Origin of the sequence: Butyricicoccus porcorum, from assembly GCF_002157465.1 — a bacterium.
In the GTDB taxonomy this organism is placed as follows: domain Bacteria; phylum Bacillota; class Clostridia; order Oscillospirales; family Butyricicoccaceae; genus Butyricicoccus_A; species Butyricicoccus_A porcorum.
On the sequence record NZ_NHOC01000005.1, the window covers coordinates 400,528 to 457,947 of the forward strand.

Annotated in this window: 55 protein-coding genes (1 of these 55 only partly in view); 16 read left to right on the top strand and 39 right to left on the bottom strand. The window is 53.4% G+C overall.

Features of this window, described 5'->3' with window-relative positions; all coding sequences use genetic code 11:
- The 4 genes in view from CBW42_RS07715 to CBW42_RS07730 are tightly spaced (at most 15 nt apart) and all read right to left on the bottom strand, a layout consistent with a single transcriptional unit that may run on beyond the window.
- A protein-coding gene (locus CBW42_RS07715) for a GIY-YIG nuclease family protein (RefSeq protein WP_087019476.1) crosses the window boundary here: on the bottom strand, positions 1 to 407 show its 5' end (the start). It extends 445 nt beyond the left edge of the window; 407 of the gene's 852 nt are visible here — the first part of the coding sequence; it begins with the start codon at positions 405 to 407; the stop codon falls past the left edge of the window.
- A gap of 15 nt (positions 408 to 422) precedes the next feature.
- Complete coding sequence (locus tag CBW42_RS07720; RefSeq protein ID WP_087019478.1) at positions 423 to 2,633, bottom strand: DEAD/DEAH box helicase; 2,211 nt, start codon at positions 2,631 to 2,633, stop codon at positions 423 to 425.
- The gene (locus CBW42_RS07725) at positions 2,627 to 4,291 is read right to left on the bottom strand and encodes a site-specific DNA-methyltransferase (RefSeq protein ID WP_087019482.1); all 1,665 of its coding nucleotides are present in this window, start codon (positions 4,289 to 4,291) and stop codon (positions 2,627 to 2,629) included. Before CBW42_RS07725 ends, CBW42_RS07720 begins: the two co-directional genes overlap by 7 nt.
- 3 nt (positions 4,292 to 4,294) lie before the next feature.
- On the bottom strand, positions 4,295 to 4,513 hold the full coding sequence (locus CBW42_RS07730; RefSeq protein WP_087019486.1) for a helix-turn-helix domain-containing protein: 219 nt from the start codon (positions 4,511 to 4,513) through the stop codon (positions 4,295 to 4,297).
- A gap of 382 nt (positions 4,514 to 4,895) precedes the next feature.
- Between CBW42_RS07730 and CBW42_RS07735 the strand changes: the two genes are divergently transcribed.
- The 7 genes from CBW42_RS07735 to CBW42_RS07765 all read left to right on the top strand — a co-directional run bounded on the left by CBW42_RS07735 (position 4,896) and on the right by CBW42_RS07765 (position 11,960).
- A complete protein-coding gene (locus CBW42_RS07735) occupies positions 4,896 to 7,199 on the top strand; it encodes a phage/plasmid primase, P4 family (protein ID WP_087019489.1) in 2,304 nt (767 codons plus the stop codon).
- 149 nt (positions 7,200 to 7,348) lie between these two features.
- Complete coding sequence (locus CBW42_RS07740; RefSeq protein ID WP_087019492.1) at positions 7,349 to 7,633, top strand: hypothetical protein; 285 nt, start codon at positions 7,349 to 7,351, stop codon at positions 7,631 to 7,633.
- Between the two features lie 30 nt (positions 7,634 to 7,663).
- A complete protein-coding gene (locus tag CBW42_RS07745) occupies positions 7,664 to 7,864 on the top strand; it encodes a hypothetical protein (RefSeq protein WP_087019495.1) in 201 nt (66 codons plus the stop codon).
- Positions 7,865 to 8,019: 155 nt separating this feature from the next.
- Positions 8,020 to 8,952: a phage major capsid protein gene (locus tag CBW42_RS07750; RefSeq protein WP_087019498.1), complete on the top strand. Its 933-nt coding sequence runs from the start codon at positions 8,020 to 8,022 to the stop codon at positions 8,950 to 8,952.
- Between the two features lie 72 nt (positions 8,953 to 9,024).
- A complete protein-coding gene (locus tag CBW42_RS07755) occupies positions 9,025 to 9,225 on the top strand; it encodes a transposon-encoded TnpW family protein (protein WP_087019501.1) in 201 nt (66 codons plus the stop codon).
- 71 nt (positions 9,226 to 9,296) lie between these two features.
- On the top strand, positions 9,297 to 10,940 hold the full coding sequence (locus CBW42_RS07760; protein WP_087019504.1) for a recombinase family protein: 1,644 nt from the start codon (positions 9,297 to 9,299) through the stop codon (positions 10,938 to 10,940).
- Positions 10,941 to 11,153: 213 nt separating this feature from the next.
- Entirely contained in the window at positions 11,154 to 11,960 is an 807-nt protein-coding gene (locus tag CBW42_RS07765) for a Cof-type HAD-IIB family hydrolase (RefSeq protein ID WP_087019507.1), read from the top strand.
- 167 nt (positions 11,961 to 12,127) lie between these two features.
- Here the strand turns inward: CBW42_RS07765 and spoIID are convergent, their stop codons facing one another.
- Positions 12,128 to 13,183, bottom strand: a complete 1,056-nt coding sequence (spoIID, locus tag CBW42_RS07770) for a stage II sporulation protein D (protein ID WP_165761102.1) — start codon at positions 13,181 to 13,183, stop codon at positions 12,128 to 12,130.
- A 155-nt stretch (positions 13,184 to 13,338) separates the two neighbouring features.
- On the opposite strand from spoIID, the gene CBW42_RS07775 reads away from it, so the two are divergent.
- Positions 13,339 to 14,703 (top strand): citrate/2-methylcitrate synthase, encoded by a 1,365-nt coding sequence (locus CBW42_RS07775; protein WP_087019513.1) that lies wholly within the window; start codon positions 13,339 to 13,341, stop codon positions 14,701 to 14,703.
- 286 nt (positions 14,704 to 14,989) lie between these two features.
- A complete protein-coding gene (locus CBW42_RS07780) occupies positions 14,990 to 16,120 on the top strand; it encodes an S-layer homology domain-containing protein (protein ID WP_087019516.1) in 1,131 nt (376 codons plus the stop codon).
- Between the two features lie 80 nt (positions 16,121 to 16,200).
- Here the strand turns inward: CBW42_RS07780 and CBW42_RS07785 are convergent, their stop codons facing one another.
- The 12 genes from CBW42_RS07785 to CBW42_RS07840 all read right to left on the bottom strand — a co-directional run bounded on the left by CBW42_RS07785 (position 16,201) and on the right by CBW42_RS07840 (position 26,670).
- A complete protein-coding gene (locus CBW42_RS07785) occupies positions 16,201 to 17,592 on the bottom strand; it encodes an aminopeptidase (RefSeq protein WP_087019519.1) in 1,392 nt (463 codons plus the stop codon).
- A gap of 33 nt (positions 17,593 to 17,625) precedes the next feature.
- Positions 17,626 to 18,216 (bottom strand): dephospho-CoA kinase, encoded by a 591-nt coding sequence (gene coaE, locus CBW42_RS07790; RefSeq protein WP_087019522.1) that lies wholly within the window; start codon positions 18,214 to 18,216, stop codon positions 17,626 to 17,628.
- Positions 18,213 to 19,256 carry an L-threonylcarbamoyladenylate synthase gene (locus CBW42_RS07795; RefSeq protein WP_087019524.1) on the bottom strand — a complete coding sequence of 348 codons (1,044 nt, stop codon included), beginning with the start codon at positions 19,254 to 19,256 and terminating at the stop codon, positions 18,213 to 18,215. Before CBW42_RS07795 ends, coaE begins: the two co-directional genes overlap by 4 nt.
- A 177-nt stretch (positions 19,257 to 19,433) precedes the next feature.
- On the bottom strand, positions 19,434 to 20,546 hold the full coding sequence (gene prfA / locus CBW42_RS07800) for a peptide chain release factor 1 (protein WP_087019527.1): 1,113 nt from the start codon (positions 20,544 to 20,546) through the stop codon (positions 19,434 to 19,436).
- A 74-nt stretch (positions 20,547 to 20,620) separates the two neighbouring features.
- Positions 20,621 to 21,010, bottom strand: a complete 390-nt coding sequence (locus tag CBW42_RS07805; RefSeq protein WP_087019529.1) for a hypothetical protein — start codon at positions 21,008 to 21,010, stop codon at positions 20,621 to 20,623.
- A 31-nt stretch (positions 21,011 to 21,041) separates the two neighbouring features.
- A complete protein-coding gene (locus CBW42_RS07810; RefSeq protein WP_087019532.1) occupies positions 21,042 to 21,806 on the bottom strand; it encodes a YdcF family protein in 765 nt (254 codons plus the stop codon).
- Positions 21,806 to 23,692 (bottom strand): ABC-F family ATP-binding cassette domain-containing protein, encoded by a 1,887-nt coding sequence (locus tag CBW42_RS07815; RefSeq protein ID WP_087019810.1) that lies wholly within the window; start codon positions 23,690 to 23,692, stop codon positions 21,806 to 21,808. Before CBW42_RS07815 ends, CBW42_RS07810 begins: the two co-directional genes overlap by 1 nt.
- 246 nt (positions 23,693 to 23,938) lie before the next feature.
- Positions 23,939 to 24,457: a peptidylprolyl isomerase gene (locus CBW42_RS07820; protein ID WP_087019535.1), complete on the bottom strand. Its 519-nt coding sequence runs from the start codon at positions 24,455 to 24,457 to the stop codon at positions 23,939 to 23,941.
- A gap of 175 nt (positions 24,458 to 24,632) precedes the next feature.
- The gene (locus CBW42_RS07825; RefSeq protein ID WP_087019538.1) at positions 24,633 to 24,824 is read right to left on the bottom strand and encodes a PspC domain-containing protein; all 192 of its coding nucleotides are present in this window, start codon (positions 24,822 to 24,824) and stop codon (positions 24,633 to 24,635) included.
- 17 nt (positions 24,825 to 24,841) lie between these two features.
- Complete coding sequence (locus CBW42_RS07830; RefSeq protein WP_087019541.1) at positions 24,842 to 25,672, bottom strand: DUF4097 family beta strand repeat-containing protein; 831 nt, start codon at positions 25,670 to 25,672, stop codon at positions 24,842 to 24,844.
- A gap of 15 nt (positions 25,673 to 25,687) precedes the next feature.
- Entirely contained in the window at positions 25,688 to 26,356 is a 669-nt protein-coding gene (locus tag CBW42_RS07835) for a DUF1700 domain-containing protein (protein WP_087019544.1), read from the bottom strand.
- Positions 26,353 to 26,670, bottom strand: a complete 318-nt coding sequence (locus tag CBW42_RS07840; protein WP_087019546.1) for a PadR family transcriptional regulator — start codon at positions 26,668 to 26,670, stop codon at positions 26,353 to 26,355. The genes CBW42_RS07835 and CBW42_RS07840 overlap by 4 nt, the downstream gene beginning before the upstream one ends.
- Positions 26,671 to 27,260: 590 nt before the next feature.
- Here CBW42_RS07840 and CBW42_RS07845 point away from each other — a divergent pair.
- Positions 27,261 to 27,965 (top strand): ClpP family protease, encoded by a 705-nt coding sequence (locus CBW42_RS07845; protein ID WP_087019549.1) that lies wholly within the window; start codon positions 27,261 to 27,263, stop codon positions 27,963 to 27,965.
- 298 nt (positions 27,966 to 28,263) lie between these two features.
- On the opposite strand, the gene acrA (CBW42_RS07850) is transcribed toward CBW42_RS07845, so the two are convergent.
- From acrA (CBW42_RS07850) to CBW42_RS07890, 9 genes are all read right to left on the bottom strand, one after another.
- Positions 28,264 to 29,382: an acryloyl-CoA reductase electron transfer subunit beta gene (gene acrA, locus CBW42_RS07850; protein ID WP_087019552.1), complete on the bottom strand. Its 1,119-nt coding sequence runs from the start codon at positions 29,380 to 29,382 to the stop codon at positions 28,264 to 28,266.
- 19 nt (positions 29,383 to 29,401) lie between these two features.
- Positions 29,402 to 30,202 (bottom strand): acryloyl-CoA reductase electron transfer subunit gamma, encoded by an 801-nt coding sequence (gene acrB / locus CBW42_RS07855; protein ID WP_087019554.1) that lies wholly within the window; start codon positions 30,200 to 30,202, stop codon positions 29,402 to 29,404.
- A 22-nt stretch (positions 30,203 to 30,224) separates the two neighbouring features.
- Positions 30,225 to 31,364: an acyl-CoA dehydrogenase gene (locus CBW42_RS07860; RefSeq protein WP_087019556.1), complete on the bottom strand. Its 1,140-nt coding sequence runs from the start codon at positions 31,362 to 31,364 to the stop codon at positions 30,225 to 30,227.
- A 672-nt stretch (positions 31,365 to 32,036) separates the two neighbouring features.
- Positions 32,037 to 33,155, bottom strand: a complete 1,119-nt coding sequence (gene acrA, locus CBW42_RS07865) for an acryloyl-CoA reductase electron transfer subunit beta (RefSeq protein ID WP_087019552.1) — start codon at positions 33,153 to 33,155, stop codon at positions 32,037 to 32,039.
- A 19-nt stretch (positions 33,156 to 33,174) separates the two neighbouring features.
- On the bottom strand, positions 33,175 to 33,975 hold the full coding sequence (acrB, locus tag CBW42_RS07870; RefSeq protein WP_087019554.1) for an acryloyl-CoA reductase electron transfer subunit gamma: 801 nt from the start codon (positions 33,973 to 33,975) through the stop codon (positions 33,175 to 33,177).
- 22 nt (positions 33,976 to 33,997) lie between these two features.
- Entirely contained in the window at positions 33,998 to 35,143 is a 1,146-nt protein-coding gene (locus tag CBW42_RS07875; protein ID WP_087019559.1) for an acyl-CoA dehydrogenase, read from the bottom strand.
- A 363-nt stretch (positions 35,144 to 35,506) separates the two neighbouring features.
- On the bottom strand, positions 35,507 to 37,408 hold the full coding sequence (locus CBW42_RS07880) for an NAD(+) synthase (RefSeq protein WP_087019562.1): 1,902 nt from the start codon (positions 37,406 to 37,408) through the stop codon (positions 35,507 to 35,509).
- Between the two features lie 142 nt (positions 37,409 to 37,550).
- Positions 37,551 to 37,823 carry a hypothetical protein gene (locus CBW42_RS07885; protein WP_087019565.1) on the bottom strand — a complete coding sequence of 91 codons (273 nt, stop codon included), beginning with the start codon at positions 37,821 to 37,823 and terminating at the stop codon, positions 37,551 to 37,553.
- Positions 37,824 to 37,975: 152 nt separating this feature from the next.
- A complete protein-coding gene (locus CBW42_RS07890; RefSeq protein WP_087019570.1) occupies positions 37,976 to 39,484 on the bottom strand; it encodes a polysaccharide deacetylase family protein in 1,509 nt (502 codons plus the stop codon).
- A gap of 381 nt (positions 39,485 to 39,865) precedes the next feature.
- On the opposite strand from CBW42_RS07890, the gene CBW42_RS07895 reads away from it, so the two are divergent.
- Positions 39,866 to 40,333 (top strand): heme-binding protein, encoded by a 468-nt coding sequence (locus CBW42_RS07895; RefSeq protein ID WP_087019574.1) that lies wholly within the window; start codon positions 39,866 to 39,868, stop codon positions 40,331 to 40,333.
- 188 nt (positions 40,334 to 40,521) lie between these two features.
- Positions 40,522 to 41,193, top strand: coding sequence for a hypothetical protein (locus tag CBW42_RS07900; RefSeq protein WP_087019579.1), 672 nt, complete (start codon positions 40,522 to 40,524; stop codon positions 41,191 to 41,193).
- Between the two features lie 214 nt (positions 41,194 to 41,407).
- Here the strand turns inward: CBW42_RS07900 and CBW42_RS07905 are convergent, their stop codons facing one another.
- Positions 41,408 to 41,659, bottom strand: coding sequence for a helix-turn-helix domain-containing protein (locus CBW42_RS07905; RefSeq protein WP_242969824.1), 252 nt, complete (start codon positions 41,657 to 41,659; stop codon positions 41,408 to 41,410).
- A gap of 194 nt (positions 41,660 to 41,853) precedes the next feature.
- On the opposite strand from CBW42_RS07905, the gene CBW42_RS07910 reads away from it, so the two are divergent.
- The 4 genes from CBW42_RS07910 to CBW42_RS07925 all read left to right on the top strand — a co-directional run bounded on the left by CBW42_RS07910 (position 41,854) and on the right by CBW42_RS07925 (position 45,544).
- A complete protein-coding gene (locus tag CBW42_RS07910) occupies positions 41,854 to 42,921 on the top strand; it encodes a hypothetical protein (RefSeq protein WP_087019583.1) in 1,068 nt (355 codons plus the stop codon).
- A gap of 15 nt (positions 42,922 to 42,936) precedes the next feature.
- Positions 42,937 to 43,671: a hypothetical protein gene (locus CBW42_RS07915; protein ID WP_087019586.1), complete on the top strand. Its 735-nt coding sequence runs from the start codon at positions 42,937 to 42,939 to the stop codon at positions 43,669 to 43,671.
- A gap of 124 nt (positions 43,672 to 43,795) precedes the next feature.
- Complete coding sequence (locus CBW42_RS07920) at positions 43,796 to 44,194, top strand: hypothetical protein (protein WP_087019589.1); 399 nt, start codon at positions 43,796 to 43,798, stop codon at positions 44,192 to 44,194.
- A complete protein-coding gene (locus tag CBW42_RS07925; protein ID WP_087019592.1) occupies positions 44,195 to 45,544 on the top strand; it encodes a peptidoglycan-binding protein in 1,350 nt (449 codons plus the stop codon).
- A gap of 54 nt (positions 45,545 to 45,598) precedes the next feature.
- On the opposite strand, the gene serS is transcribed toward CBW42_RS07925, so the two are convergent.
- From serS to rpmH, 12 genes are all read right to left on the bottom strand, one after another.
- Complete coding sequence (gene serS / locus CBW42_RS07930) at positions 45,599 to 46,870, bottom strand: serine--tRNA ligase (RefSeq protein WP_087019596.1); 1,272 nt, start codon at positions 46,868 to 46,870, stop codon at positions 45,599 to 45,601.
- Positions 46,871 to 46,932: 62 nt separating this feature from the next.
- Positions 46,933 to 47,493: a coiled-coil domain-containing protein gene (locus CBW42_RS07935; protein WP_087019599.1), complete on the bottom strand. Its 561-nt coding sequence runs from the start codon at positions 47,491 to 47,493 to the stop codon at positions 46,933 to 46,935.
- 12 nt (positions 47,494 to 47,505) lie between these two features.
- Complete coding sequence (locus tag CBW42_RS07940) at positions 47,506 to 48,405, bottom strand: ParB/RepB/Spo0J family partition protein (protein WP_087019600.1); 900 nt, start codon at positions 48,403 to 48,405, stop codon at positions 47,506 to 47,508.
- Between the two features lie 14 nt (positions 48,406 to 48,419).
- A complete protein-coding gene (locus CBW42_RS07945) occupies positions 48,420 to 49,181 on the bottom strand; it encodes a ParA family protein (RefSeq protein ID WP_087019603.1) in 762 nt (253 codons plus the stop codon).
- A 339-nt stretch (positions 49,182 to 49,520) separates the two neighbouring features.
- Complete coding sequence (rsmG, locus tag CBW42_RS07950; RefSeq protein WP_087019606.1) at positions 49,521 to 50,222, bottom strand: 16S rRNA (guanine(527)-N(7))-methyltransferase RsmG; 702 nt, start codon at positions 50,220 to 50,222, stop codon at positions 49,521 to 49,523.
- A complete protein-coding gene (mnmG, locus tag CBW42_RS07955; RefSeq protein WP_087019609.1) occupies positions 50,215 to 52,104 on the bottom strand; it encodes a tRNA uridine-5-carboxymethylaminomethyl(34) synthesis enzyme MnmG in 1,890 nt (629 codons plus the stop codon). Before mnmG ends, rsmG begins: the two co-directional genes overlap by 8 nt.
- A gap of 543 nt (positions 52,105 to 52,647) precedes the next feature.
- On the bottom strand, positions 52,648 to 54,015 hold the full coding sequence (mnmE, locus tag CBW42_RS07960) for a tRNA uridine-5-carboxymethylaminomethyl(34) synthesis GTPase MnmE (RefSeq protein ID WP_087019815.1): 1,368 nt from the start codon (positions 54,013 to 54,015) through the stop codon (positions 52,648 to 52,650).
- A 65-nt stretch (positions 54,016 to 54,080) separates the two neighbouring features.
- Entirely contained in the window at positions 54,081 to 54,779 is a 699-nt protein-coding gene (gene jag / locus CBW42_RS07965; protein WP_087019612.1) for an RNA-binding cell elongation regulator Jag/EloR, read from the bottom strand.
- A gap of 26 nt (positions 54,780 to 54,805) precedes the next feature.
- Positions 54,806 to 55,921, bottom strand: a complete 1,116-nt coding sequence (yidC, locus tag CBW42_RS07970) for a membrane protein insertase YidC (protein WP_087019615.1) — start codon at positions 55,919 to 55,921, stop codon at positions 54,806 to 54,808.
- Between the two features lie 38 nt (positions 55,922 to 55,959).
- Complete coding sequence (yidD, locus tag CBW42_RS07975; RefSeq protein ID WP_087019618.1) at positions 55,960 to 56,172, bottom strand: membrane protein insertion efficiency factor YidD; 213 nt, start codon at positions 56,170 to 56,172, stop codon at positions 55,960 to 55,962.
- The gene (gene rnpA / locus CBW42_RS07980) at positions 56,172 to 56,522 is read right to left on the bottom strand and encodes a ribonuclease P protein component (RefSeq protein ID WP_087019621.1); all 351 of its coding nucleotides are present in this window, start codon (positions 56,520 to 56,522) and stop codon (positions 56,172 to 56,174) included. The genes yidD and rnpA overlap by 1 nt, the downstream gene beginning before the upstream one ends.
- Before the next feature lie 517 nt (positions 56,523 to 57,039).
- Positions 57,040 to 57,174 (bottom strand): 50S ribosomal protein L34, encoded by a 135-nt coding sequence (rpmH, locus tag CBW42_RS07985; protein WP_087019624.1) that lies wholly within the window; start codon positions 57,172 to 57,174, stop codon positions 57,040 to 57,042.
- Between the last annotated feature and the right edge of the window lie 246 nt (positions 57,175 to 57,420).

Sequence of the window (57,420 nt, forward strand, 5' to 3'; positions counted from 1 at the left end):
TTCACGATATAGCGTTTGGCATCCTTCGCCATCTTACAGAATTTGTTCTCCAGATAGCAGACCTCTGTGGGGCCAAGGGCATCATTGGTAGTAGTGAACATGACGGCATCTGTCCAGAAATCGATGCTATCGTGCGGCTCGTTGATTCTGTTGGAAAGGCCCTCACCATTCTTGCGAACGACCGCCTGTCCGATGTAAATAACATCATCACCGTTTCTATCGCTGCCAAAGAGCATATATACGCCGCTTTGCTTCATGTGCGGCATATCCTTGCACTGAGGGAAATAGGAACGAGGGATTTTGTATCCAACACCAGTCCAGTTGAGGAGACTGCATTTGAAGCGACCTGCCGGGTCTCCATCCATCAGGAAGAGGTTAATATTCTTTTTGGTTCCAGAAATGCTCATTTGTGCGCCTCCTCCTTAAAATACACTTGCAATCGGCTGCCAATGGTCATCGGCCATGTCAATCGCAAATTCTGTATTATTGATATAGAGCTGATTGTCCTTGTCCCGGACAAATCCCCAATGCAGTCCCTTTTCGGCAGCGTATGCCTTGAACGCATTGAATTTGTTCTGAATCTGACGGTCGATGTTTTTATCCTTGCCCTTGGCTTCGCCGCCCTTGGTTTCGATGACCCATACCGTGCCATCCTTCTTCATCACGATGTAGTCTGCGTAGAACAGCCACTGATGCTGAATCGCATCCACATAGACGATGGAGAAATACTGCTGTCCGGTATCGCCGTTTTTATACACCCATTCAATATCGGAGCGGCCCTCGCAATACTGCTCGAACAGCATTTCGGAGGTGCTGCGCACAAGGCTGGTGGCAAAGCCGGAGGTGTACTCCATATAGGCATTGCTCAAGTATTCAACCTCGTTTTTCACGCCGGGGTCATACTTGAAGAAGTCTTGCTCCGGGATATGGAATGTAGATTTCTTCGGGTGGAGCAGCAGGCTCATCTGTTCTGTCATATCGGATGTGACTTCCCGGAATTCCTGTTTCAGCCGATGCTCGTTGTTGATGACAAAGGCATAGAATTCTGCTGTTTCCAGCGAGAGCAGCTTTTTGTAGGCGCTGTTGCCCTTGCGGAACAGACGCTCTAAAATAGTTTTGACCTTGCCAGTCGGCATACCGATGGCGGTCTTGATGGAGTCCACACTATGGAGAAGCTGAATACCGTGTTTATGGGTATCCACACGCTTGTGGGTGGTGTAATAGCTGGTGCTTTCGGCAACAGCAGAGGTGCGGACGAACTGGCCATGCAGAGCCTGACCGAAGATTTGGTCACCAAAAACATATCCGGCATCTGCCATCAGCATCTGATTCTGCTTCTTATCGCTGCCCAGCTTGTATTTCTTGACCAGTGCGGCATACACCTTGTTCAGCACCTCACGCTCACCGAGGCCGTCAAAATCGAGGTCACGGATTTGCTTTTCCAGCGTGAATGTTTTGCACACAGGTTTCAGGAACAGGCGGCGGGTTTCATACGCCTTATCCATATTGGCAAGCAGCCCCGCTTTGTATTTTTCATCAAAGGTGTACACATAGCAGAAGTCCAGAAGGTCATCCTCGTAGTGAGTGGCCTCCGGCATTCTGCGGATACGACCGATGGTCTGGATTTCAAAATTCTCGCTCATACCTTCACGCAGCTTCACGAGAATCTTGGCACGGGGACAATCCCATCCTGTGCTGATGGCCTGTTTCATGAGCAGGAACACGGGCTGTGCATCATTCTCGGTCAGATTGTCCGGGAGGTCTTTTTTGTCCTCACTCATCCATTTGCTGACCATGCCGTTGTCGTAGGTGTAGCCCATAGATTCCAGCTTGCGCTCCACGGCCACAATGGTTTCCGGCTGACCGTTCGGGAACTGAATCAGCACCAGCGGACGGATATTTTTGCCAATGGCCTGATAATGTGCGCTGATGGATTTGCGCTTGGCATCAGCGAGGTCGAGCAGATAATCGTAGTCATCGGTAATTTCCACACCGTCCGTGATACCCTCATTCACATAGAGGGCCTTGGTAATCAGGCCAGCGTTGATAACATCCAGTTCATCAATCTCGAAATATTCGTAGCGTTTGTTCTCTTCGGCGGTGGCGCTGACACGCACGATGTTCTTTGCGGAGAAAGCATCAATGATGGTACGGGCCTTGGCGGTGTTATTAGAATGCTCCTCGTCAATGATGACAATGAAGGCGATACCCTTGCGGTGGGCATCGGCAATGCGGTCAAACAGATTCTTGCGTTCACTGTCCCGAATGGCCGTGTTGCCCTTTTTGGTGACAAGTTCCCAGTTGATGAAAGTGGTACTTTCCGGCTCAAAGCCATTCTGGAGGGCATCGAACAGATTCTGCGTATTCAGGTGCGGAGCGAATTTCCTCATTTTCTGGCGGCTCTGTTCTTCCAAATCGCCCTTGCCGGGGCAGAGCCAGATGAAGGCCGCATTGGAGTTGACCTTGTTCAAATATTCATCCACAAAATCAATTAGCATGATGGTTTTGCCGGAGCCTGTGGGAGCCTTCATGACGATGGTCTGCTTGCTGCGGCTATCCGTGCAGAGGTCGAGAAGCTGGATGACAGCCTGTTCCTGAAAATCGAATAATGTAGCTGCAATACCCGTTACCATGTTTCCCCCTCCTCTCGCAGTTCAAAATTGAAGTAGTAGTCCGGGATGATGAATTGAGCTGTGTCCTTGAACAGGGAAACTTGGCTGGAGGTGAACAGAACATTCTTTGAAATGTACATAGCTTGCACATCGGTGTAATTGCTCCAGTTCTGTTCCAGCGCATCGGCCTCTTCATCGCTCATGACCATGATGTAGCGCTGACCATCAATCCGCACACCATGCTCAAGCTGCACCATTTCGGCAATATGCTCCAGCAGTGCATCGGAGAGGTATTCTTCATCACGCGCCACAAAATCGGTGCGGTAGTATTTCAGATTTGCCGGGATGCCCTCAATATGCTTTCCCGACCTATTTGCATAACCGAAAATGACCTTTTTCAGTCGCTCGTATGTAATATTTTCGCAGATACCACTCTCATTGTTGGTACACAGGATAAAGTGATAATTTGTACCGTAATGCTGATTCAGCTTTTGCACAGCATGGGCAGTAGTGCCGCTGCCCGCAAAAAAGTCTAAAACAAGAGCGTCTTTTTTGTCACACAAGGATAGAATCTGTACAATCAATTCGCTCGGTTTAGGGAATGAAAATGCTTTTGCATCACCAAAAAAGTCAATCATTTCATTGGTGCCATGCTGAGTGTATATATTATCAATGATAGACTGAAATTTGCCTCTCCGAACAACTCCATTTTCATCTTTCAGATACTGTTTAGTCTGAATATTCCATGTACCATCCTTGCCTTGGCTGAAATGCAATTCGCCGCTTGCGATGGCTTTTTCTACACGCTCTTTTGACCATAACCACTGTCTTTTTGGATACACCAATGTGCCATCAGGTGCCGGAATTGGATATTGAAGATTAACTCGCTCATCCAGAGTTTTATTTGCCTCCAACGGGTGAGTTCGGAAGCCGCCACGAACATCATAATTATCGTCTTTCATTTTGTAGTATTTTGCTATCATCTCGTCTGAAAGCGGGACTGTAATTTCCGGTATTTTGGAAATATCTCTTGCATACACCAAAATGTACTCTTGAAGGGTAACAAGATATTTTTCCTTGGCACCGCCACCATATCGTTTCTTCCAAATGATATTATCGACAAAATTCTCCTCTCCGAAAATCTCATTGCACAGCATAGTGAGCGGAGCGAGTTCGTTGTCATCGATGCTAATAAAAATCAGACCATCTTCAGCAAGCAGATTCTTGGCAATATGAAGGCGGCTCGACATGAAACTAAGCCATTTAGAATGTCTAAATCCGTCATCAGCACCTACACGAGAATCGGCATAAATGAATTCCTTGTTTTTTGTGTTGTACGGCGGGTCGATATAAATCACATCAATGCGGCCACGGTGTGTCTTTTCCAACAGACGCAGGCTATGCAGATTATCGCCTTCAAGGAGAAAATTATAGACCCCACCTGCGGATGTGGTTATTTCCTTACCTGCATCTTCGGTAAATACCGGAATGTGTGTCCGCATCATGACATCCACGGCCTCTTCGTGCTGTTCCCAGACGAGGCCATATTTCTTTGCATTCAGTTCGCTCTCGATTTCGCCCAGCGCAATCAGAACATCGTCATCATCTTTATGTTCCTGACGGATGGTATCCAGAAAAGCCAGCATCCGCTGACGCTTTTCCTGTGACAAGTTTGCCATAGGTCAATCCTCCGTTTCTTCCTTATATATAAACTCCAGAATATCGTCCACGCCGCAGTTCATCACACGGCAGATATTTTCAAGGCTCTCCATAGACACATATTCATTGCGCTTCAGCCGGGTGATGATGTTGGCGGAGAATCCGGCCTGCTCCATCAGCTGCGCATTTGTCATGTCCTTTTCAATCAGTAAGTGGAATAGTCTCTTGTAGCTTACCGCCATCACGCACCTCCATAGTCTGACAGTTTTTTGTTCTTATCGTATCACGAAAATGTGAATAAATCAATATCATCGTATCCTGCTAGCAACGGCAGGATTATTTTTTTGCTTTTTTCTGGCTCAATTCTGGGCCTCGTCTCCATTGGGAAGTGTAAGGGCTAAGAAAAACGAAAAATCATGGCTCGAATCCACAGCAAATCTCCATTGGGTAGTGAGGGCAGAACTTTTACGGTTTCTTCGTCAAAACGGCCCCGTCATCTCCATTGGAAAGTGGAGGCCAGCAAAACAGCCCTCAGATTGGAGGTGAGTCCGATGGACAGGAAGTCCAAAAAGCACAAGCAGGCCAAGGAGCCTGACAAACTTAAGAGAAAGGAGAAAAAACGCCATGAGCACACCAACTTTTACAATGTTCCACGCCGACTGCGTGGGCAACGCTGTCAACTGTTTGTACTCGCATAAGGTCGAGATTGCCGATGCCGACACCTTCCGGCAGGCCGTCCGCTTCGACCATGTTTATGCTGCCTATCGTGATAACTATCGCAGCGTTGGTAATTTCATCAGCGCAAACGCCCTCCCGGTGGACTGTGACAACGACCACTCGGATGACCCGGCAGACTGGATTACCCCGAAGGATGTGGCAGCGGCATTTCCGAATGTGGCCTTTGTGGTGCATTACAGCCGACACCATCTTCTGATGAAGAGTTTCCGTTCGCCCCGGCCCCGTTTCCATGTGGTATTCGCTATTGAGCCGATGACCGATGCAAAGGCATACGCCGATGCCAAAACACAGGTACAGCAGTATTTCCCGTACTTCGATACCAATGCGCTGGATGCGGCCCGATTCTTCTTCGGTACGACCGAGCCTATCGTGGAGTTCCATGAGGGCAGCATCACCCTGACGCAGTTCCTTGCGGACTATGCAGCAGAGCAGCGTTTCGCCGCTGCCGATGCCGAGAGCGATACCATCCCGGAGGGCAGCAGAAACAGCACCATGTCCCATACCGCCGGATGCTTGCTCAAACGCTACGGCAACACAGAAGAAGCCTATACTCGGTATCTGGAACAGGCCGGGAAATGCAATCCGCCGCTGGAGGATAGTGAACTGGATACCATCTGGCGCAGCGCCCTGACTTTTTTCAATAAGGTACAGAGCCAGCCGGGATATGTGCCTCCGGAGCAGTATGGGGCCAAAGCCGCAGCATTGAAGCCGGACGACTATTCCGATGTGGGGCAGGCCTCTGTTCTGGCAAGGGAGTACAGCGAGGAACTTCGCTATTCGCCCTCCACGGACTACATTCGCTACAACGGTATCTGTTGGCAGGAATCCAAATCACGTGCGCAGGCCGCTGCACAGGAACTGACCGACCGCCAGCTTGCCGAAGCCCGAAAGCTGAAAAAGAGCACATGGGCCGCAATGGAGGCCAACGGCGCTGCCGGGATTCTGGCAGCGATGGGAGCCAAGAAAGCTGCCGACTGCCTGACCGATGAACAGGCTGCTGCCTATCAAGCCTATCAGGATGCCTGCGACTACTTCCGCTTTGTGGTCAATCGCCGCCTGTCCAAGAATATCGCATCCACTTTGAAGGAGGCCCGTCCGATGCTGGAAATCGACCGCTCCAAGCTGGATGCCGATGGGTTTCTGCTGAACACACCGGATTGCACCTACGACCTTCGCAAGGGACAGAACGGAAAGCAGGAGCATCGGGCCAGTGACTACATCACCAAAGTCACGACCGTTTCCCCAAGCGATAAGGGCATGGAGGAATGGCTGTCGGCGCTGGATACCATCTTCTGCGGTGATACCGAGCTGACGGAATATGTACAGCGAGTGGTCGGTCTTGCCGCAATCGGCAAGGTGTATGTGGAGGCACTCATCATCGCCCACGGCGAGGGCCGGAATGGTAAATCCACCTTCTGGAATGTCATCGCCCGTGTGCTTGGCAGCTACAGCGGCAATATCTCCGCTGATGCACTCACGGTCGGATGCCGCCGCAATGTGAAGCCGGAACTGGCCGAGGCCCACGGGAAGCGTCTGCTGATTGCTGCTGAACTGGAGGAAGGTACTCGCCTGAACACCTCCATCATCAAGCAGCTTTGTAGCACCGATGAGATTGAGGCCGAGAAGAAGTACAAAGACCCGTTCCATTTCATCCCCAGCCACACGCTGGTGCTGTACACCAACCATCTCCCGAAGGTGGGAGCCAACGACCCCGGCACATGGCGCAGACTGCTGGTCATCCCGTTCAATGCACTCATTCAGGGCAAGGGTGACATCAAGAACTACGCCGACTGGCTGTATGAAAATTGCGGCGAGGCTATTCTCGCATGGGTCATCCACGGCGCACAGAAAATCATCGCAGAGGACTTCCATCCGGTGGAGCCGGACTGCGTAACACAGGCCATCGCCAAATACCGTGAGGACAACGACTGGCTGGGCCACTTCATTGCCGAGCGATGCGATGTGGGCGATGAATACCGTGAGCGTTCCGGTGACCTGTATGCGGCCTATCGTGGGTATTGCTCCAATACCGGGGCCTTCACCCGCAGCACGGCAGATTTCTACTCGGCGCTGGAATTTGCCGGGTTCCGCAAGCACAAGGAGCGCACTGGCAGCTATGTAGACGGTCTCAAGCTGAAGGATGAGGATTCCCTGTCCGTCAGCATGGACTTTCTCGGCATCAGTGCATGAGTGTGTGACAGTCGTGATGGTCTCCTTATAAAACCTATTCTATGGCTATTTTGATTCCCCTCTATATAGGTTTTATGAAACGGCTGTCACGACCGTCACACCTGATGATAAATACGACTGCGGCCCACCCGCAGGGAAAGGAGAAAAGCATGGAAAAGCCAAAGTACAGAATGGATCTGGATTTCCTGAAGCAGTTCGACCATTGCACCAATCGCTACGAGCCGTTTGATGTAGTGGCCACCTCCAAGGGCAGACCCATGATTGTGATGTGTTCCAAGAAGCCCGACCCGGCTGCATGGTGCATTATCGGCAATCTGTTCAGCGTCCATTTCCTGTCCTACCGTGACATGGAGAACTACATGGCCCAGCGTGGCATGGAGCCTTGGACAGAAGCCCATGAGCGCACCAGCGGCATTCACATGATGTACCTGTAAACCAATTACCGATGTAAAGGAGCCATTTTTATGGATAAGAAATTCTTTGAGCAGCATTTTCGCCTGCACAACAAACTGACCATCTACAGCAAGGACGGCATCAAGCTGACCATCACCAAGGAGCCGCACTACCATCTGGAAGGCGGTCACTCCAAGCTGGATTTGATGGATTTGGATGACCTGACCGAGTTCGCCAATATGATGGCACTGCGCACGACACCTGACTGTTAACAACGATAACCGTGCGGTGGGGCCTCTGACCCGTAGGGGCGGTCAAAATCTCTGTAAGCTATGCGCCAAGGAACGGGCGTGGGGCCTCACGCACAAAGTCGCAAATTCAAACGGGGTATATAGCCCTAAATCTCAAATTATGGAGGATTTTTATTATGAGTAAGTACGAAAAACTGATTACGGCCCGTGAGCCGGAGTATGACAAGAGCTTCTGGAACTACGCTCGTGGCAATGTGAAGGAGGCAGAGCATCTGGAGGGCGGCAGAAACTTCGCCGGGGCCTTTGAACTGCCCACCTTCCACGCCAACCAGTGTGCCGAGGCCATCAAGGAGCTGAGCCTGTTCCGCAAAATTGCAAGCTGCGCCTACGCCGCTGGCTCCGAGAACTGGATTGCTGTCAAGGATTCCGAGGAATTCGCTGTGTGGGTACCCGAAGGCGGCGATATTCCCGTCTATGATGGGATGTACGATTTCACCAGCCTGAAAATGGACTATAACAAGCTGGTGGCGCTGGTGAAGCTGGATGTGAACCTCGTCCATGATGTGACCTTCAATCTCCAGAAGCACCTGACCATCCGTCTGGCCCGTAACCTCGCCAAGGGTGAGGATAAGGGCTTCATCAACGGTACGGGCGTGGATATGCCTGTCGGTATCCTCTGTAACAACGGCGGCGCTGATGTTGGTATCACTACGGAGGCCCTGACCTACGATGATGTCATCGGTCTGTATTTCTCCCTCAAGCCGGAATACCGTGAAAACGGTGTGTGGCTGATGAACGACAAGACCGCTCTGGCCCTCCGCACCATGAAGGACAAGGATGGCAACTACCTGTGGAATCAGGCCAATGACACCATTCTCGGCAAGAAAGTGTATATCTCCAATGAGATGCCCGACATAGCCGCTGGCAAGAAGCCTATCGCATTTGGCGCATTTTCTTTCTATTCCATCGTGGACAGAGCGCCTATCAGCGTGTCTGTGCTGACGGAGGCATTTTCTGCTACGGAACAGGTCGGCTATCTGGGCCACGAATATCTGGATGCCAAGCTGCTCCGCACCGAGGCCATCAAGGTCATTCAGGTGACCGAGTAATCACACCGGACAAGCCTGCGGTGGTGTGATGCTGCCGCAGGCTGCTGTCCTGCCGATAGAGAGGTGGACACCATGCAAACAGAATCCAAGACCCGTATCACCGAAAAATCTATCGGTGGGACGGTGTATGTTGTGGAGTCGCTGCAATCGCCGGATGCCAAGGAGACCGCCTACGCCAAGGTGAAACGGCTCATTCTGAGCAATTCCAGCGACCCGAAAAAGTTATCAGAAATGACACAATTACATTGCGAAATACACTCGACTTGTGCCTGAGAGTACGGTAATATGCTACTACCCCGGAGAGGGGTGACCACTATTTGAAGGCTGTCGGAAAGGAGTACAACATGAACAGACAGCCGAATATTGCAGCCCTTGATACCCGCTTCACCGCACTCTATTGCAGATTGTCCCGTGATGACGAGCTTCAGGGAGACAGCAACAGTATCAAGAATCAGAAACTCATTTTACAGAAATACGCAGATGACAATGGTTTCCGCAACACCCGCTTCTTTGTAGATGACGGGTACAGCGGCACAACCTTCGACCGACCGGACTTCCAGCGCATGATTGCTGAGATGGATGCAGGCCGCATCGGAACGGTCATCGTCAAGGACATGAGCCGCTTGGGTCGTGATTACCTGAAGGTCGGCTTCTACACCGAGGTAGCATTCCCGGAGGCGGATGTCCGCTTCATCGCCATCAACAACGGTGTGGACAGCGCCAATCAGCAGGAAAGCGATTTGACCCCGTTCATCAACATTTTCAACGAGTTTTATGCCAAGGACACCAGCAAGAAAATCCGTGCGGTGTTCAAGGCAAAAGGCCAGTCCGGTAAGCCGCTCTGCACCAATCCACCCTACGGCTACAAGAAAGCCCCGGATGATAAGACCCGCTGGATTGTTGATGACGAGGCCGCTGCGGTGGTCAAGGAAATCTTCCACCTTTGTATGTCCGGCTACGGCCCGACACAGATTGCCAAGGAACTGCGCAAGCGCCGCATCGAGACCCCGGCAGAATACGGCAAGCGTGTGGGCGTGAATGTTCCATCCGCAAAGCTGCGTGAGAACGATGACCCGTGCCGCTGGACAACATCCACGGTAGTCCACATTCTGGAACGCAGAGAGTACACCGGATGTATCGTCAACTTCAAGTGCCACAAGAAATCCTACAAATCCAAAAAGCGGGTTCAGAACGACCCGTCCGAATGGGCCATTTTTGAAGGAGCGCATGAGGCCATCATCGAGCCGGAAGTGTACGATACGGTACAGAAAATCCGTGATGGACGCAGGCGGCAGACCCCAATGGGTGAAATGCCAGCGCTCTCCGGCATGGTCTACTGTGCCGATTGCGGCCACAAGCTGTATCAAGTCCGGGGCCGCTGCCTGCCACAGAGTGAGTACATGGTATGCGCTACCTACCGTAAAAAAGGAAAAAGCGTATGCCCGTCACATCAAATCCGCAATTCGGTCATCGAGCAGCTTCTGCTTGAGGACTTGCAACGGGTGACGGCATACGCCAGAAACCATGAGGATGAATTTCTCCGTCTGGTGACCCGCAATTCCGAAAAGGCCCTTGACCGGAAACTTCGGGATTGTCGGAAGGAGTACGAACAGGCCAAGGCCCGCATCGCTAAGCTGGATACGCTCATCCAGCGCATTTACGAGGATAATGTGGAAGGCAAGATTTCCGATGACCGTTTCGCAAAGCTGTCCGCCAACTACGAGACGGAACAGGCCCAGCTTCAGAGCCGGGTGGAAGAATTGCAGCGGTTCCTTGATGATGCCAAGGAAAAGAGCCTGAATGCCGACCACTTCCTTGCACTGGTGCGGAAGTATACCGACATCCGGGAATTGGACGCAGAAATCATCCGAGAGTTCGTGGAGCGCATCAATGTGTTTCAGGCCGAGAAAGTGGACGGCCATCGTCAGCAGCGTATCCAGATTATTTATAACTGCATCGGCGCAGTTGACCTACCTGATGCCGAATGACATGAAAAAACGGCATAGCCGCATTTCACGACTATGCCGATATTTTCAGGGATTGTGCATCCCTTAGACGCACCCGCTTTGGAGAGAGGTAGATTTTTCTCCGGCAGCGCAGGACTGCCGGTTGAGCTGTTCCGCATTTCGTGCTACAATGGGGCTGTCATTGCAATCATATGCTGTGTTTTATAACAAAATCAGCCCGGAAAGGACGTTTTTATGTTAGATATCGATGTAATTGTTTCTGATTTTGACGGCACGCTGCTGGATGACCGCAAGCGCCTGCCGGAGCAGTTCCCCGCTCTGCTGGATGAACTGGACCGGCGCGGCATCCGGTTTGTCGCCGCCAGTGGACGGCAGTATTACAACATCCGCGAACAGCTGCCGGACGGCATGGCCGACCGCGTGGATTATATTGCGGAAAATGGTGCGCTGACCGTGCGCAACGGTGAACTCTTCTCGGTAGATGAACTCTCTCCGGAGGATGTGCGCGCTGTTGTCGAGGTCACGCGCCGCACGCCCGGCTGCTATCCCATTCTGTGCGGCGCGCAGTGTGCCTATCTCGAAGATATGGTCGATGCACTCCGTGTGCACAGCACCATGTACTATGCGCGGCTGGAGCGTGTGGACGATGTGCTGACCTGTCTGGAACGCGACCGCATCTGTAAAATCGCCGTGTTCCACGACCACGATGCGGAGCATGTATCCTATCCTGCATTGCTCCCGTTTGCCGATCACATGCAGGTCGCACTGTCGGGCGACTGCTGGGTGGATATCATGAATGCATCGGTCAACAAGGGCGCTGCGCTTCGCACTATGCTGGAACAGATGCATCTCTCTGCTGCGCGCTGCATGGCATTCGGCGATTATCTCAACGACATCGAGCTGTTGCAGGCCGCCGGACATCCCTATGCCATGGAAAATTCCCATCCCCAGCTGCGTGCGCTGTTCCCCCACACAGGCGGGCACAACAACGACGCTGGCGTTGTGCGCACCATCTGCCGCGAACTGGATATTGCGCTATGACTATTCGGGCGTATCTGAAAAGTCGAAAATTTTGACTATTTCTACAAATACGAGACCGCTTCTTCGTGAAAAACACTTGAAATCCGAACGGATTCCAGCGTGCTTTTGCTTTGAACCAGTCTCGCCTTTGCGAAACATTCGTTATTTTCTTGGTTTTTCGATAGCGCCTAGTCGATATCGGAAATTTCGGTACCGGTATAATAGTGCAGCAGGATCTCCTCATAGCTCTTCCCATCCTCCGCCATGCGTTTGGCGCCGTACTGGCTCATGCCGACGCCGTGCCCATAGCCCTCGGTGTGAAACGTAATGGAGGTATCTGTTGTACTGATGGTGAAATGAGTGGAGTTCAGTTCAAACAATTCGCGCACTTCTGTGCCCTTGAGCGCTTTTCCACCGATTTTGCACGACGTCACGCCGCCTGCTTCAGATGACTGAATTTCGGTAAACCAGGTCTTGGGCAGTCCGGTCAGGTTGATATCCGGATATTTGCCCAGCATAATCTGGCGGAATTCCTCTGCGCCCAGCGTCACAGAGGCATCATATTTCGGACAGGCATCGTCACCGGTGCTTTCCACGCTGGACAGATAGGGGATGTCCGAGCCCCACACACTGACCGCCGCTTCGGTGTGTTCTGCGGATGCCGCATGAAAGACGGCGGCAATGGCCTTGCCGTCATACGTCACAATCTTTCCGGCAGTATCTTCGGCGGCTTTTCGGACTTTTTCACTCCATTCCTCCGCATTTTTACCCCAGAGCGCCTCTGCACCGCTGTCCAGATCGACAAAGGCGGCACAGTGGGTATAATCATCGCACACGACGGCATCCGGATGGGTGTCATCTGTCCCGAGGGACTGTTTGTACACAGCATACGTACGGGCTGCCACCGCCTGCGCCCGGAGCGCTTCCTCAGGGAATGACGCGGGCATTTCTGCCGCCACGGCACCCGCTACATAGTCCTCCAGCTCCATTTCACGCACCGTTCCGCCAACCGATACGGTCAGCATCGTGCTCTGTGCCGATTTTTCCCCTCCGGAAGACTCTTCCTGCGCGGTATTTTCTGCATTTTGACCATCCGAAGCCTGCGGTTCCTGTGTAATTTCTACATTTTTAACGGTATGAATGGTTTCTTCGGCAGCCTGATTATTTTGGTAAAATTGAAACCCGAGAGGGGCGACATACACCAGAAATATGATAAGAATACCCAATAAAAAGAAGCGTTTCACGATTTATCTCCTTCCTGTCCGCCAAAGGACTATATTTGACATATTTGCAGGATTGATGTAATATATAATTCATATAAAAAACTCCCCCTCCGCCTTTGTACAGGATCATCCCTGCTTGTGCAACAGCGGATGCCCGAACAATGAGGTGATCCCTAATGGTTGACATGATGAAAAATATGGATTCTCAGGTCATAGACAGTCTATGCGGCGAATTTCAGGATAATAACCTGATCCAGCCCAAGATGTTCAGCAAGTACGGCGTCAAGCGCGGCCTGCGCAATGCAGACGGCACAGGCGTACTCGCCGGTATTACCTGTGTTTCCAATGTACATGGTTATATGGTAAACGAGGGCGAAGTAGAACCGATTGAAGGCCGCCTGACCTATCGCGGACATAATCTGTATGACCTGCTTGACGGCTTTGATTCCGAGGATCGCTTTGGCTTTGCTGAGACTTCGTATCTGCTGCTCTCCGGCAGCCTGCCGAATCAGGAGGAGCTGGATGCGTTTACCGACCTGCTGGCAGATGCCTGTGCCCTGCCGGACGGCTTTACTGAGGACGTCATCATGCGTGCCCCGAGCCGCGATATTATGAATAAACTGGCCGTTTCCACTCTGGCACTGTATTCGTATGATCCCAATCCGGACGACACCAGCCTGGAGAACATTGTGCGGCAGTCGGTCAATCTGATTGCAAAGTTCCCCGTTATTATTTCACATGCCTATCAGGCCAAGCGGCGCTATTTTGACAATGCGTCAATGTTCCTGCACATGCCGGATCGCAATTACACCACGGCGGAAAATATCCTGAGTCTGATCCGCCCGGACGGCATGTTTACCCGTGAGGAAGCCATGCTGCTCGACCGCTGTCTGATTATCCATGCAGAGCACGGCGGCGGCAACAACTCCGCGTTTACAACCCGTGTTGTCTCTTCCTCTGCAACGGATACCTATTCTGCCATCGCCGCTGCCATCGGCTCACTCAAGGGCCCGCGTCACGGCGGCGCAAACCTGCGCGTCTGCAAGCAGTTCGATGAGATGAAGGAGAATATCTCCAACTGGGAGGACGAAGACGAGGTTCTGGATTATCTGTGCAAAATTCTGCGCAAGGAAGCCGGTGACGGCTCCGGCCTGATTTATGGTATGGGTCATGCGGTTTACACGCTGTCCGACCCGCGTGCCGTTGCACTGAAGAATACGGCTCGTCCGCTCGCCGCACAGAAGGGCTTCGAGCGTGAGTTCAATCTGATTGAGCTGACCGAGCGCCTTGCACCGGAAGCATTTTACCGTGTCCGCGGTGAGCACAAGATTATGTGTGCCAACGTCGATATGTATTCCGGTCTGGTTTACCAGATGCTCGGTATTCCGTCTGAGATGTTTACCCCGCTGTTCGCCACCGCCCGCATTGTCGGCTGGCTGGCACATCGCATCGAGGAAACCGTCACCGGCGGCAAGATCATCCGCCCGGCTTACAAGCCGATCATCTCCCGCGCCAAGTACACCTCGATTTCTGACCGCTGACCCTACTTTTCTTTTTTGGGACCTACTTTTCTTTTTTGGGAAAAGAAAAGTAGGCAAAAGAAAACCCAGTGTTGCGCTCCCGCGCACCGCAGACATGCCGGACGGAAAGTCCGTCAGTCTGCCCCAACGGTCGTTTCATTGAGGATACTGCAAACCCGCCGGACAAACGCGTCCGGCGGGTTTTTGTATGCGTTCGGCTGGGCGCGCTCTTCTTGACAGCCAATGCTTTTTCTGGTATGTTACTATAATACAGAACTTATTCGAGTAAAAAAGAAAGGAAATTGCTATGAAACAACGAATCTTATCTGTTCTTCTGGCGTTCACTCTGCTCATCGGCATCGTCCCGTTCGTACAGACAGATGCACACGCCGTCTACGGTCAGTGCGGACCCAATATCACCTGGGGGATTACCTCAGATGGTGCACTCCAGCTCACAGGTACAGGTGAAATGTACGAATACGGATTCACGGAAGTTCCATGGTATTACCAGGGCGGCAATTCCGTCGGTAAAATCATTATCTCCGAAGGAATTACCGGCATCAGCAACTATGCGTTTATGGGCTGCGCAAAAGCGACCTCCGTCTCCATTCCGAGCACACTCGTATCTGTCGGCTCGAATGCCTTCGATGGCTGCATCAAGCTGAAAAGCCTGTCATTCCCGCAGGATCTGTATAAACTCGGAAATTACACCTTTAATGGCTGCTCCTCCCTCACCAGCATCCAATTCGGCGGCGATGTTACAAACTACGGCAGCAATATCTTTCAGGGCTGTCCTTCCTCTCTGACCATCACCCGCCCGTTCTGCGCAAAGGGCTTTGACCAAGCGCCGTGGACTTCCGTCAAACAGAAGACCTACAATCCTGCACCGTTTTCCGATGTCTCTTCCAAGGCATGGTACTACAATCCGGTTTCCCGTGCCTGCATGAAAGGCTTCTTCTCCGGCACAAGCCGCACCACTTTCTCCCCGAATATTGCACTCTCTCGCGCTATGATTGTACAGGTATTGTACAGCATGGAGGGCAAACCCGCCTGCACCGCAGAAAATCCGTTTACCGATGTTCCTGAGAACAAATGGTATCATGATGCCATTGTATGGGCAAGCAGCCAGCATATCGTTTCCGGTACCGGGGAAAACACTTTCTCCCCTGAGCGAAATCTGACCCGTGAGCAGGCCGCTGTGATTCTGACCGCGTTCGCAAATCGCTACCATGACCTGTCCATGATGGCAGCTGACCTTTCTCGTTTCTCTGATGCCGGTGATATTTCCCCGTGGGCTGTACAGGCGATGCGGCAGGCAGTCGGCGCCGGACTGATCTCCGGCACACCGGACGGAAAGCTCAATCCAAAAAAGGCCATTACCCGCGCAGAGGCAGCACAGATCATTGTCACATATGACAATAATTCCAGCCCGTTTTAATTATCTATAAGAACTGTCAATAACAGAATAAATCCCCCCAAAATTGTGCAAATAAGCGCAGTCTTGGGGGGATTTTTGTCTTACTTCATGGCATAAAATGCCTTGAAGCCGTTATATGCCGCGAACAGGTCGAGCTTTGCGATGACCTCAAACGGCGCATGCATGCACAGCACCGGCACGCCGCAGTCAACGGTATCAATATTGCGGTTCGCCATGAACATAGCCACCGTGCCGCCGCCGCCCTGATCGACCTTGCCGAGTTGGCCGGTCTGCCAGATGACGCCGTTTTTGTTGAAGCAATGGCGCATTTTTGCCATCAGCTCCGCCGTTGCATCCGAAGAACCGGACTTGCCGCGTGAACCGGTATACTTGACCAGTGCGACACCGCAGTTTGCGCGCGCATCGTTGCGCTTCTCGGAAACCGACGGATAATTCGGGTCGAATGCATTGCACACATCGGCGGACAGGCAGGTGGAGCGCTCGATGCATTCCTCAAACAGCACGCCGTCCGCACGGCACAGGTCGGCAACCAGTGTGTCGAAGAATTTCGACTGCATGCCGGTCACGCCGTCCGAACCGATTTCCTCCTTATCCACAAGGATGGTCATTGCGGTCTTATCCGGGATTTCCTCCAGATCGAGCAGTGCAGTTGCTGCCGGATACGAGCACACGCGGTCATCATGTCCATATGCACCGACGAACGACCGGTCGAAGCCGATATCACACGCCTTAAAGGCCGGAACACAGCACAACTCCGCCGACAGGAAATCCTCTTCCGTGATGCCATACTCTTGATTCAGGAATTCCATGACCCACAGCTTGATTTTATCCGAGGTATCAACATCTGATTTGGACGGCTTGGAACCAACCAGTACGTTCATGTCCTCTGCGGCAATGCCCTTCTGGAGCGTCTTGCCCATCTGGTCGGTTGCCAGATGAATGAGCAGGTCAGAAATGACAAACAGCGGATCGCCCGGCCTGTCGCCGATGCGTACATCAATCGATTCCACGCCGTCATCGGTCACACGGCACACCACGCCGCGCAGCTCCAGCGGGATCGTTGTCCACTGATACTTTTTAATGCCGCCGTAATAGTGCGTCTTGAACAGCGCCATGCCGTTGTCCTCATACAGCGGGATGGTGCGGATATCGATGCGCGGTGCATCCAGATGTGCCGCCGACAGGTTGATGCCGTTCTTCAGGCCGTCACGCCCAATTACAAATAGTATAATACCTTTATTTCTATTTATTTTATAATATTTATCACCGGCATGCAGCTCCATACCGCGCTCATATGCGGAAAAGCCCTTTGCCTCAGCCATCGCAGCCAGACGGCGCACCGCGTCGCGCTCGGTCTTTGCTTCATCCAGAAATGCCTTGTAGCCCTCGGCATAATCCTGCATAGCGGCCTCGTCTGCCTCGCTCATGCGGTCCCAGCCGGTCTTTTTGTCATAAAACAGTGTGTTTTCCATTGGAAACCATTCCTTTCAGGGAAATTTGCGGTATTACCGCAGGATATCGTCATAAATCCGGCGCACCTGTGCATACAGGGTGTCCAGATCGGCGTCATTTTGTATAAAATAATTGCAGCGCGCGCGGTAAAAAGCATCATCCGGCTGTGCATCGATGCGCAGTGCGGCATACTCCCGTGTAATGCTGTCGCGCCCCATGATGCGGGCAATGCGTGTCTCACGGTTGGCGAGCACGGCACAGGTCTTGTCGCACAGGGTTTCCATCCCTCCCTCAAACAGCACGGGCGCGTCATAGATGCACAGTGCATACCCCTCCTGTTCGTATGCGGCAAAGGCTTCGCGTGCCGCCTGACGGATATACGGATGTGTGATCGCGTTTAACTGTAATAGCTTATCCGGATCAGCGAACACAATTGCGCCCAGTTTTTTGCGGTCGAGTTTACCGTCAGACGATAATACATCAAAAAATACAGATTGTATTTCTTCCAACATCGGGGTACAGGTATCGCACAGCGCCCGATACGATGCATCTGCATCGATAACCGCACAGCCGAGCGAAGCAAATGCTGTGCTCGCCGCACTTTTTCCCGTACCGGAACCGCCGGTCAGTCCGAGAATTTTCATGCTTCTTCCTCCGTCAGGTCGATGATGTGGAAACCGGCAGCTTTTTTGATGCGGTTTGCCACGGCAAGCCCGATGCCATCAGACGGCGGACACTGCGCATAAATCTCCGTACAGTCGGTCTCATCGAAGCGGCGCAGCGCATCGAAGACCTCGCGCGCCTGCTCTTCCGGGTCGTCCGAAGGGCCAAAGGTTTCTACAACCGCAGCATTTTGAAAACGCGCCGCGCAGTCATCGAAGCACAGTACCCCAGAGTTTTCCCCAAGCTGTGCATAAATATAGTCGGCACTCGTTTTTGGCGTGCCGAAAACGACAGTAACCGGTGCTTTCGGCGCATAGTGGCGGTATTTCATCCCGGGTGCGGAGACTTTTTCCGAGTCATCAATTTTTTCGCGCAGAGCGCGGTCAACATCCACCTCGCCGAGCACGGCGCGCAGCTGTTCGAGCGAGATGCCGCCCGGACGCAGCAGGCGCGGACGTTCGCCGCACAGCGAAACGACCGTGGATTCCACACCGACGGAGCACGCACCGCCGTCAACGACAGCGGCAATTTTCCCGTTCAGATCCTCCATGACATGCTGTGCCGTTGTGGTGGACGGGCGGCCGGAGGTATTGGCCGATGGCGCTGCCAGCGGTGTACCCGCTGCGCGGATGATTGCCTGCGCCATCGGGTGTGACGGAAATCGAATACCAACTGTATTTAATCCACCCGAAGTTACCATAGGTATTCTATCCAACTTCGGCAGGATGATAGTCATCGGGCCAGGCCAATAGGCTTCCGCCAGTGCCTGCGCTTCCGGCGGAAAGTCCGCCGCGATTTCGTGCACGGTTTCAATCTCTGCAATATGTACAATGAGTGGATTGTCCTGCGGGCGGCCCTTTGCTTCAAAAATACGCGCAACCGCCTGCGGATTGAGTGCATCGGCGGCAAGGCCGTATACGGTTTCGGTGGGAATACCCACCACTTCCCCGGCGCGCAGCAGCGCGCCAGCCTGTTCGATTGCCGTCGGATCCTCCGACGGACGCAGCAGCTTGGTTTGCATGAATGTACCTTCTTTGATAACTTTTAGTATAATTATAATTTATTATATAATTTGCAATAGATTGTACATGTTTCCTCTTGAAGGGAGCTGGTTGGTGTACGCGATTGGTCTTTCCAGCCCTCGTTGGGGCAACTGCCGGACCGTCCGTCCGGCATGTTCGCGGCGCGCGGGAGCGCGTCAAACATTTCTTTTGCCCAGCTTTTCTTTCTGTAAAGAAAAGCGGTCCACCTTCGCCAGATTCTCCGCCTGGTCGGTTGTAATCAGCGCGTCGAGCACCTCATCCAGATTGCCGTCAAGAAAGCTGTCCAGCTTGTATAGTGTGAGCTTGATGCGGTGCTCAGATACGCGGTTTTCCGGGAAATTATACGTGCGGATGCGCTCCGAACGGTCGCCTGTGCCGACCTGACTGCGCCGCTCGGCGGCGATTGCATCGTCGCGCTTGCGCTGTTCTATCTCAAACAACCGCGAACGCAGCACGCGCAATGCCTTGTCCTTATTTTTGAACTGGCTGCGCTCGTCCTGGCATTCCACGACCATGCCGGTCGGCAGGTGCGTGACACGAATGGCAGAGGATGTCTTGTTGATGTGCTGTCCGCCTGCGCCGGACGAGCGGAACGTATCAATGCGCAGATCCTTCGGATCAATCGTCAGCTCGACATCATCGACCTCCGGCAGCACGGCAACCGTCACGGTGGACGTATGCACACGCCCCTGTGATTCGGTTTCCGGCACGCGCTGGACTCGATGCACGCCGCTCTCATATTTCAGCCGCGAAAATGCGCCGTCACCATCAATACTGAACGTAATTTCCTTAAAACCGCCTAGCTCGGTTTCTGACTGCCCGATGCGCTCGGTTTTCCAGCCGCGGGAATCCGCATACATCGTATACATGCGGTACAGCGATGCGGCAAACAATGCCGCTTCTTCGCCGCCTGCTCCCGCGCGAATTTCCATAATAACACTGCGGCTGTCGTTCTCATCGCGCGGCAGCAGTAAAATTTTCAGTTCCTCTTCCAACTGTTCGATTTCTGCGCGGCTCGTCGCCAGCGTTTCCTGTGCCAGCGCGCGCAGCTCCGCATCACTGCCTGCTTCCTCCAACAGCTCACGCGCGTCCTGTTCCTCCTGGCACGCTGCGCTGTACCGGCGGTATGCCGTCACAATCGGCTGCAACTCGCTCTGTTCCTTCGCCAGCGCTGCCGCCCGTGACGGGTCTTCATACAACTCCGGGCTGGCAAGCAGACCCTCCAGCTCGTCATATCGATCTGCCAGTCCCTCCAGTTTATCTAACACGACAATTCAACTCCATGTAATATTTATTCTGTAATATACTATATAGAATATTTTACTTTTTGTATAATATATTTTTAATTATACTTTTTATCTCCAACCCACAGGCCGAGGCTGAGTTGTAAATCGTCCTCGCCGTTTAGCTGTAAGGTCAGGCAGGTGCCCGGTTTTTTGTTCTCAAACATGCGTGCAAGGGCAAAGCCCTCCATTTCATAGAGGTTTTCCTCACACAGATACGCGCTGCTGCCGTTTTCAAACAGCAGTGTGAAGGTCGTTCCACCGCTGCCGCGGATGACCGCCATCTGTTTGGCATCGCACAGGCGCAATACCTCAATGTCACCTGTCAGCAGTGCGCGCAGTCCTGTGATAAACTGTGGAATATATGCATCCGATACGCGCAGCTCTGCCAGCTTAAAATGGTCGTTGTCTGTGGCATGCACGCCGCAGGGCACAGAATAGCCTGTCATATGAATCCCTCCAATCGCTTTATCGACAGATTTACCAGTATCCGCTGACAACCAGCTTGACAATGGAAAAATACTCACGGATACAAAACAATATACGCATCGCCGGATTGCCGGACGGCGCTGCGATCACACACGACTCCAATCCACAGTTTTCCATGATACGCCGTGTGCGGAACAGATGGAACCCGCTCGACAGCGCCGCGACGCGGTCCGTGCTCCAGCCGTTTTTTTCACACAGCTCCAAAGCATTTTCAATATTTTGAATGGTATTGCGTGATTTGGATTCCTTTGCAACACGTTCGGGGTCTGCGCCATGCGATACCATCCAGTTGTACATAACGGAGGCTTCGGTGTAATCCTCGTCATCCCCCTGCCCGCCGCATACGATAATCTGTACATCCGGGTTCTGCTCCATCACATCGAGCGCAACGGCAAGACGATTGCGCAGTGTTTCGGTCGGCTGGTCGCCCTTGATGCCGCCGCCGAGCACAAACACACAATCCGCCTCCAATGCCTGCGCATCCGTATGCGCGCCGGATAAAATCAATCCTTCGACTGCGGCGACCGAGATCAGCCACAGCACAAACACAACATTTCCGGCACGCACGAACCAAGTTGCCACAGCTGACCATTTGCCTGTGCGCGTATCGCGCACACGAATGAACAGCCACATGACACCGGTACAGGCGCACAGCGTTGTGAAAAACGCCAGACCAAACCACAGCGGGCGAAACGGAATGCAAATGACAGCCAGAACTGCGCATATCATGCACAATATCTGATAAAACCGCTTCATTATGTGTTCTCCTGCATCTCTTCGAGCTGGGCGGACAGCTCTTCCCACTGCTCCATGCGTTCCATCAGCTCTGTTTCAATTTCATCCTTCTGTTCGGACAGCTCAATCAGCTTGCCCGGATCGCTGGCGGCCGCCGACATTTGTTCGTCAATAGCAGCACTCTTCTCCTCCAGATCGGAGATTTCGCGTTCGAGCTTCGCAATTTTCTTTTCCAACGGCTTGGTGCCGCCCTTCGGCTTCGGCTTTTCCTTTTTCTGCTTAGGTTGTACGCTTGCCGCCTTTTCCGCCGCTTTTCGCGCGCGGAATGCGAGATATTCCTCATAATTTCCGGTGAAATCGATCATTTCACCGTCCATCAGTACGATAATGCGATTGGCAAAGCGCGAGACAAAATAGCGGTCATGCGAAACAAACAGCAGTGTGCCTGCGAAGCCCTCCACAGCTTCCTCAATCCATTCGCGCGACAGGATATCCAGATGGTTGGTCGGCTCATCGAGTACCAGCATATTGAGCTTGTCATACATCAGCTCGCACAGGCGCAGGCGGCTTTTCTCGCCGCCGGACAGCTTGGACACCGGTTTAAGCTGATCTTCCCCGGAAAACTGAAAGCGGCCCAGCCGATTGCGTGCGGTCTGCGGCGTGACATTTTTTTCATAAATCAGCGTATCGACCAACGTGCGGTTTTCATTTTCAAAATGTACAACCTGTGGCAGATAGGCGGGCTTCAACCCGTCGCCTTTTTTGATTGTGCCGCTGTCGGCTTCTTCCAGCCCCAGAATAATATTGAGCAGGGTTGTTTTTCCCGTGCCGTTATCGCCCAGAATGGCGATGCGTTCGCCATTGCGCACGTTGAATGTAATATCGTGCAGAACCTGTCTGCCGTCAAAGCTCTTATTGATACCGCGCACCTTGAGCACGTTTTCTGTTTCATAATTGGGATCGCCGAAGGTCATGGACATTTTTTTCTGCTGCTTCGGGCGGTCAGCAACTGTCATGCGCGCAATGCGTTTATCGATGGAAAACGCGCGCTTATGCATTTTTTCCGTGCCCCACTGATGCATTTTACGCGACTGATCCTGCAAGCGTTTGAGTTCTTCCATCTGGTTTTCATGCTCCGCCATGCGCTGGGCAAAGCGCAGCTTGCGCTCCTCGGCGTAATAGCTGTATGAACCGGCATAAAAATCCGCATGCCCGTCAAACAGCTCAATGATACGGTCACAGCACTGGTCAAGGAAATAACGGTCATGCGAGATGGTCACAACCGTACCCTTATAGTCATTCAGGAAATTGCCGAGCCATTCAACGGCGTCCAGATCGAGATGGTTGGTTGGCTCGTCGAGCAGCAAAATGTCGGTGTCCTCTAAAATAATTCGTGCCAGATTGACACGTGTTTTTTCACCGCCGGACAGCACATCAAATGGCTTTTCGCGCATTTCCTTCGGGATTTCCAAGCCATTGCACACCTTATCCACCTCGAAATCGAGGGCATAGCCACCCATGGCTTCAAATTCCGCCTGCAATGCGCCGTACTGCTTTAACAGATTGGAATCATCGTTTTGTTCCATGCGCGCTTCCAGCTGCTTCATGCGTTCACGCACCTCATCGATGCGATGGAATGCCGAGCGCAGGATCATCTCCACGGTATCGCCCGGTTCATACACCGGAATCTGGTCGATCATGCCGACCGTGCGATCCTTTGCAATGGAAATCGTGCCGCTTTCATATGGCAGCTCACCGGTCAGAACGCGGAACAGCGTGGTTTTTCCTGCACCGTTCGGGCCGACAATTGCTACCTTTTCGCCCGGAAAAATATCAAATGTGATGTCGTATAGTATCTGATTTTCACCAAAGTATTTATTCAGTCCGGAAATACTGATATCTGCCAAATAGATTTCCTCCTTCTCCGCTTTTCTTTGCAAAAAGAAAAGCTTGGCAAAAGAAACGTCTACCGCGCTCCCGCGCGCCGCGAACATGCCGGACGGACGGTCCGGCAGTTGCCCCAACGAGGGCTGGTATTATGCTCACACATTCCAAAGGCGCCCCCCCATGAGAGAGTCTCTGGTGCGCACCGTTTTATAACTTCAAAGCTCTGTCGAAAAAAGAAAAGACCGCGCACGGCGCGGTCTTTCAGCTCAGGCTTTTTCCGGCTCGTCAAAGGTTTCGCCGAAGGTTTCAACCGTTACGCTCTTCATGCGCTGCGGCTTGAGCGGCTTGTCATTGAAGTTCCTGCGTGCGGAAACAATGCGGTCACAGACATCCATGCCCGTAATGACGCGGCCGAACGATGCATACTGTCCGTCCAGATGCGGTGCATCCTCTACCATAATGAAGAACTGCGAACCTGCGGAATCCGGGTTCATGGCACGCGCCATGGACAGCACGCCGCGCGTGTGCTTCAGGTCGTTGTCAAAGCCGTTCATTGCGAATTCACCGCGGATGCAGTAACCCGGGCCGCCCATGCCGGTGCCCTCCGGGTCGCCGCCCTGAATCATAAAGCCGGGAATAACGCGATGGAACGTCGTGCCGTCATAGAAGCCCTTGGATACCAGGCTGACAAAATTGCGTACGGTGTTCGGTGCGGTCTCGGCGAACAGCTCAATCTGTATCTCGCCGCCGTCTTCCATCGTAATGGTGACAATCGGGTTGGTCATTGAAATGATAATCTCCTTTTTTTCAGTGCAGGGAGGGTCAGTTTTTTCGCCCTTTGCTGTTGTTGTTTCGGATACGGAAACAGGTGCCGACAGAAGCCGACACCCGCATTCCAGTCTATTGTTATTGTAGCAAATCCCTGCGCATGTGACAAGGGCTTCGCGTTAATTTCGTGCGTTATACCGGTTTGACCGGCATAATAATTGCTGTTACAGCATACAGCAGAATGCCAGTTCCCGCGCTGCATACCGTCAGTGCTGCCAGAATCAGGCGGATCACTGTGACATCCATGTTCAGATAATCGGCAATGCCCATGCACACGCCGCACAGCATTTTGCCCTGTTCGATGCGGTATAGTTTTTTCTCCATATCAAATCCTCCCTGTGTTATGCCGCGTCTGCTTCAGCTGATGCTTGAATAGACACTTCAATGCTGCCAATATTGCAGTCGAGCTTCATCAGGCCATCACCGGTTGTGCCCGGGATACGGCACGACAACTCATGTGATATCCCCGCGTCGCGTGTCAGCACGCGTTCACCGTTCACCGAAATCGTAAGGTCGCCCATATCCACTTCACCGGACACGCGCCCGATGCATGAGCCTTCCGCCAGCTTCAAGATGATTTCTCCCGCATCACAGCTCAGCTGTACCGGTGCGCCGCTCGCGCCGATACCGCGAACGCACGCGGAAATATCTATTGCTCCGGCGCTGACCTCTGCTTCCAGCTGCTGTGTGTCAATATCCCGCATGGTCACGCTTCCCGCGTCCACACTGCACGTAATGTCACGCGTTGTCACAATGCCGGAAACGACTGCACTTCCTGCATCCACGTCAATATCAAGCGAGTATAAGGGGCAGTCCGAGGGCACTGTCAGTGTGACCGGTGCGGAGTGGTTTTTATACCACCAACCGCGTTCATTTTCCTGTTCAATCACCAGCTTGTCGCCTTCTGTCCTCCATGTCGTGCTTTTACCACCGGACAGCTGCCAGCTCTCGCCTTCCTGTACGGTCAGCTCGGCGCTGTCGAGATCGATTTCGAGCCGCTCAACGCTGTTCACCTGAAGCTGTTTGTCCTCTGCTTTTTCCTGATACTGGAACATGCGCAGAGAACTTCCCGCTCCGAGAAGAGCTGTCCGGACGCCCATGCCCGCCGCCACAAAACAGCAGACCAATCCGGCGGCCAGCAGAACGAGTGCAGCGATTGTCGATTTCTTCATGAGAGTCAGCCCCTTTCAGCTCCGATGGAACACTCGCCGGAACAATCCGACGATGCCGTTCAGCAGGCCGGGAAACAGCGTGCGGAACAGATAAGCCGTCAGCTTCCACAGCAGGATACCGAATGCCGCGCTGACCAGTGCCAGTCCGAGAAACAGCAGCAGTTCCGCTCCCGTTCCGGCTGCTGCCGTATAGCCTGCCGCAATGACAAAGCCAATCGCACAGCCCCACGCGGCGAGATCGAGCGCCGGAACAATGAGAAACACAGCGGCAACCGCACAGACCAGCCCGATCAGGATACCGCCGAAACCGCCAACCACACCGACACAGACAGGAAACACACAGACCACTGCTACTGCCGCCAGTACGAGGGCAAGTGCCTTCTGTCCGTTGTCCATTTCCTGAAAACGATTTTTGGCACGTGCCTCATAGCTTTCTGTCCCTGTTTGCCCGGTTTTTCCGGTATTTTGTGCAGCATCTGCCGGATTGCCTACATCACGGAATTCCCGCAGGATATCTGCCGCAACCTTTTCCGGTGCGCCCAGCGTATGAAGAACCTCCGCTTCGTTTTCCGGCCCTGCCTCATCCAAATAGTTTTCATAATATTCGACTGCGCGGCGGCGTTCCTCCTCCGGCATGCCGGCGAGCGCCTGTTCCAAACGCAGAATAAAATCATTTCGATTCATTGTCTACCTCCGGAAAATAACAGCGATTCAATCCCGTTGCGATACACGTGCCAGTCCCGACGGTAATCCTCCAGCTGCTTGCGCCCAGCAGGTGTGATTGCATAATATCTGCGGTTGCGCCCATCAATCGCACGGTCATACACCGTCAGGAAATCATTCTTTTCCAGCCGCCGGAGCACAGGATACAGGGTAGATTCGGAAATATCCAACCGGCTGCGCACCAGATTGGTAATGCGGTAGCCATAGGCGTCCTCCTGTTCCAGCACGGACAGCACAACGGCATCCAGCAGCCCGGATGAGATCGGGAAGGACATGCGTTTCACCTCTCTGTTCTTCTATATCTAATATTATATGTCATATAATATTATGTGTCAAGCTACAATCCGGTAACACCGGCGTTGCATACCTCATGTATATGTACGGCGTGGAAATCCATGCGGCACAGGTAATTTCTGTCTGCTTCCCCTCTGTTTTGCACAGGTTTCCCCCGCTTTTGCACAAACCCGGTAGATTTCTTCAAAAATCTTCCATATGCTTGTGTATAACTTCCGGTTCTGCGGGCAGAATATTCCTGTAAGCTGATTACAACATGGTGAATTTTCACGGATTATCACAATTTTTTGTGTATTTTTTGATTACTCACCGTACACTGTCATTTTGACAATAATTTTAAGAGCGAAAAAAACCGGGGTTTTTCCCTGAAATCTCCATTTTTTTCAGAGCTGCCCCGCTATTTTGTGTACAAATCCGCTGTTATCCACAAATGCACAGGGTTATCCACCGCTTTTCACACAAATCTGGGGATAACTCTGTGGAAATGTGGATAACTATTCGTATAACACAGACTTGTCAACCGGAAAAAAACGAAAAATTTGAATTAAATTTTACATGGGAGGGGTATTTCATGGCGGAAACCAGAGCAGATACCAACAAAGAACCGGATACCGGTGCAGTAACCACGCATTCCGCGCGCGGCAACCTGCACTGTATTACCATCATCGGCACGATTGAAGGGCATCAGGAAGCGCCGGAGAGCACCAAAACGACAAAATATGAGCATGTCCTGCCTCAGCTGGCGGCGATTGAGGAGAGCGATGACATTGACGGCCTGCTGATCCTGCTCAACACAGCAGGCGGCGATGTGGAAGCCGGGCTCGCCATTGCCGAGCTGATTGCCGGAATGCACAAGCCCACGTTGTCACTTGTGCTTGGCGGCGGACATTCCATCGGCATTCCTCTGGCAGTCGCAGCACAGCGCACCCTGATTGCACCATCCGCGTCCATGATGCTGCATCCGGTGCGCATCAGCGGGACGGTCATCGGCGCACCGCAGACCTATGAATATTTCCGTCAAATCCAATCGCGTATCACGCGGTTTATTGTCGCCAATTCCTCTGTCGAGGAGCACGAGCTGAGTCGACGGATGATGGCAACCGACGAGCTTGCAACCGATGTCGGGACGGTACTCGGCGCACAGGAAGCAGTTGATCTGGGTCTGTGCGATGCCATCGGCACGCTGCACGACGCACTCGCCTGGCTGCATGACGCGGCAGATAAGCGCAAGGCGGAACGGGCTGAGCAACAGGAAACCAGCGAAAAATCCGAATAAATCAAACAGAATTCCCCTGAGCCGACAAATGCAAACAAATTCCCCCCTTTGCGGGAAACCCCGGTCTATGCAAATCAAGAAGCACCCCTTTTGAACGCGCCAATCACTTGCAAAAAACGCGAAAAAATCCCCCGGCGGAAATCCGCCGGGGGATGGAATGGCTTTTCGTGTCAACGGGGCAAACAGACAGACCTGTTTGTCTGGCTGTTTGCGCTCGCGGGAGCGAGCCGGACATTTCTTTTGCCAAGCTTTTCTTTCTGTAAAGAAAAGCGGGGAAAAGCGGGGAAAAGCGGGAGACTTACTTCGCAGCCTTTGCAGCCTTGATGGTCTCGATCATCATCGGTACAACCTTGAACAGGTCGCCGCAGATGCCGTAATCCGCTACGTCGAAGATCGGAGCGCCTTCGGTCTTGTTGACCGCGATGATGCACTCGGAATCCTGCATACCAGCCTTGTGCTGGATTGCACCGGAGATACCCAGTGCGATGTACAGCTTCGGATGTACGGTCTTACCGGTCTGGCCTACCTGATGGTCGGCAGTCAGCCAGCCGCTGTCGATTGCTACACGGGAGCCGCCAACTACGCCGCCCAGAACTTCTGCCAGCTCTTCTGCCAGCTTGATGCCCTTCTCGACGTCCTTGGAGATACCACGGCCGACAGATACAACTACGTCTGCGCCGATCAGATCTACCAGCTGCTTTGCTTCCTTGACAACTTCAACTACCTGCGTCTTGATGTCGCCGGTCTTGACAGCTACCTTCTCTACGACAACTGCATTTGCCTTTGCTTCGTCGTACTCGCCCTTCTTCAGAACGCCCGGACGAACGGTAGACATCTGCGGACGGAAACGCGGGCAGATGATGGTTGCCATCAGATGGCCGCCGAATGCCGGACGGGTCATCTTCAGGTTGCGGTCGTCCATCTTGATGCGGCCTGCTGCTACCATCTGATCTACGTCCAGCGTGGAGTTTGCCTTCAGGAACTCTACATACTTGTTGGTGTCAACATCCAGATGCGTGCAGTCTGCGGTCAGACCGGTGTGCAGGCGAGCTGCGCAGCGCGGACCCAGGTCACGACCGATGTTGGTTGCGCCGATCAGTACGATTTCCGGCTTCTTCTCCATGACTACATCACAGATAACATCTGCATATGCGTCGGTCGTGTAATCCTTCAGGGACGGATCGTCGCACAGGATTACCTTGTCTGCGCCATATGCGCCGATTTCCTTTGCCAGGCCTTCTACATTGTCGCCCAGCAGCAGGCCTGCCAGCTCTACGCCCAGGTCGTCTGCCAGCTTGCGGCCTTCCGATACCAGTTCAAGAACAGTGCTCTGAAGCTCGCCCTGACGCTGCTCACAGAATACCCAAACGCCCTTGAAATTCTTCATTTCCTCTCCGGAATTCTTAAATTCAGCCATTTGTCGTTTCTCCTTTCAATTAGATGATGTGCTTGGCAAGGAGCTTGTCAACCAGTACGTCGACAGTCTTCTGGTCAGCGCCTTCGAGCATTTCGCCCTGGCCCTTCTGCGGGGGCGTAAAGGAAGCGAAGATGTTCGTCGGAGAACCCTTCAGGCCGATGGTGTCCAGCTCAATCAGCGGATCATCCTTCAGTGCGTTGAAATCAAATACGGTCATCGGCTTGCTGTAGCAATCGAAGATGCCGCCTACGCTCATGTAGCGCGGGGTGTTCAGTTCCTTGATTGCGGTCAGCAGGCACGGGGTCTGGGTCTTGATGGTCATGTAGCCATCTTCCAGCATTCTCTTGCAGGTTACCTCGGTGCCCTCTACCTTCAGGTCTGCAACGTAGGTGATCTGCGGGATGCCCAGCTTCTCTGCGATCTGCGGGCCTACCTGTGCGGTATCGCCGTCGATTGCCTGACGGCCGCACATTACGATGTCATCGGACTCTACGCCGATCTTGTTCACTGCTGCTGCCAGGATCTGGGAGGTAGCGAAGGTGTCGGAACCGCCGAATTCACGGCCGGATACCAGAACTGCCTCGTCTGCGCCCATTGCCAGGATTTCACGCAGCATGCCTTCTGCCGGGGGAGGACCCATGGTGACAACAATAACCTTGCAGCCGGTCTGATCCTTCAGGGTCAGAGCTGCTTCGATTGCGTTCTTATCGTCCGGGTTGATGATAGCAGCCATAGAAGCGCGATCCAGGGTGCCGTCCGGCTTGACAGCAACCTTACCAGAGGTATCCGGAACCTGCTTTACGCATACGATAACTTTCATAATACTGTAATCCTCCCTATTCTTACTTGCCGAGTACGTTGCCCGAAATGACAACTCTCTGGATTTCAGAGGTACCCTCGTAGATCTCGGTGATCTTAGCGTCACGCATCATGCGCTCAACCGGGTAATCACGGGTGTAGCCGTAGCCGCCGAACAGCTGAACCGCCTCAGTGGTGATCTTCATAGCAGCCTCAGAAGCGAACAGCTTAGCCATAGCAGCGTCCTTAGTGAAGCGCTTGCCTTCGCCCTTTGCAGCAGCTGCGGAGTAGGTCAGCAGGCGAGCTGCATTGATTGCAACTTCCATATCAGCGAACTTGAACTGGGTGTTCTGGAACTTGGAAATTGGTCTGCCGAACTGAACACGGCCCTTGGTGTACTCAACCGCCTCGTTCATAGCGCCCTCTGCAATGCCCAGAGCCTGTGCAGCGATGCCGATACGGCCGCCGTCGAGGGTGTTCATAGCAATGTTGAAGCCCTTGCCCAGCTTGCCGAGCAGGTTTTCCTTCGGGATGATGCAGTCCTCAAATACGATTTCAGACGTCGGGGAACCATGCAGGCCCAGCTTTTCCTCATGACGGCCAACAGAGAAGCCCGGGAAATCCTTCTCTACGATGAATGCAGAGATGCCCTTGGTGCCCTTGGACGGGTCAGTCATAGCAAATACAACAAAAATGTCAGCAACATAGCCGTTGGTGATGAAGATCTTGGAACCGTTCATTACCCAGTGGTCGCCAGCGTCTTCGCAAACGGTGGTGCCCTTGGATGCATCGGAACCGGCGTTCGGCTCGGTCAGAGCGAATGCGCCTACCTTACCGTTGCACAGCATCGGCAGGTACTTCTTCTTCTGCTCCTCGGTACCGAAGTTGATGATCGGGCCGCAGCACAGGCCGTTGTGAGTAGCAACGATGTCGCCGGTGGAAGCGCACTGCTTGGACAGCTCTTCTACTACGATAGCAGCAGAAATGTCGTCAGCACCAGGTCCGCCGTACTCCTTCGGTACGCACATGCCCATTACACCGTAACGGAACAGCTGGTCGATGGTGTCAGCCGGATACTGCTCAAGGCGGTCAGTCTCCGCAGCGATCGGCGCGACTTCTGCTTCGGTGAACTCACGAAGAGACTTCCGAATCAGTTCTTGCTCTTTGGTCAAGTTGAAGTCCATGTTATATTCCTCCAATTTCACTATAGTATGTTTGAATAACACCCAAAGAAACTAAAAAGTTAACATATATCTTATCAAAAGTAGTATATCATATTTACAAAAGTTGTGCAATAATTTTTCTTTTGCTTCAACTTGCGCCATAAGTTTATTTGGATTTAACAAGAAATCACCCAAAACACAACTTTTCTGAAAAAAACAGGGGTTTTTCCGTCCATTCCATTGCCAAACTACGGATTTTCAATTTTCTTCCATGCCTCTGTTTGCGAAAAAAACATTTACAGATTTTTTCGCCTGCTTTTGTCGGGGTCGTCTGACGTATAGGTGTTCGGCGTGTGCGGTTCGCATAAGCGGGAGCGGATGGTCTGCAACAGGCAGCCCTTGAAAAACCACGTGCACACACAAAATTCCCCCCTTTGCGGGAAACCCCGGTCTATGCAAATCAAGAAGCGCCCCTTTTGAACGCGCCAATCACTTGCAAAAGCGCGAAAAAATCCCCCGGCGGAAATCCGCCGGGGGATGGAATGGCTTTTCGTGTCAACGGGGCAAACAGACAGACCTGTTTGTCTGGCTGTTTGCGCTCGCGGGAGCGAGCCGGACATTTCTTTTGCCAAGCTTTTCTTTCTGTAAAGAAAAGCGGGGAAAAGCGGGGAAAAGCGGGGAAAAGCGGGAGACTTACTTCGCAGCCTTTGCAGCCTTGATGGTCTCGATCATCATCGGTACAACCTTGAACAGGTCGCCGCAGATGCCGTAATCCGCTACGTCGAAGATCGGAGCGCCTTCGGTCTTGTTGACCGCGATGATGCACTCGGAATCCTGCATACCAGCCTTGTGCTGGATTGCACCGGAGATACCCAGTGCGATGTACAGCTTCGGATGTACGGTCTTACCGGTCTGGCCTACCTGATGGTCGGCAGTCAGCCAGCCGCTGTCGATTGCTACACGGGAGCCGCCAACTACGCCGCCCAGAACTTCTGCCAGCTCTTCTGCCAGCTTGATGCCCTTCTCGACGTCCTTGGAGATACCACGGCCGACAGATACAACTACGTCTGCGCCGATCAGATCTACCAGCTGCTTTGCTTCCTTGACAACTTCAACTACCTGCGTCTTGATGTCGCCGGTCTTGACAGCTACCTTCTCTACGACAACTGCATTTGCCTTTGCTTCGTCGTACTCGCCCTTCTTCAGAACGCCCGGACGAACGGTAGACATCTGCGGACGGAAACGCGGGCAGATGATGGTTGCCATCAGATGGCCGCCGAATGCCGGACGGGTCATCTTCAGGTTGCGGTCGTCCATCTTGATGCGGCCTGCTGCTACCATCTGATCTACGTCCAGCGTGGAGTTTGCCTTCAGGAACTCTACATACTTGTTGGTGTCAACATCCAGATGCGTGCAGTCTGCGGTCAGACCGGTGTGCAGGCGAGCTGCGCAGCGCGGACCCAGGTCACGGCCGATGTTGGTTGCGCCGATCAGTACGATTTCCGGCTTCTTCTCCATGACTACATCACAGATAACATCTGCATATGCGTCGGTCGTGTAATCCTTCAGGGACGGATCGTCGCACAGGATTACCTTGTCTGCGCCATATGCGCCGATTTCCTTTGCCAGGCCTTCTACATTGTCGCCCAGCAGCAGGCCTGCCAGCTCTACGCCCAGGTCGTCTGCCAGCTTGCGGCCTTCCGATACCAGTTCAAGAACAGTGCTCTGAAGCTCGCCCTGACGCTGCTCACAGAATACCCAAACGCCCTTGAAATTCTTCATTTCCTCTCCGGAATTCTTAAATTCAGCCATTTGTCGTTTCTCCTTTCAATTAGATGATGTGCTTGGCAAGGAGCTTGTCAACCAGTACGTCGACAGTCTTCTGGTCAGCGCCTTCGAGCATTTCGCCCTGGCCCTTCTGCGGGGGCGTAAAGGAAGCGAAGATGTTCGTCGGAGAACCCTTCAGGCCGATGGTGTCCAGCTCAATCAGCGGATCATCCTTCAGTGCGTTGAAATCAAATACGGTCATCGGCTTGCTGTAGCAATCGAAGATGCCGCCTACGCTCATGTAGCGCGGGGTGTTCAGTTCCTTGATTGCGGTCAGCAGGCACGGGGTCTGGGTCTTGATGGTCATGTAGCCATCTTCCAGCATTCTCTTGCAGGTTACCTCGGTGCCCTCTACCTTCAGGTCTGCAACGTAGGTGATCTGCGGGATGCCCAGCTTCTCTGCGATCTGCGGGCCTACCTGTGCGGTATCGCCGTCGATTGCCTGACGGCCGCACATTACGATGTCATCGGACTCTACGCCGATCTTGTTCACTGCTGCTGCCAGGATCTGGGAGGTAGCGAAGGTGTCGGAACCGCCGAATTCACGGCCGGATACCAGAACTGCCTCGTCTGCGCCCATTGCCAGGATTTCACGCAGCATGCCTTCTGCCGGGGGAGGACCCATGGTGACAACAATAACCTTGCAGCCGGTCTGATCCTTCAGGGTCAGAGCTGCTTCGATTGCGTTCTTATCGTCCGGGTTGATGATAGCAGCCATAGAAGCGCGGTCCAGGGTGCCGTCCGGCTTGACAGCAACCTTACCAGAGGTATCCGGAACCTGCTTTACGCATACGATAACTTTCATAATACTGTAATCCTCCCTATTCTTACTTGCCGAGTACGTTGTTTGCGATTACCATGCGCTGTACCTGGGAAGTGCCCTCGTAGATCTCGGTGATCTTGGCATCGCGCATCATGCGCTCCAGCGGGTACTCACGGATGTAACCGTAACCGCCGAAGATCTGAAGTGCCTTGGTGGTAACGTCCATAGCGGTCTCAGCAGCGAACAGCTTAGCCATAGCAGCTTCCTTGTTATACGGCAGGCCATGATCCTCGTTGAATGCAGCGCGGCGAACCAGCAGGCGGGCAGCCTCAACCTGGGTCTCCATGTCAGCGATCATCCACTGCAGGCCCTGGAACTTGGACAGGGTTTTGCCGAACTGAACGCGCTCCTTCATGTACTGAACAGCCTGATCCAGTGCGCCCTGCGCAATGCCGAGTGCCTGGGAAGCGATGCCGATACGGCCGCCGTCGAGGGTGGTCATAGCGATCTTGAAGCCCTGGCCTTCCTTGCCCAGCAGACGGTCTGCCGGCAGGTGCATGTCTTCAAATACCAGCTCAGCGGTCTGGGAACCGCGGATGCCCATCTTATGCTCGATCTTGCCGATGGAGAAGCCCGGGTCGTCCTTATCAACGATGAATGCGGAAATGCCGCGGGTGCCCTTGCTCTTATCGGTCATCGCGAAGATAACGTAGGTGCTTGCAACGCCGCCGCCGGTGATGAATACCTTGGAGCCGTTGACGATGTAGGAGCCGTCCTCCTGCTTCTCAGCAACAGTCTGCTGGCCCGCAGCGTCGGTACCTGCGTTCGGCTCGGTCAGGCCGAATGCACCGGTCTTGGTGCTGCTGATGAGCGGGCGGAGCCACTTTTCCTTCTGCTCCGGCGTGCCGTACTTATAAATCGGCCATGCGCACAGGGTAGCGTGCGAGGAAATGATACAGCCAGTGGTGCCGCAGAAGCGGGATGCTTCTTCGATTGCAATCGTGTAGCAGATGGTGTCGCCGCCGGAGCCGCCGAGCTCCTTCGGGAACTGAATGCCCATCAGGCCATATTTGCGCATCTTCTCGACGGTCTCATGCGGATAACGCTCCTGCTCGTCGATTTCTGCGGCAATCGGCTCAATTTCGTTGACCGCGAATTCACGGCACATCTTCTGAACCATTGCCTGCTCTTTTGTAAGCCTAAAATCCATACCAGTAAACCTCCCAAAAAAATGAATTCCAAAATATGAATACATGCGAGCATCCGGGCGATCTGGCTTTACGCCAAAATGCACGCTGCATTTCATGGAATGTGGGTTAATACATATACACACACACATGTATACGATAAATATTATATTCATTCGCAAGGGTTTGTCAAGAATTTCACCCATTTATTTTGTATAAAAGAATCAATTTAACAAGAACTTACCCATCTTTTTTCATACTTATTGACAATTTGTTAATGATTTAACAAATCTTTCGTGCAAAATATACAAATAGTGTTCAAAGCGTGAAAAAAGCGGCGGAATGTGTCAGTGGCACATCCCGCCGCAAATCGCGCATTTTTCTGTTTACAGCTGCTCACACTGTTCCATCCACAGCGCGCTGACGGCATCTGACGGCATACGCCAGTCGCCGCGCGGCGACAGTGTGACCGTACCGACCTTCGGGCCATCCGGCAGGCAGGAACGCTTGAACTGCTGGATAAAGAAGCGGCGGACAAATGTCGTCAGCCATTTTTTGATGGTGGCATCGTCGTACACGCCCGCAAACGCCTGCTTTGCCATGCGGAAAATCTTCTTCGGCTCCATGCCAAAGCGCAGCAGATAATACAGGAAGAAATCATGCAGCTCGTAGGGGCCGACCAGCTCCTCGGTCTTCTGCGAGATTTCGCCGTCCTTCGGCGGCAGCAGCTCCGGGGAAACCGGTGTTGCGAGCACATCGCGCAGCACGCGCCCGGTCTCACCGCCCGCCCGGTCCGCTTCATACGCGGTCAGATAACGCACCAGCGTCTTCGGAATCGAGCTGTTGACGCCGTACATCGACATGTGATCGCCGTTGTAGGTTGCCCAGCCGAGTGCCAGCTCGGACAGGTCGCCCGTACCAATGACCATGCCGCCGGTCTTGTTCGCCAGATCCATCAGCACCTGGGTGCGCTCACGCGCCTGGCCGTTTTCAAACGTGACGCTGTGGTCTTCCATATCGTGGCCGATGTCGATGAAGTGCTGCGTGACCGATGCACCGATTTCAATCGTCTTGCAGGTTGTGCCATACGCTGCGGCCAGGGTCAGCGCATTGTTCTTCGTGCGGCTGGTCGTGCCGAAGCACGGCATCGTAACGGCAATGATGTCCCTGCGGTCGCGTCCGAGCAGATCAAATGCATGAACCGTGACGATGAGCGCAAGTGCGGAATCCAATCCGCCGGATAGTCCGACGACTGCCGTCTTCGCATGCGCATGGCGCACGCGTGTCGCAAGGCCGGTTGCCTGAAGCGTCAGAATTTCTTCGCAGCGTGCAGCGAGGTCGCCCTTGTCTGACGGCACGAACGGTGTCTGTGCAATCGGACGGGTCAGCTCGGTCTCGCGCAGCTCCATATCAAACCAGACACGGGAAACATAGCCTTCCCGGAAGGTATTCTGACGGCGGCGCTCATAAGTCAGACGTGTGACATCGATTTCCGAAATCGTCAGACCGGTGGCAAACCGCGGCGACTGTGCCAGCAGCGTGCCATTTTCCGCAATGATATTGTGTGCGGCAAACACCAGGTCCGTGGATGACTCGCCCTGGCCTGCATCGCAGTAAATATAACCGCACAGGCCGCGGCCGGACTGCATGCAAACCAGATTGCGGCGGTATGCCGCTTTGCCGATGATTTCATCCGAAGCGGACAGATTGAAGAGAATGGTCGCACCGGCGCAGGCCAGATCACTGGACGGCGGATTGGGTACCCACAGATCCTCACAAATCTCCGCGGAAACCGCAAAATCCGGCAGATCGGTACAGCAGAAAATCTGATTGGGATCAATGCAGAATTCCTGACCATCCCATTCGAGATATTCCTCGGTATCGTCATCTGCTTCGGTAAAATGACGCAGCTCATAAAATTCTGTATAATTCGGGATGTTTCGCTTCGGAATCATGCCGAGAATGTTACCCTTGTGCAGAAACGCCGCACAGTTGTACAGCGTGCCGCCCACGCGTACCGGCAGACCCACAACAATCAGCATGTCCATTTCCGCAGTCTCTCCGGCAATGCGCAGCAGCTGCTGCTTTGCGCCGTCGAGCAGGATATTGTGTAAAAACAGGTCGGAACAGGTATAGCCGGTCAGACACAGCTCCGGGAAGCAGACTGCCTGCACGCCTTTTTCATTTGCCTCACGGCACAGCGCGAGGATGTTGTCCGCATTAAATGCGCAGTCTGCCACATGGATTTCCGGCGTGGCTGCCGCGACTTTGATAAATCCGTCTTTCATGATAGTCAGCACCTCAGGGTTTTTGTGATTCTTTTATTATACCCCAGACGCGCACAATTGAAAATATCCAATTACACGGAATCATTGCGCCAATCGGCTGCCGGCGCACAGCGCCGAAGACGGAAACAATAAAGCGGAGATGTCACGCATACATCACTTCCACCTCGCCCTCTGCTTCGGCATACACCTGGATCAGCCGCGAGGTGCGGCGCGTAGCGGTCTGTGGATCGCGGTCGATCAGGATATCATATGCTCCCGGCGCAATGCGCACATTGTTGACCTCATCATATGCGCCGAGCGAAACATAGATCTCTCCGCCGGTGAAATTTTTTACCTTCCATTTCAGCCCGCTGAGCTGCATGTTGAATTCCGTGACCTGTCGCGCCGGACAGCTTCTTCTCTTGCAAAAAATCATGGTATCACCTTTCGTAAAATTATTATTTCAGTATACTAAAGGTAATATTAACAGCTGGATATCATTTGTACAGGTTGATTTCTTTCCGCGCTGTGGACAAATAAAAAAACCTGCCGCATGGCATCGCATGCGGCAGGCTCCGTGCATATAGATCAGTTTTCGGATGTATCATTGTCCTCCGAATCGGAGGTGTCCCCGCTGTCTGAGCTGTCAGAGCTGCTGTCCTCTTCCGGCATATCCGACGGAGTGGTTTCATCCACCTCAAAATGTACCGGACGGGTGGAGTTGGTAATTGGAAGCATATCAATGCCCGAGTCCTTCAGTTTATCAATGATTGACGGAAGTGCTTCTACCGTCTTTTCCTTTCCATAGGTGTCATGCATGAGCAGGATGACGTCATTGCGCGAGCTGCCGCTGACCTCACTGACCGCATAATCCACCATCTGTGCAACGGTATAATTGCCGTTTTCCGCATCATGTGCATAGGAATTCCAATCGTAATATTCAAAGCCGCGGCGCGTCATTTCACTGACAATGGCATCATAGGTGCCATGGCGCTGCATCACCGAGTTGTTGCTGCCGCCCGGGAAACGGAAGCCCTGAACACGGTAGCCGGTCAAATCATAAATTTTATCATATGCAGCGGCAAAATCGTTGAGATATCCCTCTGTCGAAGCATACAGTTGACCGTAGTCGTGATCGTTCGCATGAATGCACAGCGTGTGACCCTCATCGACAATGCGCTTGATGATATCCTCATTGCCGTCAATCTCACTGGTGACAATGAAGAAGGTAGCTTTGACACCCTTCTCCTTGAGTACATCGAGAATGCCCGGTGTATTGGTCGAGGACGGGCCGTCGTCAAAGGTCATATAGCAGACCTTTTCCTCGCTCTCCTTGTTCGGCTTGCTCACAGCATCGGAATACAGGCCCGGATATTCGAGCGCATACGCCGGCAGCGATGTGTCGTCCTTAATCTTTTGATACTGTTCGGATTCCTGCTGGCTTGCGGGACGGTCATCCTTCTTCTCCGGTGCTTCGGTGGAAATACCCGAACCTTGCGCTGTGGAATTTCCCCTGCCTGTCACCGCTTTGACTGCGGAAACAACCAGAACAATGGCAACGAGCAGCACAACAACGATCGTGCCAAGGCGCATCAGGCGCTTTTTGCGGCGGCGTGCCGCACGTGCCTTGCTGTTTTTTCCCTTCTTCGCGGCTGCGGGCTTTTGGCCAGCCTGCTTTGTGCCTGCTTTCTTTGTCGCATGCTTCTTGTCCAGATGTACGGTAGCGGCAGGCTGATCCGGATGGCGGCGTTTGGCCTGTCCGTCGAGAATCGCTTCCCGCTGCATCTGTTCGACATCTGCCTGCTCCGGATGGCGGCGTTTGGCCTGTCCGTCGAGAATCGCTTCCCGCTGCATCTGTTCGACATCTGCCTGCTCCGGTTGCTCCGCAGCAGCTTCTGCCGAAGCCTCCTCCGGTTCTGCTTCCTCCTGCGGCTGTACAGGCTCATCCTGTGCAGTCGGTTCTTCCGGCGCCGGCTCATTGTCCGGCTGTTTCGTCTCATCCGTTTTTATCTGTTCCAGCACGCGCTGCAGGTCATTCAGACTGTCCTGTGCCTGCTGATGCTTTTTATCCTTGTCCGGTTCAAACTCATGTTCCATGATCGTGCAAACTCCTCTCTGTCGATTTTCTATATCAGACAAACGATTCTGATTCCCCAAAGGTGTCAGTTTTCCTGCTCCAATCGTTGTCTATTATAGCCAACTCTGTCATAAAAAGCAATGAATTTCGACAAATTTCCCATATTTCTTTCCCTTTTTCCATCCCAATGGTTTTCCTGTCGCCTATAGTACAAAAAGCCTCGCTTCTGTCTGTGTATCTTATTGTGATTTTCTGCTCAAATTGCGCATAAATTCAGCCTTTACAATCGTCCGGACACATGATACCATGGCGATACAAGGTGGAACGTCCTTCTCCCGGATGTTTTATATTGTATTATCAATATACTTTTATACTATTTGTATTGAAAGGCGGTACTGATTATGTCCATCACCAATGAATCCCTTCTGGCTCTGGAACAGGAACTTACCTTTTCCTCTTTTTCCCGTGCGGATGCCTTCCGTCTGGGCGGGCTGATTAACGAAGAATCCGCAAAGTATCCCGCACCGCTTGCGACAGAAATTGTCATCAATGGCCTTGTCGTTTATCGGTATTTCCAGGACGGCGCCCTGCCGGACAGTGAGCTGTGGCTGGAGCGCAAGCGCAATGCAGTGGAGCTGATGCAGATGGCTTCCCTGCGTTTCGGCTGCTGGCTGGAAGAAAACGGCGAGACACTGGAGAGCCGCAAGCTGAATCCGGATGATTTCGCACCGGGCGGCGGCGGCATGCCGATTATCCTCAAGGGAACCGGTGTCATTGGTTCCGTCTGTGTTTCCGGTGAGCCGAATCATCTGGATGACCATGCCATTGTCACAACCGCTATGAAACGTCTGCTGGCAGAAAAGCAGTAATGATATGCCCATTCCATCGGGTGCATCGAATTCGATGCACCCCTTTTTCTGTAATGTATCCGGCGGAAACAGTTGAATCCCGCCCGCCTGTCCGTTATAATGAAGCAGGCAATGTGCACCGGCTCTCCTGACCCCTGCCGCTGTACTGCCGTCCTGAATTATCCCATACAACAAAAGAAGGAGATCACATGAAAAAACGAATTGTTTCTGTCCTGGCTGTCTGTGCCATGGCCATGGGCATGCTGTGCGGCTGTATGTCGGTCGCTCCCGAACCGGAGAAACCGGAATCCGTCACGCCGGATACACCGGTTACCGGCACGTGGGTTTCCCCCGCCGGTTCGCCTCTCGACTTCAACGAAGACGGCACCTATGTTGACCACACAAAGAACAACCGCACCGGTACCTTTGCTTATGTCGCAGAAAGTGCCGACTTCAGCCTTGCCCAGCTGTTTGACAACGTGGAATATGTCACCTGTACCGCAGACAACGGCGATGAGGCAATTACGGCCGCTGTCCTGCAGGATGTCATGATTGCCTATTCCGCAAAGGATCACGCAGAACTGTATTACGTGCGCGATGGCCGCGATGCAGTCGATGCGGAATCCATTCAGGGCGAATGGATTGATGTCTATGACAAAGATTCCACAATGAGTTTTTCCGCTGACGGCAAGCTGCACGCCTTCGATGAGACATCTGACTACACGATAGAGCAGGGCGATTGCGGCACATGCGTTACAGTCAAAAGCGGCGACAGCGAAACCACCTATGCCATCGCCTCTTATGAGGACTACCTGTTCATGATATGCTGTGATTCACAAAAATTATACCTGCTCGCGCGCGAATCCGCGGCAGATCAATAAGACCGCATACCTCACGCTGTTTCAGAAAAAGAATCGCCTACCGTTATGGTGTGCCCATCATCAGATACCAGATCTCACAGAGCGCGCCAACAATGACTCGATTTTCCGCTGCGATTCAAAACATAGACTGTTGGCGGAAATGAGCCGCCCGGATTTCTCTGATAAAACAAACATGCGCCCAGAACCGGCTTTGTGCTGATTCAGAGCGCATGTTTTATTTTTCTTCTTCATTCGGCACATAGCGGATCAGATCGCCGGGCGTGCAGCCCATGACAAAGCAAATCCGCGCGAGTACATCCGCGTCAATCTTCTCGACATGCCCCTGATACCATTTGTCAATCACTTCAAAGCGGGTGTTCACCGCACGGGCAAGCGCATTGCGGGTGATGTGCCTGGCATCCATATATTCTCTCAAACGGATTTGGATTGTACCATAACAATGTACGACATAAACAACCGGTTTCATAGCTTCCCTCCCCAACTATATAATAGCAAAAAAAAAATACCGCGCGGGGATTCCGGAAAAAATCAAGCTGATAAATGTAATAATCAGATGTTACGACGTTACTATGTACAGAGTAATGTGGTATATAGAAATTTACCTTCCCCAAAAATATGATAAAATTAGATCCGTAAGATAATTACAGGGAGGATTTGGGAATGAAAGGAAACTGGAAAACAGATTTTACCGCCGGATTGCTTGCTGTGCTCGGCCTTCTGTGGCTGACTGCCTGCGGCTCATCCGTGCCTTCTAAAAAGCAGATGGCAGAGGATCTGTCGGAAGATGTCCGGACGATTTATATCTATGACAACTATGAAGAAACTCCTCTTGTTCTGGATGTGACCGATATAACCATAGAAAAGCGCCAGACCAATGAAAAAGATGATACAGTATATTGTACCGTAACAATGGAAAACGAAAATTATCGATATATCGCTGATTATATTTTGTTTTACAACTATTATGACGAGGGTGGTTGGATTCTGGACAACTGCTGTACCGACCCGGAAGGCACAGCCGGTATGGAGATTATCCCGTTGAACGGACTGCCGGAGAAAACCGCAAATGCAGAAATGGACTGTTATTATTTTGACTCCTGTTCTTTAACCGATCAGTCATTCGATGCGTATGAAGACGGTTCCGCAGAAATCTGCGGTTCCAGCTTTACCTATGATGTATCGTACACAAACACATATGGTTCGTATAATGGAACAGTTTCGCTGAATTATTATTTTTACAGTGAAGGGACTTATGGCTACTGGACATATGACGCGCTCACGTATAACGATTCGTTCCAATGGGATGTGACAGGTACATGGGAAACGGAATCAACTAATGAACTCAACAACCATACAAGTTACTTAAACAATGACACCGTGTCGATGGAACTTGACTCGATTGACTTGGAAAATTATATGGTAACTGCATCAGTTTCCAATTCCTACGAAGATTCCATCGTATGGTTTGCAGATGAAGGCCCCAAAATGGTAGAACACGGTACGGACGGCATGGTTTCGGAAAGTTTTTATTTCGATTATGGATATAATCCCAGCTACACCAGCGAAGACGACTTCGATGATTATTTCGATCACACCACACAATACGAACCGCCTTGCCTGAAATTCAGCATCCGTGTCCCAAACTGGACAACCTACCATATCAGCATGCGCCCCGACCACGCCGTTTGTCAGAGCGCATTCACGCAGTATATCATGCAACGAACATAAAGGAGCGATAACGTAATGAAAAACCACTTTTTGCTGCCCTGTATTCTGCTGTGCGGCATACTCTGCGGATGCACCGGACAGGATATCAACGTAACTGTCGACCAAACAAACAACAACAATACCGCCGACACATCCGGCAGTGCGAAAGCAGTCTGTGACCATGACTATCACCGCTCAGATTATGCAGCCGCAACAACAGATGAAAATGGATATGAGGAATTTACCTGTTCCAAATGCGGTGATTCGTATCGGGAAGTCATTCCTGCGCTTGATGGTGTTTCCGGTTCCGACAGTTCTTCAGAGGAGAATACCGGATCAACGGGCAATCAACTGGTGCTGTTCGACCTTCCGGAATACAGCAGCAGCTCCAATGAAATGATCAGTGTATCATATTACGAATCGGATATCGTAGATGTGGAAGGCTGGCATCATAAGGATTGCTATACACTATGCTGTGGGGAAAAAGATAAAGAAAAGAGTTACATACGCTGGGAATTGGATCAGAAGTATGAATCAGTCTCCGGAAGTATCTATCTGGAAAAAGAACCACGCGACGGCCGATGCTGGCTTGTATTCTGCGATGAAGACAATACCCCTATCTTTACAACAGACAATCTGAATAACAATGCCGCATCGGTAAAATTTGAATTTGATGTCAGCGAGGTAAAATTCCTGACAATGTACGCGTATTGTCAGGACATTTCTAATCCCTGGATCATTGTAGATAATATCTATATTACCCAAAAATAAACGAATGCTCCGGCTGAAAAGCACGTTCTACATGCGGAACGTGCTTTTTTCTGTTCTCCCCCTATGCCCGCCTGCATACAATGTCCTGTTCCCCCTGCGGAACAGGAAAGGAGCGGATTTGATTATGCCAACCGGCACCCTGATTGTACAGACGCGCGCGGCACGCGGTGCTCTCCCCGTCGTCGGCGCGACCGTCACGGTTTACTGCCCGGATGCAAACGGCGTATTGCAGCCATGCATCACAGAACGCACCGACATGAGCGGCTCCACACCGCCCATCCAGCTGGAAACGCCATCGCTGGAAAATGCCTCCCCTGAAGCTGTGCCGCCGTTTGCCACCTACCGTGTCGATATCGACCATCCCGATTACCGTCCGGTAACGGTGCTCGATGTCGCAATGTTTTCCGATATCCCCACGACGCTTCCCGTGGTCATGGTACCGCCGCGCTCGGTCGACGAACAGCGCAAAAAGCTCATCATCAACAGCGCCGAGCTCGGGCCCACCGGATCGGGGGTAAGATAAATGCCGGATTTTCCCTATATCCCTGAAACCATCACGGTACACCTCGGGCGGCCGGATGACCCGGCACCCAATGTCACGGTGCCCTTTCTGGAATACATTCAGAACGTAGCCTCCAGTGAGCTGTATCCGACCTGGCCGGAAAATGCCCTGCGCGCCAACATCTATGCGGAGATTTCATTTGCACTCAACCGCATCTATACCGAATGGTACCGCTCACGCGGCTATGATTTTGACATTACCAATTCCACCGCCTATGACCAGGCATTTGTCAACAACCGCGATATTTTCGGCAATGTCGCAAACATTGTCAATGAAATCTTTGACCAGTATCTGGCACGCCCCGGCTATGTTCAGCCGCTGTTTGCTGCCTATTGTGACGGCAGACGTGTCCAGTGCGAGGGATTGAGCCAATGGGGTACCGTTGACCTGGCGGAACAGGGTATGACGCCATATGAAATCCTCACGCACTATTACGGGGATAATCTGGATATCCGGACTGCACCCATCCGCCCGCTGGTTCAGTCCTATCCCGGCCATCCGCTGCGGCTGGGCGATGTCGAGGTCAGCGTAGAAATCATGCAACAGCGCCTCAATCGCATCTCCAACAACTATCCCGCCATCCCGAAAATTTATCCGGTCAACAGCGTGTTTGACCTAAGCACGGAAAATGCCGTCAAAGAATTCCAACGCATTTTTAACCTCACACCGGACGGCATTGTCGGACCTGCCACCTGGTATCAGATCACCTCAGTCTACAATGCCGTGCTCCGGCTGGCAGAGTTGAATGCCGAAGGTGTCACACTTCAGGATGTTTCACGTGAACTGCCCTATGTGCTCAGTGAGGGCATGCGCGGCGATGCCGTCCGCCTGCTCCAGTTCTTTCTGTCAGTCGTCGGCACATATAATGACCAGGTGCCCGTGATTCCCGTCGACGGCATATTCGGGCCGAACACAAAGGACGCCGTGATTGCCTTCCAGAACTATGCCGGGCTGACACCGGACGGCATTGTGGGCGCCAACACCTGGGCAGCCCTGCTGTCCGCCTATGAGGAAATTGAACGCACTCAGCCCGCAAACGGCAGCACAGTTGTGCTCCCGCCCACCCAGACGCTTGTCCTCGGTTCGCGCTCGGAGGATGTCTCCCGTTTGCAGGGCTGGCTCAACCGCATTGCGCAGGAATATCCCCAAATCACTCCGATCCCGCAGACCGGCTATTACGGGGAAATGACACGCGATGCAGTGATGACCTTTCAGCAGTTGTTTGGCCTGCCGGTAACCGGCAACGTCAACCCGCTGGTGTTTTATTATATCGAGTTGACTGCCAACAGCATAAATCAGGCCGGACAGTAAAAAAGGCAGCATCCCGCGGGATGCTGCCTTCTGTTTTGTTCTGAATGATACGGTTTACTTGCCGATGACATCGGTGCCCATAAAGCCGCGCAGCGCCTCCGGGATGGTAACCGAACCGTCCGCATTCTGGTAGTTTTCCAGAATCGCAGCAACTGTACGTCCAACCGCAACGCCGGAACCGTTCAGGGTGTGCGCATACTGCGGCTTGCCCTTCTCGTTGCGGCAACGGATATTTGCACGGCGTGCCTGGTAATCGAGGAAGTTCGAGCAGGAAGAAATCTCGACATAACGGCCATAGGACGGCATCCATACCTCGATGTCATAGGTGCAGGCAGAGCTGAAGCCGACATCGCCGGTGCACAGCATGACAACACGGTACGGCAGGCCGAGACCCTGCAAGACAAGCTCTGCCTCATGGGTCAGGTTTTCCAGCTGATTCCACGAATCCTCCGGTGCGGTGAAGTTGACCAACTCAACCTTGTTGAACTGATGCTGACGGATCAGGCCGCGCGCATCGCGTCCGGCTGCACCCGCCTCGCCGCGGAAGCAGGCGGAATAGGCTGCATAGCGAACCGGCAGTGCCTCCGCCGGAATAATGTCATCGCGGTACATATTGGTAACCGGTACCTCTGCCGTCGGGATGAGGTACTGATCGGTATTCTCCAGATGGTACATATCCTCTGCAAACTTCGGCAGCTGGCCGGTGCCGGTCATCGAAGCGGCATTTGCAATAAACGGCGGCAGAATCTCCGTATAGCCGTTCTCGGTATGCGTGTTGAGGAAGTAGTTGATGACCGCGCGCTCCAGGCGTGCGCCCATGCCCTTGTAGAAATGGAAGCGGCTGCCGGTGACCTTTGCAGCGGTCTCCGGGTCAAGAATACCCAGATCCTTGCCGATATCCCAATGTGCCTTCGGCTCAAAATCGAACTGTCTCGGCTCGCTCCAGCGGCGCAGCTCCGGATTGAAGGTATCATCTGCACCTTCCGGTACCTGGTCAGCCGGTACATTCGGAATGGTCAGCAGCGTATCATGCAGCTTTTCCTCTACCTCCGTGCGCTGTGCATCCAGTTCCTTGATGCCCTGGCTCAGTTCCTTCATCTCCGCCAGAACCGCGGTGACATCCTCGCCTGCCTTCTTCAGCTTCGGGATAGATTTGGATACTTTATTCTGCTCCGCCTTCATCGTCTCAACCTTGCCGATGATGTCGCGGCGCTGCTGGTCAAGCGCCAGAACCGCGTCGATCTCCTCGTCGTAGCTCTTGCCGCGCATGGCAAGGCGCGTCTTACATTTTTCCACGTTTTCACGGATAAATTTTACATCTAACACGTTTCATGTTCCTTTCTATCAAATCGGAGGCGCACAGGCGTCCCGATGGAATTGACTTGCTATCACATGCCCAGGTCGGTACAGATTTCGGCATATTCCGCTGCCGCCTCGCCGATGAGCGGTTCCTTTGTCTGATCGGTCAGGACAGCGCGTGTATATGCCTTGTCCATCTGCTTAATGATGGTTACGGCTGCCGCGCTGTCATCCTCCTGCCAGGCGCGCTCCAGCTGCCACAGTTGGTTCAGCGCATCGATCGACTTTTTCTGTTCGTCGATGGTCTGATTCAGCGTATCGGATTCCTTCTGGCTCTCGTCCAGCTGCTTCTGCATCGCGTCAATGGTCGCCTGCATCTGATCCGCCTTTGCCTTTGCGCCGGCGGCGGCATCGGTCTGTTCGGTCAGCTGTGCGCCCAGATCCTCGAGCTGCTGGTTGGCATGTGCCTGCATGACATAGCTGAGCAGAATCAGCGCCAGTGCCACGCAGAACAGGCCGATGATATAAAAGACAAATACCTTGCGGCTCTTCTGTCTGCTGCGGTCAATGGACACCGCTTCCTCATATATCGTTACATCATCCTCTGCCTTGTCCGGTTCGGGATTCTGCTTTTTTGTTTCTTCACTCATGGCAATCCTCCGTCAAAGGATCACAGCGGCCAGCGCACTGACCAGCCGTTCCAGATCGTCATCGCCGTAATATTCCAGCTCAATCCGTCCTTTGTTCTTTTTGTTTTCGATGTGCACGCGACGACCGAGTGCGCCCTCCAGCTTGCGTTGTAATTCGGCGTAATAATCCGGCTGGAACTCCTTCGGCACGGGTACAGGCTTATCCTCCTGTGCAGGCTTATTCAGCTTTTTTGCATACGCTTCTGCCTGCCGCACGGACATGCCGGTATCTGCCATTGTCTTCGCCGCGGCGAGCCGTTTGGATTCCTCCTGTATCGAGAGCACGGCCCGCGCATGTCCGCTGGACAGCTTGCCGTCGATGACCATGCTGCGCACCTCATCGCTGAGCGACAACAGGCGCAGACTGTTGGCGACCGCGGAACGCGAACGCCCGACGCGCTCTGCAACCGTGTCCTGCTTGAGACCGAACTGGTCGATCAGGGCGCGGTAGCCCTCCGCCTCTTCCAGCGGATTGAGGTCTTCACGCTGCAAGTTTTCGATCAGCGCAAGCTCCATCATCGTGCGGTCGTCGGCATCGATGACCATAGCCGGAATGGTGTCCAGCCCGGCGCGTCTGGCAGCGCGCCAGCGGCGCTCCCCTGCGACAATCTGGTAATACCCGTTGTCGCCCTGACGGACGGTAATGGGCGCGAGCACGCCATGAATGCGGATGCTGTTTTCCAGCTCCTGCAACGATTTCTCATCGAACTCACGGCGCGGCTGTGCGCGGTTCGGTTCAATGCGCCGCAGCGGGATATTGCGGAAGCCGTTCTTCGGCTTCACCGGCTCCGCGCTCGTCGGCGGAATTGCCGGGTCGAGGTTTTCCTCACCGAACAGGGCGGAAAGCCCGCGTCCCAAACTTTTATTTGCCATGCGCCTCTCCCTCCTTACGCTTCATTTCTGCGCAAAAATTCCTGTGCCAGCGCCATATAGGCCTCTGCCCCGCGGCAATAGCGGTCATAAGCGGTAATCGGTTCGCCGTGGCTCGGCGCCTCAGACAGGCGCACATTGCGCGGCACGACCGTAGCGAATACCTTTTTGCCGAAGTGACGCTTGACCTCCTCGACCACCTGAATGGACAGGTTGGTACGGCCGTCAAACATGGTCAGCAGGACGCCCTCCATCTTGATGCCCTGATTCAGCCCGCGCTGGACAGCGCGCACGGTCGTCATCAGCTGAGTCAGACCCTCGAGTGCATAATACTCGCATTGCAGCGGCACGAGGAATGAATCCGCGGCGCACAGCGAATTGAGTGTCAGCAATCCGAGTGACGGGGGACAGTCGATAAAAATATAATCGTAATCATCACGGATCTGGTCGAGCACCATTTTCAAACGGTATTCCCGGCGGTCAAGCTCAATCAAATCGATTTCCGCACCGGCGAGATTGACATTTGCGCCGATGACGTCCACCCATTTGGTCTTGATGATGCCTTCCTCCACCGGCGCGTCACAGACCGTGAGTTCATACACGCTGGTTTTGAGAGAACGGGGATCGATGCCAAATCCGGAAGTCGCATTGCCCTGCGGATCGAAGTCGCACACAAGAACCTTTTTCCCCTGTTCCGCGAGCGAAGCTGCAAGATTGACGGCTGTGGTGGTCTTGCCGACGCCGCCCTTTTGATTTGCAAACGCAATGATTTTTCCCATACGTGGCTTTCCTTTCCGGATAACAAGAACTGCGAAACCGATACAAACGGGACAAAATACCGGAGAAACCGGCGCAGCGTCCCATCATTTCGCCTCTCTATTATAGCACGATGTTTCACGTGAAACAACCTCGCAGCGTGGTTTATTTGTGTGTATTTTGTGATATGTTGTGATGTTTCACGTGAAACATCGGCGAACTGTCTATATAAATGCCCGCTTCCTCTTCGGGGTGCCGTGCGCACCGGGAAATGTTTCACGTGAAACGCATAATTTCCAGTTATTTCCATAAAATGTAAATCCCCGTCCATGTTTCACGTGAAACATGGACGGGGAACGGTGTTATAACGGGTTCGCGGAAATCTTGCGGAACGGGCGCGGATATTGCTTCGGTGTGGGCTTTTTCTTGCGAATCAACACCAGACGGTGCGTAATATCCGTGTGTGGAATGGTATAATCCACAACGCGCGGCGCTTCGCCGCCCAATGCGGCAATCGCCTTTTTCGCCGCAGCAAGCTCTTCGTCGCTGTCCCTGCCCTTCATGGCGATAAACATGCCGCCGGGCTTGACCAGCGGGAGCGACAGCTCTGCCAGCACATTCAGCTGCGCGACCGCGCGGGAAACCGCAAAATCATAATGCTCGCGGTGCGCTGCGGCAAATTCCTCCGCACGCGCATGCACAGCTTCGATGTGGGTGAGACCCATGCCGTCGATGCACGACTGGAGAAAAAGAATGCGTTTGCGCAGGGAATCGAGCAGCGTCAGCTCACAGTCCGGGCACAGGATATGCAGCGGCATACCGGGAAATCCCGCGCCACAGCCGACATCCACGACGGATTTTTTGGAAAAATCCGCAGCGGTGAGCAGGGAAGCGCAGTCGAGCAGGTGCTTGGTTGCGATTTCCTCCGGTTCGGTGATGCCGGTCAGGTTCATCACTTTATTGGTCTCCAGCATGCGCGCCGTGAAATCGTTCAGCTGTGCCAGCTGCGCGTCGGAAACCGACAGCCCCATCTCGGAAAAGCCGGTTTTCAGCAGTTCATTCATGGTTGCGTTTCTCCTTTTCCATCGCTTCGGTGACAATCATCAGGGCGGTGATATCCGCCGGACTGACGCCGGAAATGCGTGATGCCTGTCCAAAGTTCAGCGGACGGATTTTTTGCAGCTTCTGCCGCGCCTCCAGGCGCAGAGATGTGATCTCATTGTAATCGATGTCCTGCGGGAGAGGTCTGCCCTCCAGCTTGCGGAACTGCTCGACGTCATGCAGCTGACGTCGGATGTAGCCCTCATATTTAATGCGGATCTCGACCTGCTCCCGTATGACGTCCGGCAGCGCCGGGCGCTCCAGGTCAAACGGCGCGAGCATGTCATAGCCCAGTTCGGGACGTCGGATGAGATCCGCCAGCTTGCAGCCGGACTTGAGCGGCGTGCTGTTGTGTGCCTGTAAAAATGCCTGCATGTCGTCAGACGGCGACAGATTGACTGCGCTCACGCGGTCGATTTCCCGCTGAACACATGCATATTTTTTGCGCACCGCTTCCAGCCGCTCCGGGGGATTGAGCCCGACACGTGCGCCAATACCAACCAAGCGCTCATCCGCGTTGTCCTGCCGCAGAATCAACCGGTATTCACTGCGCGAGGTCATCATGCGGTACGGCTCGTTCGTGCCGCGCGTGACCAGATCATCGACCAATGTGCCGATGTAGCCGTCCGCGCGGTCGAGGATCATCGGCGGCTCACCCTTGAGCTTGAGCGCGGCATTGATGCCTGCGACGAGACCCTGTGCGCCCGCTTCTTCATAGCCGGAGGAGCCGTTGAACTGTCCCGCACCGTACAGACCGGAAATCTTCTTGGTCTCCAGCGTCGGCTTGAGCTCCAGCGGGTCGATGCAGTCATATTCAATGGCATAGGCCGGGCGCATGACCTCGGCATGCTCCAGACCCTTGATGGTGTGGATCATTTCGAGCTGAACATCCTCCGGCATGGAGGAGGAAAAGCCCTGAATGTACATCTCCTCTGTATCCAGCCCCATCGGCTCGATAAACAGCTGGTGGCGCGGCTTGTCGGCAAATCGAACCACCTTGTCCTCAATCGACGGGCAGTAACGCGGGCCGATGCCCTCGACCTTGCCGGAATACAGGGGAGAGCGGTCAAGATTTTTTCGGATGACCTCGTGTGTCTGTGCGTTGGTATACGTCAGGTGGCATACCGCACGGTTTTCCGGTGCATGCTCCGTTTCAAACGAAAATGGAATGCAGTTTTCTTCGCCCTGCTGCACCTCAAGGCCGGTAAAATCAATGCTGCGGCGGTTGACGCGCGGCGGCGTACCGGTTTTGAAGCGCATGAGATTGAGACCCATGCCGCGCAGGGAATCGGTCAGTCCGAGTGCGGCGAACATGCCGTCCGGGCCGCCGTCATAGAACATATCTCCGATGATGATGCGTCCCTGTAAATAGGTACCGGTCGCACAGATCACCGCCCTTGCACTGTAATGCGCACCGGTTCGCGTGGTGACACCGGTGACGGCGTTATTTTCATGCGTAATTTCGACAATTTCCGCCTGCTTGAGCATCAAATTCGGCTGCTGCTCGAGCACATGCTTCATATACTGGCGGTACGCCGAACGGTCGGCCTGCGCGCGCAGGGAATGCACAGCCGGGCCCTTGCCGCGGTTGAGCAGGCGGTACTGAATGCATGCGGCATCTGCCGCGCGCGCCATCTCACCGCCCAGCGCATCGATTTCACGCACCAGATGACCCTTTGCCGTGCCGCCGATGGCGGGATTGCACGGCATATTGCCGACCGCATCCAGATTGATGGAAAAAATTACGGTCTGTAATCCCAGCCGGGCACAGGCGAGGGCAGCTTCAATGCCCGCATGACCCGCGCCGATCACGGCGACGTCAAAATTTCCTGCCTGAAATAGCATCTGAACACGCTCCTTTCTATCATAATTTGTATATTTATATTTTAATTATACTTTTTGTAAAACCCCATCTGAGAGATTCGTTCCATCGCCGCCCCCAAAAGTCTCCCAGCGGGAGGGAAGTGTCTTCGGCGCAGCGCGTCGAAGACGGAAAGCGTTTGTGTGGCTGGCGACATCCATTATCTCTCTGTACAGACGTTATATTGGGACAGAGCCTCACTCTCGCTGCGCTCGCATGCCACCGGCATCGCTCACCTCTGAAAAATCCCTTGGACTGCGTGAACCATTGCGGAGCAATCGATTATCCACAGCTGTGGATAAATCTGTGGATAGTTTTCGTCAAATTGACGGAAATCCAATCCAATTTTTTTGCACATTCCCCAAATGCCGAAGCCGTATCAGCGGGTTATCCTGTTGATAACTCTGTGTAAAATGTGCAAAACCCATAACCATACGCAAAGGGGAGTGCGGTCGGTCTTTGTCAAAAAGCTCGGAAAAAACGCCATTCCGGACAGATCGCTCCATCCGGAATGGCGGCAGGTTCGGTTATTTTCCCACACAGAATTTGTCAAAAATTGTCGCAACAATGTCGTCGCGCACCGCCTGTCCGGTGATTTCCCCGAGTGCGGCAATCGCGCCCTCGGCATCCATGACAACCGCATCCGGTGTCATGCCGAGCTGCGCCGCGACAAACGCGGCTTCACAGCGCTCGGCTGCGCGCACCAGTGCTGCTGCCTGACGGGCATTCGTGATAATGCTGCCATCATAAGACATGCCATCCATGCCGACAACCCGAGGAATCAGGTCGTACAGCTCCTTGAGGCCCTCGCCGGTCTTGGCGCTGACCGCAATGACATGCTCAAAATGGCGGCGGATGGTCGCCACATCCAGCGCGGACGGCAGGTCGCTCTTGTTGAGCACCGCAATCGTGCGCTTGCCGTGTGTGCGGGCGATGACCATCAGGTCATCGTCCGAAATATCATCGCTGGAATCGAACACCGCCAGAATGAGCGCAGATGCCTGCGCCTGCTTCATCGCGCGGTCGATGCCAATTTTCTCGACCGGGTCCTGTGTATCGCGCAGACCCGCCGTATCAAACAGATGCAGCACAACCACGCCGATGCGGATGGTTTCCTCAATCACATCGCGCGTCGTGCCCGGCACGCTGGTGACAATCGCGCGGTCAAAGCCCGCAAGGGCATTGAGCAGCGATGATTTTCCGGCGTTCGGGCGGCCGAGAATCGCACAGGGGATGCCTTCGCGCAGGATGCGCCCGCGTTCATAGGTCTCCGCCAGGTCATAGAGTGCACGGGTTGCGTTGTGCAGAATTTCGCACGCATGGTCAAACAGATTGGAATCGATTTCCTCATCCGGATAATCGACCACGGCGAGAAATTCCGCGACCAGATCAACCAGACACTGCCGGATCTCGCGGATGCGCGAGCCGACTGCGCCGTCCATCTGTGCCGCCGCATTTTCTGCCGCCTGTGCGGTCGCTGCCGTGACAAGGTCATGGACGGCTTCCGCACCGGACAGATCCATTTTGCCCGCGAGAAAAGCGCGCTGCGTAAACTCGCCCGGCCCTGCCTGCTGTGCGCCGTTGGCAAACAGCGCGGCAAGTGTCTCCGACAGGATAGCAGGGGAGCCATGGCACTGGATTTCCGCCATGTCCTCACCGGTATACGAGTTGGGCGCATGCATGACACAGCACAGGCAATGGTCGATGACTTTTCCATCGCGCGCATGCAGCGCGCCATAGGTGAGCAGGCGGCTCGGGCGCTCAGACAGCGCACCGCCGCCCTGCGGGGTAAAAATCCGGTCTGCAATCGCAAGGGTTTGAGGTCCGGACACGCGGATAATGCCAATCGGTCCGGCAGCAGGCCCTGTCGCGATTGCGGCAATGGTCGTGCTCATATCATACCTCATTTCCATTCATGATATGTAATCCCTCCCGCCAGCGGGGGAATTACTGGATATTTTTACTCCGCGGTATTGCGTCTGTTGTCGCGGTCACGGGGCGCTCTGCGATAGCCGCCGCGCTGCGGTCTGGCACCGCGCTCGAGCGCAACAACGACACGGCGATTGGGCTCTGTGCCGGTGGAATACGTGGTTACGCCCTTATAATCCTGCAAGGTCGAATGGATAATGCGGCGCTCATACGGGTTCATCGGCTCTAACGTCATATTTTTATGGTACTTGAGTACCTTGCCAGCCATTTTGCGTGCAAGACGCTGGAGCGATTCCTCACGCTTTGCGCGGTAGCCCTCGGTATCGATGGCAATGCGGATATGCTCCTCCTTGCCGCGGTTGATGGTCAGGGAGGTGAGGTACTGGATTGCGTCGAGCGTATCGCCTCGGCGGCCGATGACCGCACCCATATCCTCTCCGCGGATATCGAGAATGATCTGGCCATCCTCGCCTTCCATCGGGAATGCCTCGCCATTGATGCCCATGCGGGAGAGCAGGCCATCGACGAACGCCTTTGCCTCGCCCGCGGGGGTTGCTTCCTCATACGAAACACGGACGCGCGCCGGTACCGCGCCGATGCCGAAGAAGCCGGTTTTGCCCTTTTCCAGAACTTCTACACTGACGCTGTCGCGGTCCATGCCCAGCTCATCCAGCGCCTGCTGAACAGCCTCTTCAATGGTAGAGGCCTGTTTTTCAATAAACTTTGTCATAAACTTTGCTTACTCCCGTCCTTAGATTATTCGTCGTTATCGACCTGTCGGCCGGCTCTGCGGGCGGCTTCTTTTTCCGCCTTGATCTGAGCGGCACGGGCAGCAGTTTCCTTTTCCTTCAGCCGTTTCTGCTCGGCTTCTCTCGCTTTGAGCTTCTTTTTGGAAACATTCTCCGACTTTGCGCCGAGATATTCGGTCTGTACGCCGGATTTCTTTGCTTCCTCCTGCTCTGCGAGCTTCGCCTGATGCGCAGCCTCACGGCGTTTGCGCTCCTTAGTTTCCTCGTCGTCAACTGCCTTGTCAAACTTGACGATATACCAGGTAAGTCCAACTTCCTGAACAATAGAGAATACATTGTTGACAACCCAGTAAACGCCCATGGATGCCGGCAGAGTGAACGCAATCCAGACAGACATGAGCGGCATCATGATGAGCATCGCATTCATGGTCGAATTCATCTGGGTATTGCTGTTCTGCGCATTCGGGTTCTGGAGCTTCTGCATCTTCTGCATGACCAGTGAGGACAGCAGTGCGGTGAGACCGGAAAGAACCGGGATCAGCCACAGCACATTGAGCTGTGTGAACTGCGGAATCGCAGAAAGGTCAATGCCGAAGAAATCAAAATCAATGCGGCACAGACCGTCAGAAGCGAACTGAGAAACCTTGTCCCAGTTGTCATTGACCGCCTTTGCGAGCTGAATCTGCGCGGTAATCGAAGAGGTGTCGAAGGTCTGTCCAAGCGCATTTGCGATCTTTTCGATGGTGCTGTCCGCCAGACCCATCATGTAGGTCATCGGCTCACGCACGGCGTAATACAGCGCCATCATGATCGGCAGCGTGATAAACGAGAGCAGGCAGCTGCCGGTCGGGTTTACGCCCTCACGCTCATACAGCTTGGTAATCTCTTCATTCATCTTCTCCTTGTTTTTGGCGTAGCGCTTCTGAATTGCCATAGATTCCGCCTGCACCAGGTTCATCTTCTTCATGTTCTTCTTCTGCTTATACATAAACGGCAGAAGAATCAGCTTGACAAGCAGGGTGAACAGGATCAGTGCGACACCGTAATTCTTAACAAGTGAAAAGATCCCCATCAGGATCAGACCAAGCGGCCTGATTAGAATAATTCCAAAAAAATCTCCCATTTGATCCTCCAAATTGGGTTTAAAAGTGCATTTTTCCGTCAGGGCACCGGGTCATACGGACTATGGTGCGAAAACGGATGGCAGCGCAGCAGTCGTTTCACTGCGAGCCAGCCCCCGCGAAGCGCGCCGTATTTTTCAATTGCCTCCATTGCATAGGCGGAGCAGGTCGGATTATAACGGCAGCATGGCCTCGTGTAAGGCGAAATTGCGGAACGGTAAAAACGAATACAGGCAAGCATGATGCGCTTCATCATGATGGTTTTCCTTCTTTCGTCCGGTTCAGCCCCAGCTGTGCGATACAGCGCAGGAATGCGCGTTCCATCTGTGCATACGACGCGGTGACGGCGCGGTGGCGCGCGACAACCACGAGGTCTGTATTGGGGCGGAGTTCATCCTTGTGCAGGCGGTAAATTTCGCGGATGACGCGCTTGACCCGGTTGCGCCGGACTGCGCTTCCAAGTTTCACGCCCACCGTAATGCCCAGCCGTCCTTCGCCGTACTTATTGCGCAGCGCATAAACCACCAGGCAGTCGGAGGACGCGGAGCGCCCTCTGGCATACAGCCTGCGAAAATCGCGGTTTTCCTTTAAGGTGTTTTTCATCGCCCGACTTCCTTTATGTTGTTCCGTACTGCGGAACGCCCGCCCTGTTTCCCAAAACTATACCCGCACGCATGGAAACAAGGGCGTACACGTTCCTCTCCGGCTCATCCTTTTTCTGCCGGAGCTGACAGGCCGTTTTACATCATTTCCGGCGCACGACCCATCCGAATTGTAATTACGCCGTTCTGTTATACTCAAAGGATAATCCTGTGTATAACAGAAATGGACCGCAAAGCGGTCCATGATCTGTTCGTGTCAGGCTTTTCCGGAATCATAGAGAATCTTCCCTCTGTTTTCGCGCTTCGCGGCAAAAACATCTCCCTCATGAGAGAGACTAACCGGAATATCTGTAAATCCCCGGAAAAGCAAAACCTTTCCAATCTCACCACAAACTCTACTTGTGCGGCATTGGGGCGGACAGACGGACGCGTTTGTCCGGCTCGTCCGCGGCGCGCGGGAGCGCGCCGGAAAGGTTTTCTTTTGCCTACTTTTCTTTTCCTCAAAAAGAAAAGTACGGTTAGTGGGTCAGACGCTTACGGCCGCGGGAACGGCGACGGGCGAGAACCTTTCTGCCGTTAGCAGTTGCCATTCTCTTGCGGAAGCCATGCACCTTGCTGCGCTGGCGCTTCTTCGGCTGATACGTTCTTAACATGTGGCTGCACCTCCATTTGCAATCAAAGTCTTAAGCGTGCGTGTACAACCTACATTATAAGCAAATAATCGGGACATTGTCAATCATTATTTCCAGAAACCGGGCGTTTTTTCCGTCGTCTGCCGACATTTTCGCGGTTATACCTGTGGATGTTGTGGAAAACTCTGTGGACACGGTGGAAATTTGGTGGTATTATATAGTTTGTATCGGTGTCCGCACATGCGGGACGCCGTTTCCCACCCACAT

Excerpts from the sequence above, each read along its gene's own strand:
- CBW42_RS07885 (WP_087019565.1), bottom strand. The coding sequence starts at position 37,823 with ATGATTTTTTGCAAGAGAAGAAGCTGTCCGGCGCGACAGGTCACGGAA.
- CBW42_RS07915 (WP_087019586.1), top strand. The coding sequence starts at position 42,937 with ATGAAAAACCACTTTTTGCTGCCCTGTATTCTGCTGTGCGGCATACTC.
- acrA (WP_087019552.1), bottom strand. The coding sequence starts at position 29,382 with ATGGCTGAATTTAAGAATTCCGGAGAGGAAATGAAGAATTTCAAGGGC.
- jag (WP_087019612.1), bottom strand. The coding sequence starts at position 54,779 with ATGACAAAGTTTATTGAAAAACAGGCCTCTACCATTGAAGAGGCTGTT.
- rsmG (WP_087019606.1), bottom strand. The coding sequence starts at position 50,222 with ATGAATGAACTGCTGAAAACCGGCTTTTCCGAGATGGGGCTGTCGGTT.
- CBW42_RS07840 (WP_087019546.1), bottom strand. The coding sequence starts at position 26,670 with ATGTCCTTCCCGATCTCATCCGGGCTGCTGGATGCCGTTGTGCTGTCC.
- CBW42_RS07780 (WP_087019516.1), top strand. The coding sequence starts at position 14,990 with ATGAAACAACGAATCTTATCTGTTCTTCTGGCGTTCACTCTGCTCATC.
- CBW42_RS07880 (WP_087019562.1), bottom strand. The coding sequence starts at position 37,408 with ATGAAAGACGGATTTATCAAAGTCGCGGCAGCCACGCCGGAAATCCAT.
- acrB (WP_087019554.1), bottom strand. The coding sequence starts at position 30,202 with ATGAAAGTTATCGTATGCGTAAAGCAGGTTCCGGATACCTCTGGTAAG.
- CBW42_RS07940 (WP_087019600.1), bottom strand. The coding sequence starts at position 48,405 with ATGGCAAATAAAAGTTTGGGACGCGGGCTTTCCGCCCTGTTCGGTGAG.
- CBW42_RS07735 (WP_087019489.1), top strand. The coding sequence starts at position 4,896 with ATGAGCACACCAACTTTTACAATGTTCCACGCCGACTGCGTGGGCAAC.
- CBW42_RS07835 (WP_087019544.1), bottom strand. The coding sequence starts at position 26,356 with ATGAATCGAAATGATTTTATTCTGCGTTTGGAACAGGCGCTCGCCGGC.
- CBW42_RS07720 (WP_087019478.1), bottom strand. The coding sequence starts at position 2,633 with ATGGTAACGGGTATTGCAGCTACATTATTCGATTTTCAGGAACAGGCT.
- mnmG (WP_087019609.1), bottom strand. The coding sequence starts at position 52,104 with ATGCTATTTCAGGCAGGAAATTTTGACGTCGCCGTGATCGGCGCGGGT.
- CBW42_RS07935 (WP_087019599.1), bottom strand. The coding sequence starts at position 47,493 with ATGAGTGAAGAAACAAAAAAGCAGAATCCCGAACCGGACAAGGCAGAG.
- CBW42_RS07725 (WP_087019482.1), bottom strand. The coding sequence starts at position 4,291 with ATGGCAAACTTGTCACAGGAAAAGCGTCAGCGGATGCTGGCTTTTCTG.
- CBW42_RS07755 (WP_087019501.1), top strand. The coding sequence starts at position 9,025 with ATGCAAACAGAATCCAAGACCCGTATCACCGAAAAATCTATCGGTGGG.
- CBW42_RS07820 (WP_087019535.1), bottom strand. The coding sequence starts at position 24,457 with ATGACCAACCCGATTGTCACCATTACGATGGAAGACGGCGGCGAGATA.
- CBW42_RS07920 (WP_087019589.1), top strand. The coding sequence starts at position 43,796 with ATGCCAACCGGCACCCTGATTGTACAGACGCGCGCGGCACGCGGTGCT.
- CBW42_RS07760 (WP_087019504.1), top strand. The coding sequence starts at position 9,297 with ATGAACAGACAGCCGAATATTGCAGCCCTTGATACCCGCTTCACCGCA.
- CBW42_RS07785 (WP_087019519.1), bottom strand. The coding sequence starts at position 17,592 with ATGGAAAACACACTGTTTTATGACAAAAAGACCGGCTGGGACCGCATG.
- CBW42_RS07765 (WP_087019507.1), top strand. The coding sequence starts at position 11,154 with ATGTTAGATATCGATGTAATTGTTTCTGATTTTGACGGCACGCTGCTG.
- CBW42_RS07875 (WP_087019559.1), bottom strand. The coding sequence starts at position 35,143 with ATGGATTTTAGGCTTACAAAAGAGCAGGCAATGGTTCAGAAGATGTGC.
- CBW42_RS07895 (WP_087019574.1), top strand. The coding sequence starts at position 39,866 with ATGTCCATCACCAATGAATCCCTTCTGGCTCTGGAACAGGAACTTACC.
- yidD (WP_087019618.1), bottom strand. The coding sequence starts at position 56,172 with ATGAAGCGCATCATGCTTGCCTGTATTCGTTTTTACCGTTCCGCAATT.
- mnmE (WP_087019815.1), bottom strand. The coding sequence starts at position 54,015 with ATGAGCACGACCATTGCCGCAATCGCGACAGGGCCTGCTGCCGGACCG.
- CBW42_RS07860 (WP_087019556.1), bottom strand. The coding sequence starts at position 31,364 with ATGGACTTCAACTTGACCAAAGAGCAAGAACTGATTCGGAAGTCTCTT.
- CBW42_RS07925 (WP_087019592.1), top strand. The coding sequence starts at position 44,195 with ATGCCGGATTTTCCCTATATCCCTGAAACCATCACGGTACACCTCGGG.
- CBW42_RS07740 (WP_087019492.1), top strand. The coding sequence starts at position 7,349 with ATGGAAAAGCCAAAGTACAGAATGGATCTGGATTTCCTGAAGCAGTTC.
- CBW42_RS07745 (WP_087019495.1), top strand. The coding sequence starts at position 7,664 with ATGGATAAGAAATTCTTTGAGCAGCATTTTCGCCTGCACAACAAACTG.
- CBW42_RS07910 (WP_087019583.1), top strand. The coding sequence starts at position 41,854 with ATGAAAGGAAACTGGAAAACAGATTTTACCGCCGGATTGCTTGCTGTG.
- rpmH (WP_087019624.1), bottom strand. The coding sequence starts at position 57,174 with ATGTTAAGAACGTATCAGCCGAAGAAGCGCCAGCGCAGCAAGGTGCAT.
- CBW42_RS07890 (WP_087019570.1), bottom strand. The coding sequence starts at position 39,484 with ATGGAACATGAGTTTGAACCGGACAAGGATAAAAAGCATCAGCAGGCA.
- CBW42_RS07810 (WP_087019532.1), bottom strand. The coding sequence starts at position 21,806 with ATGAAGCGGTTTTATCAGATATTGTGCATGATATGCGCAGTTCTGGCT.
- rnpA (WP_087019621.1), bottom strand. The coding sequence starts at position 56,522 with ATGAAAAACACCTTAAAGGAAAACCGCGATTTTCGCAGGCTGTATGCC.
- CBW42_RS07805 (WP_087019529.1), bottom strand. The coding sequence starts at position 21,010 with ATGACAGGCTATTCTGTGCCCTGCGGCGTGCATGCCACAGACAACGAC.
- CBW42_RS07795 (WP_087019524.1), bottom strand. The coding sequence starts at position 19,256 with ATGCAAACCAAGCTGCTGCGTCCGTCGGAGGATCCGACGGCAATCGAA.
- CBW42_RS07830 (WP_087019541.1), bottom strand. The coding sequence starts at position 25,672 with ATGAAGAAATCGACAATCGCTGCACTCGTTCTGCTGGCCGCCGGATTG.
- coaE (WP_087019522.1), bottom strand. The coding sequence starts at position 18,216 with ATGAAAATTCTCGGACTGACCGGCGGTTCCGGTACGGGAAAAAGTGCG.
- CBW42_RS07845 (WP_087019549.1), top strand. The coding sequence starts at position 27,261 with ATGGCGGAAACCAGAGCAGATACCAACAAAGAACCGGATACCGGTGCA.
- CBW42_RS07730 (WP_087019486.1), bottom strand. The coding sequence starts at position 4,513 with ATGGCGGTAAGCTACAAGAGACTATTCCACTTACTGATTGAAAAGGAC.
- CBW42_RS07750 (WP_087019498.1), top strand. The coding sequence starts at position 8,020 with ATGAGTAAGTACGAAAAACTGATTACGGCCCGTGAGCCGGAGTATGAC.
- CBW42_RS07900 (WP_087019579.1), top strand. The coding sequence starts at position 40,522 with ATGAAAAAACGAATTGTTTCTGTCCTGGCTGTCTGTGCCATGGCCATG.
- CBW42_RS07945 (WP_087019603.1), bottom strand. The coding sequence starts at position 49,181 with ATGGGAAAAATCATTGCGTTTGCAAATCAAAAGGGCGGCGTCGGCAAG.
- yidC (WP_087019615.1), bottom strand. The coding sequence starts at position 55,921 with ATGGGAGATTTTTTTGGAATTATTCTAATCAGGCCGCTTGGTCTGATC.
- CBW42_RS07905 (WP_242969824.1), bottom strand. The coding sequence starts at position 41,659 with ATGAAACCGGTTGTTTATGTCGTACATTGTTATGGTACAATCCAAATC.
- acrA (WP_087019552.1), bottom strand. The coding sequence starts at position 33,155 with ATGGCTGAATTTAAGAATTCCGGAGAGGAAATGAAGAATTTCAAGGGC.
- acrB (WP_087019554.1), bottom strand. The coding sequence starts at position 33,975 with ATGAAAGTTATCGTATGCGTAAAGCAGGTTCCGGATACCTCTGGTAAG.
- CBW42_RS07825 (WP_087019538.1), bottom strand. The coding sequence starts at position 24,824 with ATGGAGAAAAAACTATACCGCATCGAACAGGGCAAAATGCTGTGCGGC.
- CBW42_RS07775 (WP_087019513.1), top strand. The coding sequence starts at position 13,339 with ATGGTTGACATGATGAAAAATATGGATTCTCAGGTCATAGACAGTCTA.